The 57,671-nt window shown below is 29.7% G+C and carries 42 protein-coding genes and 1 other RNA gene (2 of these 43 only partly in view); 21 read left to right on the plus strand and 22 right to left on the minus strand.

What is annotated here, in order from left to right:
• The 6 genes from secDF to gyrB all read right to left on the minus strand — a co-directional run.
• A protein-coding gene (gene secDF, locus ACWYN7_RS01485) for a protein translocase subunit SecDF (RefSeq protein WP_462858076.1) crosses the window boundary here: on the minus strand, window positions 1-14 show its 5' portion. Its footprint begins 2,977 nt before the window's first position; only the first 14 of its 2,991 coding nucleotides appear in the window; it begins with the start codon at window positions 12-14; the stop codon falls past the left edge of the window.
• Between the two features lie 157 nt (window positions 15-171).
• The gene (locus ACWYN7_RS01490) at window positions 172-786 is read right to left on the minus strand and encodes a hypothetical protein (protein ID WP_462858077.1); all 615 of its coding nucleotides are present in this window, start codon (window positions 784-786) and stop codon (window positions 172-174) included.
• 124 nt (window positions 787-910) lie between these two features.
• The gene (recQ, locus tag ACWYN7_RS01495; RefSeq protein ID WP_462858078.1) at window positions 911-3,022 is read right to left on the minus strand and encodes a DNA helicase RecQ; all 2,112 of its coding nucleotides are present in this window, start codon (window positions 3,020-3,022) and stop codon (window positions 911-913) included.
• A 166-nt stretch (window positions 3,023-3,188) separates the two neighbouring features.
• Window positions 3,189-4,115 (minus strand): malate dehydrogenase, encoded by a 927-nt coding sequence (gene mdh, locus ACWYN7_RS01500; RefSeq protein ID WP_462858079.1) that lies wholly within the window; start codon window positions 4,113-4,115, stop codon window positions 3,189-3,191.
• Between the two features lie 130 nt (window positions 4,116-4,245).
• Entirely contained in the window at window positions 4,246-5,301 is a 1,056-nt protein-coding gene (locus tag ACWYN7_RS01505) for a DUF6588 family protein (protein ID WP_462858080.1), read from the minus strand.
• Between the two features lie 115 nt (window positions 5,302-5,416).
• On the minus strand, window positions 5,417-7,354 hold the full coding sequence (gyrB, locus tag ACWYN7_RS01510) for a DNA topoisomerase (ATP-hydrolyzing) subunit B (protein ID WP_462858081.1): 1,938 nt from the start codon (window positions 7,352-7,354) through the stop codon (window positions 5,417-5,419).
• Between the two features lie 370 nt (window positions 7,355-7,724).
• Between gyrB and ACWYN7_RS01515 the strand changes: the two genes are divergently transcribed.
• Complete coding sequence (locus ACWYN7_RS01515) at window positions 7,725-8,993, plus strand: porin (protein ID WP_462858082.1); 1,269 nt, start codon at window positions 7,725-7,727, stop codon at window positions 8,991-8,993.
• A gap of 65 nt (window positions 8,994-9,058) precedes the next feature.
• On the opposite strand, the gene gatB/aspS is transcribed toward ACWYN7_RS01515, so the two are convergent.
• Genes gatB/aspS through ACWYN7_RS01530 form a run of 3 tightly spaced genes read right to left on the minus strand, consistent with a single transcriptional unit; the run spans window position 9,059 to window position 14,069 of the window.
• Window positions 9,059-12,397, minus strand: a complete 3,339-nt coding sequence (gene gatB/aspS, locus ACWYN7_RS01520; RefSeq protein ID WP_462858083.1) for a bifunctional amidotransferase subunit GatB/aspartate--tRNA ligase AspS — start codon at window positions 12,395-12,397, stop codon at window positions 9,059-9,061.
• Complete coding sequence (locus tag ACWYN7_RS01525) at window positions 12,397-13,797, minus strand: amidase family protein (protein ID WP_462858084.1); 1,401 nt, start codon at window positions 13,795-13,797, stop codon at window positions 12,397-12,399. The genes gatB/aspS and ACWYN7_RS01525 overlap by 1 nt, the downstream gene beginning before the upstream one ends.
• Before the next feature lie 2 nt (window positions 13,798-13,799).
• The gene (locus ACWYN7_RS01530) at window positions 13,800-14,069 is read right to left on the minus strand and encodes an Asp-tRNA(Asn)/Glu-tRNA(Gln) amidotransferase subunit GatC (protein WP_462858085.1); all 270 of its coding nucleotides are present in this window, start codon (window positions 14,067-14,069) and stop codon (window positions 13,800-13,802) included.
• 659 nt (window positions 14,070-14,728) lie between these two features.
• Here ACWYN7_RS01530 and ACWYN7_RS01535 point away from each other — a divergent pair.
• From ACWYN7_RS01535 to ACWYN7_RS01575, 9 genes are all read left to right on the plus strand, one after another.
• Window positions 14,729-16,120 (plus strand): anthranilate synthase component I family protein, encoded by a 1,392-nt coding sequence (locus tag ACWYN7_RS01535; RefSeq protein WP_462858086.1) that lies wholly within the window; start codon window positions 14,729-14,731, stop codon window positions 16,118-16,120.
• 155 nt (window positions 16,121-16,275) lie between these two features.
• Window positions 16,276-16,851 carry an anthranilate synthase component II gene (locus ACWYN7_RS01540; RefSeq protein WP_462858087.1) on the plus strand — a complete coding sequence of 192 codons (576 nt, stop codon included), beginning with the start codon at window positions 16,276-16,278 and terminating at the stop codon, window positions 16,849-16,851.
• Window positions 16,851-17,843 carry an anthranilate phosphoribosyltransferase gene (gene trpD, locus ACWYN7_RS01545; protein ID WP_462858088.1) on the plus strand — a complete coding sequence of 331 codons (993 nt, stop codon included), beginning with the start codon at window positions 16,851-16,853 and terminating at the stop codon, window positions 17,841-17,843. The genes ACWYN7_RS01540 and trpD overlap by 1 nt, the downstream gene beginning before the upstream one ends.
• Window positions 17,844-18,173: 330 nt before the next feature.
• The gene (locus ACWYN7_RS01550; protein ID WP_462858089.1) at window positions 18,174-18,527 is read left to right on the plus strand and encodes a four helix bundle protein; all 354 of its coding nucleotides are present in this window, start codon (window positions 18,174-18,176) and stop codon (window positions 18,525-18,527) included.
• A 22-nt stretch (window positions 18,528-18,549) separates the two neighbouring features.
• A complete protein-coding gene (trpC, locus tag ACWYN7_RS01555; protein ID WP_462858090.1) occupies window positions 18,550-19,338 on the plus strand; it encodes an indole-3-glycerol phosphate synthase TrpC in 789 nt (262 codons plus the stop codon).
• Between the two features lie 111 nt (window positions 19,339-19,449).
• Window positions 19,450-20,145, plus strand: a complete 696-nt coding sequence (locus ACWYN7_RS01560; RefSeq protein ID WP_462858091.1) for a phosphoribosylanthranilate isomerase — start codon at window positions 19,450-19,452, stop codon at window positions 20,143-20,145.
• Window positions 20,146-20,229: 84 nt separating this feature from the next.
• Window positions 20,230-21,414: a tryptophan synthase subunit beta gene (trpB, locus tag ACWYN7_RS01565; RefSeq protein ID WP_462858092.1), complete on the plus strand. Its 1,185-nt coding sequence runs from the start codon at window positions 20,230-20,232 to the stop codon at window positions 21,412-21,414.
• Window positions 21,415-21,506: 92 nt separating this feature from the next.
• Window positions 21,507-22,274, plus strand: coding sequence for a tryptophan synthase subunit alpha (gene trpA, locus ACWYN7_RS01570; protein WP_459483172.1), 768 nt, complete (start codon window positions 21,507-21,509; stop codon window positions 22,272-22,274).
• A gap of 88 nt (window positions 22,275-22,362) precedes the next feature.
• The gene (locus ACWYN7_RS01575) at window positions 22,363-25,527 is read left to right on the plus strand and encodes a S41 family peptidase (protein WP_462858093.1); all 3,165 of its coding nucleotides are present in this window, start codon (window positions 22,363-22,365) and stop codon (window positions 25,525-25,527) included.
• Window positions 25,528-25,723: 196 nt separating this feature from the next.
• Here the strand turns inward: ACWYN7_RS01575 and ACWYN7_RS01580 are convergent, their stop codons facing one another.
• From ACWYN7_RS01580 to ACWYN7_RS01605, 6 genes are all read right to left on the minus strand, one after another.
• A complete protein-coding gene (locus tag ACWYN7_RS01580) occupies window positions 25,724-26,191 on the minus strand; it encodes an FKBP-type peptidyl-prolyl cis-trans isomerase (protein WP_462858094.1) in 468 nt (155 codons plus the stop codon).
• 13 nt (window positions 26,192-26,204) lie between these two features.
• Window positions 26,205-27,881: an amidohydrolase gene (locus ACWYN7_RS01585; RefSeq protein ID WP_462858096.1), complete on the minus strand. Its 1,677-nt coding sequence runs from the start codon at window positions 27,879-27,881 to the stop codon at window positions 26,205-26,207.
• A gap of 354 nt (window positions 27,882-28,235) precedes the next feature.
• On the minus strand, window positions 28,236-29,669 hold the full coding sequence (locus ACWYN7_RS01590) for a M20/M25/M40 family metallo-hydrolase (RefSeq protein ID WP_462858097.1): 1,434 nt from the start codon (window positions 29,667-29,669) through the stop codon (window positions 28,236-28,238).
• Between the two features lie 20 nt (window positions 29,670-29,689).
• A complete protein-coding gene (locus ACWYN7_RS01595) occupies window positions 29,690-30,406 on the minus strand; it encodes a hypothetical protein (protein WP_462858098.1) in 717 nt (238 codons plus the stop codon).
• Window positions 30,407-30,491: 85 nt separating this feature from the next.
• Entirely contained in the window at window positions 30,492-32,261 is a 1,770-nt protein-coding gene (locus tag ACWYN7_RS01600) for a hypothetical protein (protein WP_462858100.1), read from the minus strand.
• On the minus strand, window positions 32,261-35,296 hold the full coding sequence (locus ACWYN7_RS01605) for a tetratricopeptide repeat protein (RefSeq protein ID WP_462858101.1): 3,036 nt from the start codon (window positions 35,294-35,296) through the stop codon (window positions 32,261-32,263). The genes ACWYN7_RS01600 and ACWYN7_RS01605 overlap by 1 nt, the downstream gene beginning before the upstream one ends.
• A 161-nt stretch (window positions 35,297-35,457) precedes the next feature.
• Here ACWYN7_RS01605 and ACWYN7_RS01610 point away from each other — a divergent pair, with 161 nt between their 5' ends.
• The 5 genes from ACWYN7_RS01610 (at window position 35,458) to ACWYN7_RS01630 (ending at window position 41,217) form a co-directional block, all read left to right on the plus strand.
• Window positions 35,458-36,129, plus strand: coding sequence for a cell division ATP-binding protein FtsE (locus ACWYN7_RS01610; protein ID WP_462858103.1), 672 nt, complete (start codon window positions 35,458-35,460; stop codon window positions 36,127-36,129).
• Between the two features lie 31 nt (window positions 36,130-36,160).
• A complete protein-coding gene (locus ACWYN7_RS01615) occupies window positions 36,161-37,258 on the plus strand; it encodes a glycosyltransferase (RefSeq protein ID WP_462858104.1) in 1,098 nt (365 codons plus the stop codon).
• A 32-nt stretch (window positions 37,259-37,290) separates the two neighbouring features.
• The gene (locus ACWYN7_RS01620) at window positions 37,291-38,010 is read left to right on the plus strand and encodes a glycosyltransferase (RefSeq protein ID WP_462858298.1); all 720 of its coding nucleotides are present in this window, start codon (window positions 37,291-37,293) and stop codon (window positions 38,008-38,010) included.
• Window positions 38,003-38,818 (plus strand): 2OG-Fe(II) oxygenase, encoded by an 816-nt coding sequence (locus ACWYN7_RS01625; RefSeq protein ID WP_462858105.1) that lies wholly within the window; start codon window positions 38,003-38,005, stop codon window positions 38,816-38,818. The genes ACWYN7_RS01620 and ACWYN7_RS01625 overlap by 8 nt, the downstream gene beginning before the upstream one ends.
• A gap of 398 nt (window positions 38,819-39,216) precedes the next feature.
• Entirely contained in the window at window positions 39,217-41,217 is a 2,001-nt protein-coding gene (locus tag ACWYN7_RS01630) for an LruC domain-containing protein (protein ID WP_462858106.1), read from the plus strand.
• Between the two features lie 163 nt (window positions 41,218-41,380).
• Here ACWYN7_RS01630 and ssrA read toward each other — a convergent pair.
• Window positions 41,381-41,774: a transfer-messenger RNA gene (gene ssrA / locus ACWYN7_RS01635) on the minus strand.
• 321 nt (window positions 41,775-42,095) lie between these two features.
• On the opposite strand from ssrA, the gene ACWYN7_RS01640 reads away from it, so the two are divergent.
• Both ACWYN7_RS01640 and ACWYN7_RS01645 read left to right on the plus strand, forming a co-directional pair.
• Window positions 42,096-43,304, plus strand: coding sequence for an NAD(P)-dependent oxidoreductase (locus ACWYN7_RS01640; protein WP_462858107.1), 1,209 nt, complete (start codon window positions 42,096-42,098; stop codon window positions 43,302-43,304).
• Window positions 43,291-43,527 carry a DUF3820 family protein gene (locus ACWYN7_RS01645; RefSeq protein WP_459483958.1) on the plus strand — a complete coding sequence of 79 codons (237 nt, stop codon included), beginning with the start codon at window positions 43,291-43,293 and terminating at the stop codon, window positions 43,525-43,527. The genes ACWYN7_RS01640 and ACWYN7_RS01645 overlap by 14 nt, the downstream gene beginning before the upstream one ends.
• Window positions 43,528-43,575: 48 nt before the next feature.
• Here ACWYN7_RS01645 and ACWYN7_RS01650 read toward each other — a convergent pair whose 3' ends face one another.
• Entirely contained in the window at window positions 43,576-44,139 is a 564-nt protein-coding gene (locus tag ACWYN7_RS01650; protein WP_462858108.1) for a hypothetical protein, read from the minus strand.
• Between the two features lie 31 nt (window positions 44,140-44,170).
• Between ACWYN7_RS01650 and ACWYN7_RS01655 the strand changes: the two genes are divergently transcribed.
• Complete coding sequence (locus tag ACWYN7_RS01655; RefSeq protein WP_462858109.1) at window positions 44,171-44,542, plus strand: DUF1801 domain-containing protein; 372 nt, start codon at window positions 44,171-44,173, stop codon at window positions 44,540-44,542.
• Between the two features lie 82 nt (window positions 44,543-44,624).
• Here ACWYN7_RS01655 and ACWYN7_RS01660 read toward each other — a convergent pair whose 3' ends face one another.
• Window positions 44,625-45,581 carry a transglutaminase domain-containing protein gene (locus ACWYN7_RS01660; protein WP_462858110.1) on the minus strand — a complete coding sequence of 319 codons (957 nt, stop codon included), beginning with the start codon at window positions 45,579-45,581 and terminating at the stop codon, window positions 44,625-44,627.
• A 263-nt stretch (window positions 45,582-45,844) separates the two neighbouring features.
• The gene (gene kdsA / locus ACWYN7_RS01665) at window positions 45,845-46,663 is read right to left on the minus strand and encodes a 3-deoxy-8-phosphooctulonate synthase (RefSeq protein ID WP_462858111.1); all 819 of its coding nucleotides are present in this window, start codon (window positions 46,661-46,663) and stop codon (window positions 45,845-45,847) included.
• A 69-nt stretch (window positions 46,664-46,732) separates the two neighbouring features.
• Between kdsA and ACWYN7_RS01670 the strand changes: the two genes are divergently transcribed.
• Together ACWYN7_RS01670 and ACWYN7_RS01675 are read left to right on the plus strand one after the other, a co-directional pair.
• Window positions 46,733-47,776 (plus strand): M28 family peptidase, encoded by a 1,044-nt coding sequence (locus ACWYN7_RS01670; RefSeq protein WP_462858112.1) that lies wholly within the window; start codon window positions 46,733-46,735, stop codon window positions 47,774-47,776.
• A gap of 5 nt (window positions 47,777-47,781) precedes the next feature.
• Window positions 47,782-48,300, plus strand: a complete 519-nt coding sequence (locus ACWYN7_RS01675) for a DUF4136 domain-containing protein (RefSeq protein WP_462858113.1) — start codon at window positions 47,782-47,784, stop codon at window positions 48,298-48,300.
• Window positions 48,301-48,383: 83 nt separating this feature from the next.
• On the opposite strand, the gene ACWYN7_RS01680 is transcribed toward ACWYN7_RS01675, so the two are convergent.
• Together ACWYN7_RS01680 and ACWYN7_RS01685 are read right to left on the minus strand one after the other, a co-directional pair.
• On the minus strand, window positions 48,384-48,830 hold the full coding sequence (locus tag ACWYN7_RS01680) for a hypothetical protein (protein WP_462858114.1): 447 nt from the start codon (window positions 48,828-48,830) through the stop codon (window positions 48,384-48,386).
• A 101-nt stretch (window positions 48,831-48,931) separates the two neighbouring features.
• Window positions 48,932-55,576, minus strand: coding sequence for an alpha-2-macroglobulin family protein (locus ACWYN7_RS01685; RefSeq protein ID WP_462858115.1), 6,645 nt, complete (start codon window positions 55,574-55,576; stop codon window positions 48,932-48,934).
• Between the two features lie 172 nt (window positions 55,577-55,748).
• Here ACWYN7_RS01685 and ACWYN7_RS01690 point away from each other — a divergent pair, with 172 nt between their 5' ends.
• The gene (locus ACWYN7_RS01690; protein ID WP_462858117.1) at window positions 55,749-57,101 is read left to right on the plus strand and encodes a UDP-N-acetylmuramate--L-alanine ligase; all 1,353 of its coding nucleotides are present in this window, start codon (window positions 55,749-55,751) and stop codon (window positions 57,099-57,101) included.
• A 171-nt stretch (window positions 57,102-57,272) separates the two neighbouring features.
• On the opposite strand, the gene ACWYN7_RS01695 is transcribed toward ACWYN7_RS01690, so the two are convergent.
• Window positions 57,273-57,671 carry the final stretch of a phosphoenolpyruvate carboxykinase (ATP) gene (locus tag ACWYN7_RS01695; RefSeq protein WP_462858118.1) on the minus strand. The gene runs 729 nt beyond the window's last position, so 399 of the gene's 1,128 nt are visible here — the last part of the coding sequence; its start codon lies off the right edge, out of view; the stop codon is at window positions 57,273-57,275.

The raw sequence follows: 57,671 nt of genomic DNA on the forward strand, positions 1-57,671 counted from the left end.
CCTTTGTTTTGCATTTTATGTGTTTTTTGTCAAAAAAATTAAAGCGAGCAAATATAGATAACTTCTCGAACTTTTTTGACGTTTAATTAGGTTTATTGATTTGTTTTCAGAAGATTGCATTGTTGCTAAATTCTGAGGTTGATTCCATTGAAATGAATCAAATTAAAAATGTTAAATAAGAAAACAATTTGGCCCAGCTCTAACTTCTGGATTGTTGTGTGAAGTACTATTTTTTACAATAAAAAGTCTTTTGTAAAAGTTTGATTTTGATTTAAATACAGTATTTGCTTCTAAAGTTAAAACTTTTATGGATGAAGCATAATTTTGTGGATTTGTGTATCGATCTGAATCGTATTTAATTTCTATGATAGAATTGCCATCAAAATTTGAGGCATCTGTTTCTTTTTCAAGTTCGTAAACATCAAAATTAAAATTGGATTTTTGTTCTGATGGAAATTTATTTTCTTCTTGATTATTAGATGCGCTTTTTATTGCTATTTCATCCTTAGTAAAAAGAACATTTTTTATATAAGAAACATGATCTTTACTATAATAAGAAATTTTTAAAGTGCCTTTAGAAGATTCTTGAATTTGAATGTTTGATGCACCAGTTAACGCAAGTCGATTTTTTAAATCTGCAATGGTAAACTCTATTTCTTTGGCATTAATTTTAGATTTATGAAACTCTACAACAATCTCTTGATTGGGTGCAGGTGTATTTTCTTGAAAAGTACCAAGAAATGTAAATAAAACTAAAAGTGCACTAAAGTACCATTTTGGGTTCATGCGCCAAATATATAAAAAAAGATTGCTTTTGTAGAAGTATAAAACTTGAAATTTAGCAGTGACAGTTTTTTTGATTAAAAAGTGAAATAAAACTGATAATCAATAAGTAGAGAAAGCAATAAAATTATTCGTTTTTTAGAATTAAAGTTATGCTAATTCTAATTTGGCTGTAAGTAACTTCTTCGTTAAGTTTTTCGTAAATGGGTTTTAATTCCATTTTTTGATTCAACTCATTAAAAACTGTTCTAACTTTATCAATAATATCTTGTGTTACAAATTTTTTAAGATCAATATTTTTGCCTTCTGAATATAGTTGAGATAAATGTGAAAAAATTGTGGTTACTGATAATTCTCTTTTTTCTGCAATTTCTGTTGGATTTAAGCCTTGTTTATAAAGATCGAAAGTTATTTGTGTTGTAGGTATTTTACGTGGTTTTGTCACATTTTTAAATTGGCGAATGATTTGCATAAAATCTTCACCATATTTTTCCATTTTATTTATACCTACTCCAGAAATGGCTAAAAATTCATTTTCTGTTGTTGGTAATTCACTTGCCATTAATTTTAATGTTTTATCATTAAAAACAATGTAAGCAGGCATATTTTCTTCTTTAGATATAGAATGTCTTAATTTTTTTAGTTTTGCAAATAAATCGTTATTTACATCACCTATGATAGTGGTTTTTACTGTTTTTTGTTTTTTCTTTTTATCATTTGGGCTAATAGGCGTTGTTAATCTAATCTTTTTTTTGCCTTTTAAAACTTGCCAACCAATAGGTGTTATTTTTAAAGCGGAGTTTTCTGCATACATTATTTCTATTAAACCTTGGTTTGCCATTTGAATTATATAATCTCTCCAATCGAAAAAAGAAATATCTTTTCCTATTCCGTATGTTTTAAGATTAAAATATTGTTTTGCGTGTATATCTGCATTATTGCTACCTCTTAAAACATTAATTAGCATTGTAATTCCGTCCTTTTCTTTCATTCTAGCAATTCCAGAAAGTGCCTTTTGTGATATAATGGTACCATCAAAATCTTGTGGTGGATTTTCACAAACATCGCAATTGTTACAATTTTGGGTAAGATGTTCTCCAAAATAAGACAATAATATTTTTCTTCTACAAGATTTTGCTTCTGCAAATTGCAACATTCTATTTAGCTTTTCTTTTTGCATTGCAGAGTTTGCACCTTCATCTGCAAATTGGCTGTACAATACAAAATCTCTCATATTGTAATAAAGTAGGGTTTCAGAGGGCAAGCCATCTCTACCAGCTCTACCAATTTCTTGATAATAACCTTCAAGATTTTTAGGTAAGTTGTAATGAATTACAAAACGAACATTAGATTTATCTATGCCCATACCAAAAGCAATAGTTGCTACAATTATTTTTGTATCATCATTTATAAAATCAGTTTGTGTTTTTTCTCTTTCTTCGTTATTCATTCCTGCGTGATAAAATGCCACAGAATGTCCCTCATTTTTAAGGAAGTTAGCTACTTCTTCAGTGTTTTTTCTACTTAAACAATAAATAATACCACTTTCATTTTTTCTCCTTTTTATAAAGTTGATAATTTCTTGTAATTTTTTCTTTTTAGTGACTTGGCCTCTTACTTCAATACTTAAGTTTTTTCTATCGAAAGAAGAGATAAACAATTTTGAATTATTTAAACCTAATTGTGCTACAATATCTTTTCTTGCAGATTTATCTGCGGTAGCCGTTAAAGCCATAAAAGGTATATTGGGTAATGAGTTTCTAAATACTTTTAGTTGAGTATACTCTGGCCTAAAATCATGCCCCCACATACTTACACAATGAGCTTCATCTATGGCTACTAATTTTATGTTTAATTGTTTAAGCCAAGAATTACTAACTGATATTAGTTTTTCTGGTGATAAATATAAGAGTTGTAAATCGCCATTAATAGCTTTGTTGATAACGTTGTTTTCTTCTTCAACGGAAATAGAACTGTTAAAGAAGTCTGCTTTAATTCCGTTTGATTTTAATGCTTGTACTTGGTCTTTCATCAATGAAATTAATGGAGAAACTACGATAGTTATGCCATTAAAAAGTAAAGCAGGTATTTGAAAACACATTGATTTTCCTCCTCCAGTTGGCATTAAAACAAAACTATCTTTACCTTCTAATGTTCTGTTGATAATTTCCTCCTGCAGAGGACGAAAATTATCATAACCGAATATCTTTTTTAAAACAGTGTTTGTTTGTTTTGTCATCTTATAGCAATTACTTTACAAAAATACGTACTTTACATAACTAAATAAAAATTAGATTTATAATAATGGATTATCTAAAAAAGGAATCAAAAATTTTAAATAGTTGCAACAAAAAATCCAGCTCAAAGAGCTGGATTTTTAGAAGTCATAAAAAAAAGACGTTATGTTATAGTTCTAATAAACCATTTGTTTTAGAAACACCAGCAGCAGATTCTTCTAAATGTGCTTTTTCAGCATCACTTAAATTAATTTCTACAATACTTTCAATACCATCTTTACCTAAAACAACAGGAACTCCAATACATAAGTCCGATAATCCGTATTCACCTTCTAATAAAGTAGAACAAGGATAAATTTTCTTTTGGTCGCAAGCAATTGCTTGTACTAAACCAGAAACAGCAGCACCTGGAGCATACCAAGCAGAAGTACCTAATAAGCCAGTTAAAGTAGCTCCACCAACTTTAGTATCTTGTTTAACTTGTTCTAATCTTTCTTCAGAAATAAATTCTGATACAGGAACAGAGTTACGAGTTGCTAATCTTGTTAAAGGTACCATCCCTTTATCTGAGTGCCCACCAATTACCATTCCATCAACATCAGAAATAGGCGCACCTAAAGCTTCTGCTAATCTGTATTTAAAACGAGCAGAATCTAAAGCACCACCCATACCAATAATTCTATTTTTTGGTAATCCTGTAGTTTTATGCACTAAATAGGTCATAGTATCCATAGGATTAGAAACTACAATAATAATTGTGTTTGGCGAATGTTCTATTAAATTAGAAGATACAGTTTTAACAATACCAGCGTTAATACCAATTAACTCTTCACGAGTCATACCTGGTTTTCTAGGAATACCAGAAGTAATAACACAAATGTCTGAATTTGCAGTTTTAGCATAATCGCTAGTACTCCCTGTTATTTTTGTATCGAAACCGTTTAAAGAAGCAGTTTGCATTAAATCCATAGCTTTACCTTCGGCATAACCTTCTTTAATGTCTAATAATACAACTTCAGCAGCAAAATCTTTAATTGCAATGTATTCTGCACAACTTGCACCTACTGCACCTGCACCAACAACTGTAACTTTCATATAAATATTTTTAAAATTTGTTAAATAGTTCTTACACAAAAATACAATATTCTTAATGTTTAATTGTGATTTAAGTCATAAAAAAAGACATCTAAACTAGATGTCTTTTTTTGTTATTTTTTTTAATTACTTATCTAATACTAAAAGCAATACCTGCGCTGTATGTATTGAATTCTTGTATAGTATAACTACCAAATATCTTGAAAAAACCTAAGCTTAATCGAGCTCCTATTGTAGAAGTAAATCCGCTAACGTCATATTCTAAGTTAATTGGGTTTATTAATTCTCTTGTATAGTTTACTAAACCATCACTATATTGTAATTTGTAATTACCACTTAAACTTAATGAAGACGAACCACCTATGTAACCAAAACCTCCATAAATATTTAATATCGGAAAGTTTAAAGATGCAATAGCTTGTACAGTGTATGAGTTTAAATCTAACTCTCCTAAACCATTAGTGATATCAATTTCACTTCCACTTGGATCATCAATAATAGAAGTAACAGTCATGTTTGTAAATGTGCCCATTAAAGAAATATGTAAAGGTGTTTTTTCTATTGGGCCAAACCAACTAGTAATTTCTTTTTTTAACCCCATTCCAAAAAGTTTTCCTTTGGTTTCTTCGCTACCAACTTCTGGTAAGAATCTTAAACTAGCTTCTAGTTTCCATGGCAATCCTAAATTTACTTGAACTGCTGGGGTTGGCACACCACTTAAAGGAATGTCTTCTCCAAAACCATCTGGCATTGTAAAATTTCTTGTTAATTCTGGGTGTATTCCTCCATTAATATTTGGGTCTGAATTTGCTGGTATTGTAACTTCAAATGCATTTGTAACAGCATTTTCGCTACCTAATACTGTTGGTGTACTGGTTGGACTTTGAGTAATTTTGCTAGATAAATTAAGTCCGCTAATATTAAAGGATTCTCCTGAAGAAGGAACAGAAGAAGAGTTTGCACCTATGGTAATGTCGAATCCTAATTTTTTATGAACTTTTGCTGTATGATACCAGCCATTGCTCATTCCGTATATAAAACCTTCAGCAGCAGGTCTTAGGTATTCTGTTGTTAAAATATTTGCATCAGATATGTCAGCAAATAAAATGTTTTCTATACCTTCTTGGGCTTTAACATTTAAAGAGAAGGTAAATACAGCGATAAAAATTAAAATACATTTTTTCATTATTTTACTTTTTTGGTTAATATTTTATAGTTTTTGGTTGATGTTTGTTACGAATATAAAAAAATATACACATTTCAATTAAGAAATGTGTATATTTTGTGTAAAAATAAGTATGTTATGCGTCTATATTTGCATATTTTGCATTTCTTTCTATAAAATCTCTACGAGGTGGAACTTCATCTCCCATTAGCATAGAAAATACTCTATCTGCTTCTGTTTGATTGTCGATAACTACTTTACGCAAAGTTCTAAATTCAGGATTCATAGTTGTATCCCAAAGTTGTTCTGCGTTCATCTCTCCAAGACCTTTATATCTTTGAATGTTAACACCACCACCTAATTTTTGAGCAATTAAATCACGTTGGTTATCATCCCAAGCATATTCTCTTTTTTGTCCTTTTTTAACTAAATATAAAGGAGGAGTAGCAATGTAAATGTAACCTTGCTCAACCATTTCTCTCATATATCTAAAGAAGAAGGTTAAAATTAAGGTAGCAATGTGAGATCCATCAACATCGGCATCACACATAATAACTACTTTATGATAACGTACTTTAGATAAGTTTAAAGCTCTTGGATCGTCTTCTGTACCAATAGAAACACCTAATGCTGTAAACATGTTTTTAATCTCTTCGTTTTCAAAAACTTTATGTTGCATTGCTTTTTCAACGTTTAAGATTTTTCCACGAAGTGGAAGAATGGCTTGGAAGTTTCTGTCTCTACCTTGTTTTGCAGTTCCCCCTGCAGAATCTCCCTCAACTAAAAATATTTCACATTGAGCAGGATCTGTTTCAGAACAGTCAGACAATTTACCAGGTAAACCACCAATAGACATAACTGTTTTACGTTGCACCATTTCACGTGCTTTACGTGCAGCGTGTCTTGCTGTTGCAGCTAAAATTACTTTTTGTACAATGGTTTTTGCATCAACAGGATTTTCTTCTAAATAATCAGAAAGCATTTCTGATACTGCTTGAGATACTGCAGAAGTAACTTCTCTGTTTCCTAATTTTGTTTTGGTTTGCCCTTCAAATTGAGGTTCTGAAACTTTAACAGAAACAATTGCAGTTAAACCTTCTCTAAAATCATCACCAGCAATTTCGAATTTTACATTTTTAAGCAATCCAGATTCATCTGCATACTTTTTTAACGTACTTGTTAAACCACGTCTAAAACCAGATAAATGTGTACCTCCTTCATGAGTATTGATGTTGTTTACATAAGAATGTAAGTTTTCTGAATAAGAAGTATTGTAAACCATGGCAACTTCTACAGGAATTCCGTTTTTTTCGCCTTCCATAGAAATTACATTTCCAATCAACTGCTCACGTGTAGAATCTAAATATTTAATAAATTCTGGTAAACCTTCATCAGAATGAAACGTTTCTGAGATAAAATTACCTTCATCATCCGTATTTCTTTTATCAGTTAAAGTAATTGTAATCCCTTTATTTAAATACGCTAATTCACGCATTCTAGTTGCTAGAGTTTCGTAATTGTACTCTGTAGTCTGTTGAAAAATAGATTTATCTGGTAAAAAAGTTACAATTGTACCAGTAAAATCTGTTTCTCCAATAGTTTTAACTGGGTATAAAGTTTTACCTTTTTCGTATTCTTGTTGCCAAATTTTACCTTCTTTATGAACTGTTGCTGTTAAATGGTCTGATAAAGCGTTAACACAACTTACACCCACACCATGTAATCCACCAGATACTTTATAAGAATCTTTGTCAAATTTACCACCAGCACCAATTTTTGTCATTACCACTTGTAATGCAGAAACACCTTCTTTTTTGTGTAAACCTACAGGAATTCCACGTCCATTATCTTTGGTAGTTATAGAGTTGTCTTCATTAATTGTAACTTCAATAGTATCGCAATAACCACCCATTGCTTCATCAATAGAGTTATCTACAACTTCATATACTAAATGATGTAAACCACGCACACCAACATCACCAATATACATTGATGGGCGCATTCTAACATGTTCCATTCCTTCCAGTGCCTGAATACTGGAGGCGTCATAATTATGCTTTTTTTCTTCGCTCATTATCTGTCTTAATTTTCTATTATTTGATTGTTGGTTGTAAAAAATACAACCTATCAAATATAAGGAAAAACATAAGTTTTAAAAGTTTTTTGTTGATAAAAATGAAAAATGTTAATAACTGAGAAAGTGGCTTAAATCGCATAAAAACGACCTTAAATAAAATTTTAGTGTTTTTTTTGATTGATTAAAATAGCGAAATGCATAAAGTTGCTTATTTGGTTGATTTTGATTTTTGATTTGTAGAATAAAACGTCAAGTAAGTAATCGATTTAGTAAAAAAAATGGATTATTTGTTCAAATATGATGTTTGTCACTTTATGCAAAAGAATATCCCCCTAGTTTTGTGTCTTAATTAAAGCATTACAATAAAATGAAAATAGTAAAAAGTATCGTAAAAATATCTTTGATAGCAGTTATTTTACTCTCACCAATTTTTATGTATAGTCAAGAAAAAGAAGGTTTTAAACCTACTATTAAATGGAATGTAAGAGCACAAATATGGATGCGTTATTCAGATTTAAATGAAGGGTCTTTGGTAAATGGTGAACCAACAGCTAGTTATGCAGATGTTTCCATAAGAAGATTAAGAATTCCTGTTACATCTCAATTAACTCCAAAACTATATTTCTATTCTATTATTGGTGGTAATAATTATAATTTTAAGTCGAACAATTTTCCGATGAGAATTTTAGATTTATATGTAGAATATGCTTTTAGCGAAGCCTTTGAAGTTGGTATAGGAAAATCTGGATGGCAAGGTTTAAATAGATGGAATGTGCGTTCTAATAAAACTTTAATGGGATTAGACTCCCCATTATTTGCATTAAATACAGTAAATAAAACAGATGAAATTGGTAGAGTGTTAGGTGTTTGGGCTAAAGGTAAAGTAGGTAAAATTGATTATCGATTAAGTTTTGGTAATCCAATTGCGGTTACAAGTGTGCCTTCAGCAGGTGTAGATTTTGCAAATAACAAACCAAGAGTTAAAACGTCTTCTTATGTAAAATATCAATTCTTTGAGCATGAATCTAATAAATCGGCTTATCAAACTGGTACTTATGTTCAAGATAAAAAAGTATTTAATATTGGAGCAGGGTTTCAGTTTCAAGAAAAAGCAATGAGTGATGGTGATGCATTGTTGGCAACAACCAATTTGTATGATATGAAACACTGGGCAGTAGATTCTTTTTTAAATTTACCTTTGCAAAATGGAGGTGCAATTACTGCATACTTAGGTTTTTACGATTATGATTTTGGTAAAGATTATATTAGAAATGTAGGTGCAAATAATCCTACTTCTGGAGGAGGTTCTGATTTTAATGGAGCTGGTGTTGCTTTTCCGATGATTGGTACAGGTACAACTTGGTATACTCAGTTTGGCTATGCCTTTAAGAAATCTAAATTTTTAGGTTATCCAATGGTTATTCAGCCTAATATTGCTGTACAGAGTTCTAATTGGGATGTGTTAAAGGAGCAAATGACAGTTTACGATTTTACTATCAACTTTTTAATGGATGGTAAACATGGTAGAAAATTAAGTTTGGGTTATCAACATCGTCCTATTTTTGATGCTACTACATTGCAACAAAAAAATTATAAAGGAATGGCTGTTTTACAATATCAGGTATCTTTAAAATAATTTTAAAAAAAAAATCCTGCGTAAAGCAGGATTTTTTTGTTTATAAATTCGATAAAATCAATAATCTATCTCATAATCTTTACATTCATTTCTTCTACTTTTTTATCAGAAAGAATTGATGGTGCATTAAATAATAAATCTTCTGATGTTCCCGTTTTTGGGAAAGCCATTACTTCTCTAATAGAAGCTTTCTTTTCTAAAATCATCATTAAACGATCTACTCCCCAAGCAATTCCTCCATGAGGAGGTGCTCCATATTGAAACGCTTTGTACATGGTTCCTACACTTTTCATCATTTCTTCTTTGTTATAACCCATATTTTTATAAGTTGCTTCCAAAATTTCTGCTTTATGTGCACGAACTGAACCTCCACCAATTTCGTAACCATTTAAGATTAAATCATATTGTTGTGCGATTATGGTTCCAATTTCATCATCTTTACCATTCATGTGTTTTTCTAAATCGTAAACAGCTGGCATAGAAAAAGGATTGTGTGTAAACGTCCATCTGCCTTCATCTGTTTTTTCAAACATTGGGAAATCTACAACCCAAGCTGGTCTTAATTCCTTAGGATTTATCAACTTTAAGATTCTTCCCATTTCTTGACGAACAGCATCTAAAGCTTTGTTTGCTGTAGCATAATCTGCTGCAGAGAAAAATACAATATCACCAATTTGAGCATCAGTTGCTTTTATAATATTAGCTGCAATTTCCTCACCTAAAAACTTAATAATTGGCGACTGCAAATCATTTTCATTTACAATGATATAGGCTAATCCTCCTAAACCATGTTGTTGAGCAATGGCAGTTAAGTTTTCTATTTGTCCTTTAGACATACGCTTGTTGCCTTGTTCAGCAGCAGAAACTTTAATACATTTTACAATTCCACCATCATCAATAGGTTTACTAAACACTTGAAAAGTAGTATCTTTTACAATGTTAGTAATATCTTGCATTTCTAAACCATAACGTAAATCTGGTCTATCACAACCATATTTATCCATAGCTTCTTTGTAGGTAATTACTTCAAAAGGACGTAAAATCCATTTTTTACCATAAATTTTCTTTACAATTTCGTTAAACATTTTGGTGTTTAAATCGATAATCTGTTGCATACTTGCATATGCCATTTCAATATCTAATTGTGTAAATTCTGGCTGACGATCTCCTCTAGAATCTTCATCTCTAAAACAACGTGCAATTTGGAAGTATTTTTCAAATCCACCTACCATCAACATCTGTTTAAATTGCTGAGGCGCTTGTGGTAATGTATAAAAAGAACCTGCTTGTTTTCTGGTTGGTACAATAAATTCTCTTGCACCTTCATCAGTTCCTGCAGTTAAAATTGGCGTTTCTATTTCTAAAAACTCTTCTTCATCTAAAATATCACGCAGTAACTTAATTACTTTATGTCTGTTTACAATTGCTTTGCGAACATCATCATTTCTATGATCTAAAAACTTATATTGAAAACGAACATTTTCATTGGTTTTCATGGCTCTTTTTATTTCAAAAGGCAATGTTTTAGATAAATTTAAAATTTCTAATGTAGCTGTTTCAAGCTCAATTTTACCAGTTCTTAAACCTGAATTGTAATCGTCTTTTCTTCTCTGAACTACAACTCCAGTAACCATAATAACAGTTTCTGGTTTTAGCTTTACCAATTCATCTAAATTCGGGAAAGTTTCTCTACTTAAACGAACTTGAAAAACTTGATTGCTAGAATCTCTTAAATCGATAAAAATTAATTCTCCATGATCTCTAACACTAGAAACCCAACCAGATAATGTTACTTCTATGTTGATAGAATCATCAGATAAATCTGATATTTTATGGGTTCTGTAGTTATCCTTAATTATTATGGGAGTTTGTTGCAACTCTTGGTTATCAGTACTTTTTTGTTGCTTTTCGTTATTTGCTTTTAGCTTTTGGTCTTTAGCTTTTGGTTGTTGACTAACAGTTAAAGGTGAATCGCTAACAGCGTTAAGAATCTCTTCACGAATCACTTTTCCAGAAGCACCTTTTCCAATAATTTTGATGACTTTACCAACTAAAATTCCGGCTTTACCTTGGTTTCCAGCTTTAATATCGTTAGCAATAGCTTCGTTTTCAGAAATTACTTTAGATACAGCATCTTTAATTTTATCTTCAGAAATGGTGTTGTCTTCAAAATACTTATTGTAATCGAAAGTTCTATCTTTTAAATATCTTGTAATTCCATTCTGTACTAAAACAGAAGTAATTTTATCCGCTTTAAATAATTGAAAAATTTCAATCAACTGATTTACATTATGAATATTGGCATATTCATCAGCAGCAATATTATTTACTAAAGTTTTAGCCACAAAAGAAGGATCTTTTATCACGTTATTAATTGCAATAAAAGTTTCAGAACGTAAAGAATCCGCAGTAAAAAACTTAGCATCTTGTGGTAAAACTCCACCTTTTATCAAAATAGATTCTACTGCAAAAGGCAAAGAACTAATATCAACATCAATAGTTTCTACAACATTTTTAATACTTACAAAAGGCAAATCTGGTTCAGAAATAAAACGATAATCTGCTTCAAACTCCTTTTTACGCATTGTTTTGGTTTGCTTTAAATCTGCATCAAACAAAACAGTGGTTTGGTCTGGTCTAAATTCTTTATGTTCTATATAGTAATTCAGTTGCTTTTCAACTTCTTCTTTTAAAGCTTCAATCATAAACTTAAAAGAATTCAAGTTTTTGATTTCTGTACGAGGATTTAAATTATAGCTGTGTTTTTTTCTAAGTGATACAGAAACATCCGATTTAAATTCCCCTTTCTCCAAATTTGCTTCAGAGATTTTTAAATTTTGAACAATTCTCTGAATGTATTGTGCGTAAGTTGATGCATCTTCTATATGACGAATACAAGGTTCTGTAACAATCTCAATTAAAGGAACACCTGCTTTGTTAAAATCGACCAAAGAAATTTTCTTTTCGTGCATTAATTTTGCAGCATCTTCTTCAATATGAACTTGCGTTAAGTTTACCGTAAATTGCGATCCATCATTTCTAAAACAAGAAACTTGTCCATCAGGAATTACAGGATTATGAAACTGAGTAATTTGTATATTTTTAGGATTATCTGGATATTCATAATGTTTACGATCCCAAGAAATCACCTCATTTTCAAAAGTAGATTTTACTGCTTTTCCAAAGTAAATTGCTTTGGTAATTGCTTCTTTGTTTACAGATGGTAAAACACCCATTTGTCCAGTACATACAGAACAAATATTTGTATTCGGTTGTTCTGTTTCTTGATTTGCACAAGAACAAAACAGTTTCGATTTTGTGTTTAAACGAACGTGAGTTTCTAAACCAATTACAAGTTCTAACTCGTATTTTTTTAATAAATCATTTAATTTCTCTAGCTCCATTATATCAAATCATTTAAGAAATTAGCGAATTGTAAAACGTATGCATCATTATTTTTAGCCGCTGAAATTTGCAAACCAGTTGCAGTTCCTTTTGGTATGGTTAACGTTGGTAATTGGCCTAAACTAAAACCAACTGTATAAGCATCTGATAAATACATAGCCAAAGGATCGTTTAAACTATCTCCAATTTTTGGTGGAGTAGATGGTGTTACTGGCGATAATATCACATCAACTTCATTAAAGTCTTTTTCAAAATTATCAGCAATTTGATCTCTTAAGTTCAATCCTTTTAGATAAATTTCATCAGAAAAACCTTGCGATAAAACTTGATTTCCACCCACAATTCTACGTTTTGTTTCTTCAGAAAAATTTTCTGAACGAGTAATAGAATAGGTGTCTTTTAAATTATCACCTTCAATTCTGTTGCCATAATTTGTGCCATCTAATCTAGATAAATTAGAAGCAGTTTCTGCCATTGCTAATGTATAATACGTAGAAACTAAGGTGTCAGATTCAAAGAAATCTAGTTCTTTTACTTTTATTCCTTTGGATTTTATTTTTTCTATGGATGCTAAAAAATCAGTTTTTACTTGAGCATCAATAGCATCACTATCGATAAAGTTTTTAAAATAACCAATGGTTTTTATTTTATCAGTATTTAAAATAGTTTCTTCGGATATTTTTTCTGATTGATACGTAGTTTGATCTTTTATATCTTTACCACTCATCGCATTTAAAACAATTCTAATATCTTCGATCGATTTTGCAATTGGCCCAACACAATCTGTAGAAGATGCGTAAGCCATAATTCCAAAACGCGAAATTCTACCATAAGTTGGTTTTAAACCGTAAACATTATTGTAGCCTGCTGGCTGACGAATAGAACCTCCTGTATCTCCACCAATAGAAAAAACAGTATACTCTTTTGCTACATTTACTGCAGAACCACCACTAGAACCTCCCGAAACTAAATCAGGATTTATGGCATTTTTAACCGCACCAAAAATGGTGTTTTCAGAGGATGATCCATGTCCAAAAGAATCACAATTTTCTTTTACTAACGGAATTGCGCCAGCATCTAATAATTTTTGAATGGCTGTTGCTGTGTAAGCAGATTTATAATTTTTTAGTAAATCAGAACTTGCTGTAGTATACGTTCCTTGTACCATATAAACGTCTTTAATTCCAAAAGGAATTCCTTCTAAAAGTCCGATTTCTTGTCCGCTTTCAATTTTTGCATCAACTTTTGCTGCTAAATCTAACGCCATTTTATCTAACAAAGAATTTACAGAATTGTACGCGTTAGATTTAAGTAAATCTAATTTGTCTTGTACTAACTTAGTACACGTAAATTCTTTGGCCATCAATTGTTGATGGATTTTGTGTATTTGCGATTTCATATTTATTCTTCGATCACTTTAGAAACAACTAAATAGCCGTTTTTTTCCTTAGGAAAATTTTCTATGATGATTTGTTTTTCTGCACTTGGGCTATCTATTACAACGTCATCTCTTAAATCATCTAGAGAAACAGCATTATTATGATTATTTTGAAAAGAATTATTATTTGTAGCATTGGCATTTTTAATTACTTCAAATAATTGATTTACAGCTTCTGAGGGCTGAGCTCCTTTAATACTAGACAATATGTCTACTGTCATAATTTTACTCATCTTAATATGCTTTTAATTAAAAAGTAAAGCCTTCCGATTTCGGAAGGCTTTATTTATATATTTCTAAACAACAACCTTCTTATCCTAAAAATTAGGATTATTAAAATTATTATTGTTGTTATTATTCATAATCATTATTAATTGTGGGCAAATATATATAGAATTGTTTTCTCTGCCACGTTAATTGTTTAGTTTTTAAATGAAAACACCAATAATTTAATAGATAAATCATTGGTGTAGACATTAATTCAGTAAATTCAAATCAAACACGTTGTTTGGAGTTACAAATTAAAGGTTTATGTTTGGTATTGTAAACAAAATATGTTTAATTGGTTATAAATAATGTTTTAATAATAATATTAGATTTATATATGTAAGTACGAAATCGATTTATTAAAATTTTCTTTTAAAAAGTATAATTAAGAAAAAAAAGATAAAAGAAAATTTGTGCAAAAAGAAATAGCTCTTTACATTTGTAACTCAGTATGAAGAATATAATAAATAATACTTGGTGGTGGAACTCTCTTATCTAATAAGTGAGAACTAATCCTATATGTATAAAATATAAAAAAAGGCTTATCTCACGATAAGCCTTTTTTTATGCTGAATTTATATCAGCATAATAAATAAAAAGATCCTGAATCTATTTCAGCATAAAAATGAAAAAAATACAGTTTAAAACCATTCACAAAACTAAAATTGCAGACACTATAACTCCTGTAGGTTTATATTTACGTTTTAGAGATAAATATGCAAATACACTTTTACTAGAAAGTTCAGATTATCATAGTAAAGACGAAAGTTTTACGTTTATAGCTATTGAGCCTGTGGTTTCTATAAAAGCAGAAAACCATCATTTAAGTTTTTCGCATAATGGAGTTGAATTAGAAAATCAAGAAATTGGTAGAAACTTCAATACTATTTTCGAAAACTATAGTAAATCAATAGCTTTAGATTGCCCAGCTGAATTGAAATCATTTAATGGTTTGTATGGTTATACAACCTATGATTCTGTTCAATATTTTGAAAATATAGAATTATCTGTTGCTGATGCTCCTTCTGCAATTCCTTTATTACAATATAGTTTTTACAGGTTTATTATTGCTATCAATCATTTTAATGATGAAATGACTTTGATAGAAAATATAGAAGAAGGTACTGAATCTCGCATTAAAGAAATTCAGACAATTATAGATGCACAAACTTTTAACACTCAAAAATTTGATATTGTTGGTAAGGAAACATCAAATGTAAAAGGAGAGGAGTTTATTGAGTATGTTAAAAAAGCAAAATCACATTGTAAAAGAGGAGACGTTTTTCAATTGGTTTTATCTCGCCAGTTTCAACAAAAATTTAAAGGAGATGAATTTAATGTATATAGAGCTTTACGTTCTATAAATCCATCTCCATATTTATTTTATTTCGATTATGGTTCTTTTAAATTGATGGGGTCATCTCCAGAAGCACAAATTAAAATTTCTGCAGGTAAAGCAACTATTAATCCAATTGCTGGTACTTTTAGAAGAACTGGTGATATGGCAAAAGATATTCAGTTGGGCAAAAAACTATCCGCAGATAAAAAAGAAACTGCAGAACACGTAATGTTGGTAGATTTAGCGAGAAATGATTTAAGCAAACATGCAGATAATGTAGAGGTTGAGGTGTTTAAAGAAGTGCAATATTTTAGTCATGTAATTCACTTGGTTTCTACAGTTTCTGGTCAATTAAAAGGAAATCCTATAGAAATTGTGGGCGATACTTTTCCTGCAGGTACTTTAAGTGGTGCACCAAAATACAAAGCAATGCAATTAATTGATAAATATGAGAATCAATCTCGTGGATTTTATGGAGGCGCAGTTGGTATTATTGGTTTAGATGGTTCTGTAAATTTAGCCATTGCAATTCGTAGTTTTGTAAGTAAAAACAAGACTTTATATTACCAAGCAGGAGCAGGAATTGTAATTCATTCTGATGAAGAAAAGGAATTACAAGAAGTAAATAATAAGTTAGCAGCGTTAAAAAAAGCGTTGATTTTAGCAGAGAATATTTAGGGCGTTTTAACGGGCTTTCATTACTCGCTTTTTTTGAGAAAAACAAAAAAGAGCTCAAACAGACCATTCAATCCCTAACGCAGATTGAGCATTTTAATAAAGATTTGTAAACAATTAAACAAATCCACAATTAAACGATTACACAACAAAAGAATATGAAAATATTAATTTTAGATAATTACGATTCGTTTACCTACAATTTGGTACACATGGTAGAAAAAATTACAGGGAATTTTCCTGCAGTTTTTAGAAACGACGAAATCAGTATTGCAGATGTAGGTACTTACGATATCATAATGTTATCTCCAGGACCAGGAATACCTGATGAAGCAGGTATCTTAAAAGAAGTAATTAAAACCTATGCAGGAATAAAGCCAATTTTCGGAGTTTGTTTGGGCTTGCAAGCAATCACTGAAGTTTTTGGAGGTACAATTATCAATTTAGATGAGGTTTTCCACGGAGTTGCCACTGAAATGAAAGTAACAGATAAAAATGCGACTATTTTTAAAGATGTTTCAGAAACATTTTTAGCAGCACGTTATCATTCTTGGGCAGCAACAGATGAAGGTTTTCCAGAAGAATTAAAAGTAACTGCTAGAGATGAAGATGGATTAATACAAGCAATTGAGCATAAAATTTTTCCAATTTCAGCGGTTCAATTTCATCCAGAATCTATTTTAACTGATGTTGGTGAGCAGTTGGTTACTAATTTTATCAATGCAAATTCGTAATGAAATCAATTTTAAACAAATTATACAATCACGAGAGATTGTCTAAATCTGAAGCCAAAAAAATTCTGATAGATATTGCATCAGAAAAATATAATGATGCGCATTTGGCTTCATTTATGACGGTTTTTATGATGCGCCCAATCACAGTTGATGAACTTTCTGGGTTTAGAGATGCACTTAGAGAATTATCAATAAAAGTAGATTTATCAGATTACAATAGCATTGATATTGTGGGAACAGGTGGAGATGGAAAAGACACCTTTAATATATCAACATTAACCTCTTTTATTGTTGCAGGTACAGGACAAAAAGTAGCAAAACACGGTAATTATTCTGTGTCTTCACAATCTGGATCTTCAGATATGTTAGAAAGTTTTGGTTACAATTTTACCAATGATGAAAACATTTTAAAAACGCATTTAGAAAAAGCGAATATTTGTTTTTTGCATGCGCCAAAATTTCATCCAGCAATGAAAGCGGTTGGACCAACAAGAAAGGCGTTAAAATTAAAAACATTCTTTAATATGTTAGGGCCTTTGGTAAATCCGAGTTCACCAAAAAACCACATGTTGGGTACTTTTAATTTAGAGGTTGCACGTTTGTATAATTACATTTTGCAAGAAGACTCAACTATCAATTACGGAATTATTCACGCCTTAGATGGTTATGATGAAATTTCGCTCACTAGCGGATTTAAGCTGTTTACTAAAAACGGAGAGCAATTGATAAATCCTGAAGATTTAGGTCAGAAAAGAATACAACAATCAGAAATATTTGGTGGAAATTCTGTGGATGATGCAGCAAAGATTTTTAAGTCTATTTTAGACGGAAATGGAACTGATGCTCAAAATAATGTTGTTTTAACAAATGCAGCGTTTGCATTAACAATTGTTGATGAAAACAAGTCTTTTGAAACTGCATTTACAGAAGCTAAAGATTCGCTATTTGGCTTAAAAGCCAAACAAACATTAGAAAAATTAGTAAGTTTATAAAATGAAAAAGTTCTCGATACAATTTTCTCAAAAAAAATCGAAAATCACTAGAACTGACATACGTACTGTCTCATTGAGTTAATTTGAGAAGAATAAACAAATTAGTATCGAGCTGTTTTAATAAAAAGTAATAATGACAAAAAAGAAAAACAATATAATTCTAATTATTCCTGCATTTTTGTTGATAGGAACAGCGATAGGAATACAAACCAAAGATCTTTTTAAACAAATGAGTATTGGTTTAATAGTAGGTGTAATTGTTTACTTTTTTTTAAGGAATAGAAATAAGAAATTGAATAGCTAATAATTACGAATTCTTAATTACGAGTGATGAAAAAACACAACATTATACAGATAAAAAGCTATGATTTCGCTGTTAGAGTTGTTAAGTTGTATAAACATTTATCACAAGAAAAGAAAGAGTTTGTATTAAGTAAACAATTATTACGTTCAGGCACTTCAATAGGAGCTAATGTAGAAGAAGCTATTGGAGGGCAAAGTAGAAAAGACTTTTTTGCTAAATTAACAATAGCATATAAAGAAGCACGTGAATCTCATTATTGGATTCGTTTATTAAAAGATACTGACTTCTTGTCTGAAAAAGAATCAGCATCATTATTGACAGATATTGAAGAAATTTTAAAAATTATCGAAAGTATTCAAAAGACAATTCGTAATTCATAATTAAAAATTTGTAATTATTAAAATGACAATTTTAGATAAAATAATCGCATTTAAAAAGAAGGAAATTGCTAAAATAAAAGCAGAAGTTCCTGTTAAAAAATTAGTAGAAAGTCCTAGTTTTGATAGAACACCTTTTTCGTTAAAAAAAGCGTTGCTAGAAGTGGGTTCAACAGGAATAATTGCCGAGTTTAAACGCCAATCTCCATCCAAAGGAATTATTAATGATAAAGCTACAATCACAGAAGTAACCAATGGTTATTTAGATGCAAATGTTGCTGCTCAATCCATTTTAACAGATACTTCTTTTTTTGGAGGAACTATGGCAGATTTAATGGAAGCTAGAACAATTAATCAACAAAAACCAATTTTAAGAAAAGACTTTGTAGTGGATGGTTTTCAAATTGTAGAAGCTAAAGCCATTGGTGCAGATGTAATTTTATTAATTGCATCTTGTTTAACATCAGCAGAGTTAAAAAACTATGGAAATCTTGCTACAGATTTGGGTTTAAGTGTTTTATATGAAGTACATACGCAAGAAGATTTAGATAAAATTAATGATTTAGATAACAAAATTATCGGAATCAATAACAGAAATTTAAAAACGTTTGAGGTTGATTTAGAGCACTCTATAAAATTAGCAAATCAAATTCCTGATACTTGTATTAAGGTTTCAGAAAGCGGAATTTCTGATCCAAAAATTATTACAGGGTTAAAAGAATTTGGTTTTCAAGGGTTTTTAATTGGCGAGAGTTTTATGGCAGCAGAAAATCCTGGAGAGGCTTGTCAAGAATTTATCAGTCAAATTAGGTAGAAAATAGTGTAAATGTGTAATTGTTTAAAAGTGTAATTGAATAGTGAAGAATATAAAATGAATAAGAATATTTACACAGTTAAACGAATAAACAATTAAACAATATTCAGCATGAAGCTAAAAGTTTGCGGAATGAAATACATAGAAAATATTCAGCAAGTTGCTGAATTAAATCCTGATTATTTAGGGTTTATTTTCTATGAAAAATCCAAAAGAAATTTTGAAGGTATTATTCCAGAATTTTCAAATTCAATAAAAAAAACAGGTGTTTTTGTTAATGAATATATAGAGATTGTTATTTCTTTGGTAGAAGAGTATAGATTAGATGCTATTCAATTACATGGTGATGAATCTGTAGAATATATTATCGAATTAAAGAAACAATTAGCAGAAAACAGAGCTTTGTTTATCGAAGAAAATAAGCAAATTAAAAAGAAGAAAAATCAACATTATATCTCTAAAAATGAAATTGAAATCATTAAAGTTTTCGGAATTAAAGATGAATTTAATTTTGATGTTTTACAGCCTTATTTAGAAGTTGTCGATTATTTTTTATTCGATACAAAAGGAAAAGAAAGAGGAGGAAATGGAACAAAATTTGATTGGTCTGTTTTAGAAAAATATCCATATGATAAGCCTTTCTTTTTGAGTGGTGGAATTGGTCCAGAAGATATAGAACAAATCCAAATAGTAAGAAAAACAAATTTACCCATTTATGCGTTAGATGTAAATAGTAAATTTGAAATTGAGCCAGGTAGAAAGAAAATCGAAGAATTAAAAGAGTTTAAAAATAAAATATATGTGTAATTGTGTAATCGTTGAAGTGTGTAAAAATCCGCACAAATTAACAATTACACGATTAAACAATTTAACAGTTACACATTAAGAATTATGAAATCACAATTTCAGCCAGATGAAAATGGATATTTTGGACAATTTGGAGGAGCTTTTATTCCTGAATTATTGTATCCAAATGTAAAAGAATTAGAAGATAATTACATACAAATTATCGAATCTGAAGAATTCCAAAAAGAATACAAATCTTTATTAAAAGATTATGTTGGGCGTCCAACACCTTTGTATTATGCCAAGCGTTTATCAGAACAAAATGGAGCACATATCTACTTAAAACGCGAAGATTTATGTCATACAGGTGCACATAAAGTAAACAATACCATAGGCCAGGTTTTAATAGCTAAAAAATTAGGAAAAACTAAAATTATAGCAGAAACAGGAGCAGGCCAACATGGTGTGGCAACAGCAACAGTTTGTGCTTTAATGGGTTTAGATTGTACTGTTTTTATGGGCGAAAAAGATATTGTTCGTCAAGCACCAAATGTTGCTAGAATGAAAATGTTAGGTGCTAAAGTTGTACCAGCAACTTCTGGATCTAAAACGTTAAAAGATGCTACAAACGAAGCCATTCGTTATTGGATTCAGAATCCAGAAACGTTTTATTTAATTGGTTCTGTAGTTGGTCCTCATCCACATCCAGATATGGTGGCTCGTTTACAAGCAGTGATTTCTGAAGAAATAAAATGGCAATTAAAAGAAAAAACGGGTAAAGAAAATCCTGATACGATTATTGCTTGTGTTGGTGGTGGCTCTAATGCTGCTGGTGCTTTTTATCATTATATGGATGATAAAAATGTAGAATTAATTGCTGTAGAAGCTGCAGGTTTGGGTGTAAATTCTGGTGAAAGTGCAGCAACTTCTCAATTAGGTGAAGTTGGAATTATTCACGGATCTAAAACCATTTTAATGCAAGATGAATATGGGCAAATTGTTGAACCGTATTCTATTTCTGCAGGATTAGATTATCCAGGAGTAGGCCCTTTACACGCTTATTTATACGAAAGTAAAAGAGCTAAATTTATGAATGCAACTGATAAAGAAGCATTAGCTGCTGCTTATGAATTAACTAAGGTAGAAGGAATTATTCCTGCTTTAGAAACAGCACATGCATTAGCGGTTTTACCTAAAATTGAGTTTAAAAAAGACCAAGTTGTGGTTGTAAATTTATCTGGTAGAGGAGATAAAGATTTAGAAACCTATATCAAACATTTAGAAGAATAGATTAACTATTGTCATTACGAGTAAGAATGACGAAGTAATCTCTTAATTTAAGATTGCTTCACTATGTTCGCAATTACGAAATAGAAAAAATTATGAATTCAATCGAAAAATTATTTCAAGAAAAAGATAAAAATTTATTATCTATATATTTTACTTGTGGTTATCCAAATTTAAATGATACTACCACAGTAATTTCATCTTTAGAAAAAAGTGGTGTAGATTTTATTGAAGTTGGGTTGCCTTATTCAGATCCTTTAGCAGATGGCCCAACCATACAAGATAGTAGCCAAAAAGCTTTACAAAACGGAATTAACTTAGACTTGGTTTTTGAGCAGTTAATGAGCATTAAAGCATCTAATAAAACTCCTTTGGTTTTAATGGGATATCTAAATCAGATGTTAAAATATGGCGAAGATAAATTCTGTCAAAAAGTTGTAGAATGTGGAATTGATACTTTAATTCTACCAGATTTACCAATGGTTGAATTCGAAAATCATTATCAAGAATTGTTTGATAAATACGGACTTACCAATGTGTTTTTAATTACACCTCACACATCCGAAGAAAGGATTCAAAAAATTGATTCTTATACAAAAGCATTTATTTATGTTGTGGCTTCTGCATCAATCACTGGTGCTAAAGGAGAAATTTCTAACCATCAATTGGCTTATTTTGAGAGAATTAAAGCAATGAATTTAAAAAGTAAATTAATTGTTGGTTTTGGTATTTCTGATAAACAGACTTTTAATACAGCTTGTAATTATGCAAATGGAGCCATAATTGGGTCTGCTTTTATTAAAAATTTAGGAAAAAACGGAGTTGCATCTATTGATGATTTTATAAAACCGATAATTAGTTAAATAAAACTTAAAACAGTCTTAAACAATTTCCGAAATTTAAGAATCGGTCTTAATATAGCATAACTTAGTTGTTTTAAATTCAAATAAAATGACTAAAAAAACTATTCTATTCTTTGCAGTACTCTGCAATTTAACTTTTTTTAATGCGCAAAACACGTTGGTTAGAACTCCAACTATTAGTCCAGATGCTTCTAAAATAGCTTTTGGTTATCATGGAGATATTTGGGTGTTAGACATAAACACGAATCAAACAAATAGATTAACCATACATCAAGCTTATGAGAGTAATCCTATCTGGAATACCAAAAGCAACCAAATTGTTTTTATTTCTAATAGAAAAGGAAATAGAAATATTTTTAAAACAGATTTAAATGGGGGTATTCCAAGCCAAGTAACTTATTATCCTACTACAGATACTCCAAGTCAATGGACTGCCAATGGTGATATTATTTTTTCTAGTAACCGAATTTTTAAAGGTACAGAAAGAGAATCATCAATATATAAAATTAACGAAAAAGGAGAAACACCTACTCGTTTTATGAATGCTTTAGGTAGCCAAGCTTCTGTTTCTCCAAATGGTAATTTTGTGGCTTTTGTAAAAGGAACTTGTAGAATTTCTAGAGAAGATTATAATGGCCCAGCACAAAGAGATATTTGGATTTATAATATAAAATCTAAAGAATACCATCAAATTACAACCAGTAAAAAAAACGATCATACTCCACTTTGGGACGCAAATAACAACCTGTATTATATAGGTTCAGAAAGTGGTAGGTACAATATTTACAAAACATCTTTAAATGTAAATGGTAGTAAATCTGGTTCTGAAACTCAATTAACAAATTTAAAAGTTGATGGAGTTTTATCTTTTTCAGTAAGTAATAATGGTACAATTGTGTACAATAGCGGAATTGAAGTTTTTAAAATTCAGGATGGAAAATCTAGTAAAGTAAATCTAAATTTAGCTACAGATAATAGATTCGAATTAGAAGAAACAAAAACAGTTTCAGACGGAATTAGAGATTTAAGTGTATCACCTAATGGAAAATTAATTGCTTTAAGTATTAATGGAGAAATTTTTGTAAAAGAAAATAACAAAGACAAAACAAAAGCAAATAATGTAAGCAATCATCCTTTTAGAGATGATAATCCTTTTTGGATTGATGATGAAACTTTAGGTTTTTTATCCGATAGAAATGGACAAAATGAATTGTATAAAGTAGTTTCTACGGATAAAAATGTGAACTTAAGTAGAAGTTTAAAAACTAAAGTTACACAATTAACCAATAGTAAAATTGATGTTTTTGAACCTATTTTATCTCCAAACAGAAAGAAATTAGCTTACAGAATTGGCAGAGGTCAATTGGTTATTGCTGATGTAAATGATGGTAAATTGAGTAAACCAAAAAGTTATTCAGATACTTGGTCTGCTGCAAACGGAGTTTCTTGGAGTCCTGATAGTAAATACATTGCTTACTCTCAATCAGATTTAAATTTTGATAGCGAAATTTATATACAATCTGTAGAAAATCCATCAAAAAAAATGAATGTTTCTATGCATCCAAGATCAGATACTAGACCAGTTTGGAGTCCTGATGGTAAAAAACTTTCTTTTGTATCTAACAGAGCAGGAGATAGAGGAGGTATTAATTATGATACTTGGATGGTTTGGTTGCAAAAATCTGATTGGGAAAAAACTAAATCAGATTATAAAGAAGGAGATTATTATCAACCAAAAGAAGAAGAAAAAAAGAAGGATAAAAAAGAGGTTGTTGTTAAAATAGACGAAGATAAAATTTACGATAGATTAGTGCAATTAACAAGTTGGGCTGGCAACGAATATGGAGCATTATTTAGTGCAGATAGTAAAAGTATTTATATTTCTGCTACAAATCCTGCAACAAGTAGAAATGGTTATTATAAGGTAGATTTATTAGGAGGCACTCCTAAAGAAGTTAAAGGTGTAAGTTATGTTGGTGGTACTAGTTTAAACAAAGAAACTTTGTATTATTCATCTAGAGGAAAATTAAAATCTTTAAATCTTAAGACAGATAAAGTGGCTTCTTTTACGCATTCAGCTACGCACACAACTTATTTTGATAAATTAAACGAACAAGTTTTTTACGAAGGAGTTAGAGCAATAACTGCAGGTTTTTACGATCCTAATTTTCATGGTTATGATTGGGATAAGATTGTAAAAAGATACACACCATGGGTGTTATCTGCTGCTACAAAACAAGATTACACTTTTATGTATAACAATATGCTAGGGCAATTGAATGCAAGTCATATGGGGTATAGAGGTAGAACTCCAGAAGATGTTGCTAATGATGATGTTGGTTTGTTAGGTTTGGCAGTTTCTAATGTAAATAATGGTGTAAAAATCGATTATATATTAGCCAATTCTGCAGCTACAAAAACAAATGTTTCTTTAAATTTAGGTGATGTAATTACTGCTGTAAATGGTAAAGAAATTAAAAAAAATACAAACTTTTATAGCTTGTTAAAAAACACTTCTGGAGAAGAAATTTTGTTAACCTTAGCAGATGGAAAAGAAGTGGTTGTTAGAACAGAATCTACAAGAACAATTAGTCGTTTGCGATATGAAGAATGGATAAATTCTCGTAAAAAATTAGTTGATGAATATTCTAATGGTCAACTAGGTTATATTCATATACAAGGGATGAACCTACCAAGTTTTGAGCGTTTTGAACGTGAATTAAAAGCTAGTGGTTATGGCAAAAAAGGTATTGTAATTGATGTAAGAAACAATGGTGGTGGTTGGACTACTGATCGATTATTAGCCGTTTTAACTTACCAACAACATGCCTATACAGTGCCAAGAGATGCAACAGATAATCTTCAGAAAAATAATGTAAAGTATAAAGAAAATTATCCATATAACGAAAGAGCTGTTTTATCTGTAAATACTAAACCTTTAGTAGCCTTATCTAACCAAAGTAGTTACTCTAATGCAGAGATTTTTGCACATGCATTTAAGAGTTTAAAATTAGGGAAGTTAGTAGGTCAGCCAACATTTGGTGCTGTAATTTCTACAGGTAGTCATCGTTTGCAAGATGGTTCTATAAGAATGCCATACAGAGCTTGGTACGTAAAAGAATCTGGATTAAATATGGAACATGGGCCAGCAGTACCAGATGTTTTAGTAGAAAATAAACCAGGTTGGAAAGCTAGAAATGAAGATGATCAACTTAAAAAAGCGGTAGAAGTTTTATTGCAAGACCTTAAATAACAAATAGGTTTTAAAACTTATAATAAATAGAAAAGCGAAACTTAAAAAGTTTCGCTTTTTGCTTTTAAATTAAAGAATAATTCGGAAAAATTGTCTGCTTTTAATCTTTATAGCTGATAAAATATTAACTTAAATAAGTATTTTTAAATTTGATGAAATAATAAGAGAAATAGTAGTAGTAAAAATTAAAAATGATTTAATTAGTAACCGCTATAAGTTTTACATCGAAAAGAACTACTTCTCCAGCTAAATCAGAATATGAATAAAATGGATAGCCTATTTTAGATGGAATAATCAAAGTGGCTTCACCATCTGGTTTTAAATAAGTAATACCTTCTGAGAAACCAGGAATTAACTGACTTAAATTAAAATCTACACCTTCAATTGGGCTTTCGTCAAAAACATTGCCATCTGTGGTATATCCTTTGTAATACACAGTTACGTCTGATGTTAATGATGGAGAAACTCCAACACCTTCTTCTTCTAGGATGTAATACAAACCCGAATCACTTTTTTCTGGATTTAAATTATTGGCAGCAATATATTCTTGAATTTCAATTTCGTTTAAAGCATCATAATCTGGAATATCGTACTCTGTAGACTCATTATTTAAACAAGACGTAAATACTAATATTAAAATGAATGCTGATAAGTATGATTTCATAAGTACATTTAATTTATTCTGTTTTTTCTGCTTCAGTTGTGTTTTCAGTTTCTGGAGCTTTACTTTCTTCCTTTTGTTCATAAACTTTTTCACCATTTAAATAGGTAGCTATCACTTTAGTATGTGGTATGTCATTACCATTTATGCTCATAAGATCTTGATCTAAAATCACAAAATCTGCAAATTTACCAACTTCAATAGAGCCTTTTTCTGTTTCTTCAAAATTTGCGTGTGCTGCCCAAATTGTCATTCCTTTTAAAGTTTGACTTCTTGTTAATGCGTTACCCATTTGAAAACCATCTTCAGGAAAACCTTCTAAATCTTTTCGATGTCTGGCAGCATAAAAGGTTAAAAATGGACTAACTTTTTCTACAGGAAAATCTGTACCTAAAGCAATTTTACCATATCTATTTAACAAATTTCGGTAGGCGTATGCGCCTCTCATTCTTTCTTTACCCAATCTTTCTTCTGCCCAATACATATCAGAAGTGGCGTGTGTAGGTTGTACAGAAGGTATAATATTATTAAAACTTCTAAAATCTTTACTCGATACTATTTGTGCATGTTCAATTCGCCAACGTCTATCTTCTTGGTCTTTTAAAGCTTCTCTGTAGGTTTTTAACATCCAAGTATTTGCAGAATCTCCAATAGCATGTGTATTCATTTGAAAATCAGAAGCAGCAATTTGTTTTGCAATTTCTCTATATCTTTCAGGAGGATAAATTAACGCACCAAAATGGTTTTCTCTATCAGAATAAGGTTCACGTAAAGCTGCTCCTCTAGAGCCTAAAGCTCCATCTCCATATACTTTAAAAGAACGTACATTTAATCTGTCTGTTTTGTAAATTCCTTGTTTAATGTAATAATCGATTTGTGTTTGTTTATCACCAGAAATCATGGCATAAACTCTCATTTTTAATTGATTTTTCTTTTGTAAATCATCAATTAAATCGATGATGTTTTTATCTAAACCAGCATCATCAACAGTGGTTAATCCGTAAGAAAAACAAATTTTTTGCGCTTCTAAAAGAGCATCAATAGATTCTTGTCTTGTAGGTTCTGGTATTTTTATAAAATCCATGGCAGCATCAATTAAAACACCAGTCATTGCTCCATTTTTGGTAATAATTTCTCCTCCTGTAACAGGTGTATCTTTAGTAATACCAGCCAAATCTATTGCTGCTTGATTTACTAATAATGCATGGCCATCTATTCTTGTAATGGCAACTGGAGTAGAAGGGAATAATGCGTCTAATTTTTCTTTGGTAGGGAATTCTTTAACTTCCCAATCATTTTGATCCCAACCACGTCCTGTAATAAAACTTACATTTTTTCTTTTCTGAAAAGCAACTAAAGTATCTAAAACAGCATCGTAACTTTTAGTGCCTTCTAAATTTGCTTTTTGTTGCTGCAAACCCATTCTGTAAAAATGACAATGTGCATCTATTAAACCTGGTATTATAGCTTTTTCTTGTGCATTAACAGTATCTAAAGCAATGTAATTGTCTAGAATTTCTTCATCAGTTCCAGTAGCAACAAATTTTCCATCTTTTACAGCAAAGGCTTCTTTTTTTTGAAAAAGGTCATTAATTGTGTATGTGGTAGAATTGTAGACAATAAGATCTACTTTTTCTTTACCACAAGAAAATAAAAAGAGAGATGTTATAAAAATAAAAATACTTCTTTTCATAAATAATTAGTGAATATACACAAAATATATTCCACTTATCAATAGAAATTGAAGGGGAATTCTGTTGATTATTAATTTCTTTACTCTTACTGATTGTCTATTGTTTGAAATATACAAAAGATAGACTGCCAACAATAATACAATAATTGCACTTACCAATGTTTGTATTAAAATGATTGTTTTGATCAATTTTAATCCGAAGGTAATTTGTAAACATCCAAAGGTAATAATTGTCATTTTTTTAGGGAAAAAATCAAAAAAAGAATGTTTATATGTGTTTGTTATTTTGTTAAAAAGGAAAAAAAGTTTATTGTAAATTATATTTAAAATTAGAATTACTGTTTTCAATAAATATTAGGGTTTTAGGGGTGAGTTTGAGTATAAATATTTATCCATTAAATAAACGATACTTGCCATAGATGCACTACCTAATTCGAGTTCTCGTTTATTAACTTTGTCGAAAGTATCTCTGCTTGTATGATGATAATCGAAATAACGTTGTGAATCTGGTCTGTACCCTACTAAAGTTACATTTTCTCCTTTTAAAGGACTAATGTCTGCACCAGAGCCACCTTTATCTAAATCGTGTAAACCATAAGGTGATAGTAGTTTTTTCCAGCTTTGTAATAATTTTGTATGCACACTATTTGCATCTATAGAAAAACCTCTAGGTGTATGTCCACCAGCATCAGATTCTAATCCTCCAATATGGTTTTCTTTGTTTAATGTTGCTAATTCTGCATATTTTTTAGCACCTCTTGTTCCATTTTCTTCGTTCATAAAAAACACAATTCTAATGGTATTTTTTGGTTTGATGTTGTTCTTTTTAAACAAATAAGCCACTTCTAAAGATTGTACAATTCCTGTTCCATCATCATGAGCACCTTCACCTAAATCCCAAGAATCTAAATGACCACCAACAACAAAAATATTTTCTGGAGTTTCTGATCCTTTAATTTCACCAACAACATTAAAAGATGGTGCGTCTGGTAAAGTTTTACAACTTTGTTTAAAATAGAATTTTAAATTTGGATTTTTCTGTAAATCATCACTCAAAATCTCTGCAGCTTTACTACTAATTGCAGCTGTTGGTATGTGTTTTTCGATTGGTAAATCTCCATAACTTATAGTACCTGTATGTGGATAATCGTCTATAGAATTGGTCATAGAACGCACAATTACACCTTTTGCACCAAACTCGCCACAAACAGCAGCGCCTCTAACACGTTGATCTACACAACCTCCATAAGCTTTAAAAGTGTTGATTAAAGTATCATCAAAAGGACGATTGAAAAACACAATTTTGCCTTCCATTTTACTGCCTAATGCTTTGGCTTCTTCTAAACTTTTTACCTCAATAACTTCTGCTAAAACTCCTGTGTTTGGGGTTGCAACAGAAAAACCTAAAGCACAAATTGCTACATTCTTTTGAATTCCATTTGTAGTATAAGTTGCAACTTCTTTTTCGCCACGAACCCAATGTGGCACCATAACAGGTTGTAACCAAACAGAATCTAAACCTACCTCTTTCATCAATTTTTCTCCCCATTCTACAGCTTTTTGGGCTTCTGCAGAACCTGATAATCTACCTCCAATATTTTGGGTTAAATCTCTTAGCCACTCATAAGATTTACCATCTGTTAAAGCACTATTAAATAGCGTTTTTATATGGGTAGAATCTGTTTTTTCTTCTAAAGTAAGTTGATTAGATTGCTCTTTTGTAGGTACATTCTGATTACAAGAAAAAATTAAAAAAGTAAAGAATGATAAGATTATAATTTTTTTCATGTGTGTTTGTTTTACAGAAATTATATTTCTTTTAGTAATTTATTAGATTCGCGATAGATGTATCTATATTTTCTTTGATTGGCTTCTATCATATTGTTTATCTCTGAGGTAACTTCTTGCAAAACAATTTTTGCATCTTCTTTTTTATCTCTTCTAATAAAAAATTTAGAGAGTTCTAACCTTTCTGGATAATTAGAATATCTTTTGTCTATTTTTTTAAATTGCTCTTCTGCTTCTTCTAAATTACCACATTCTTCTAAAGAAATAGCATAAATGTAAATAGAGCTTCTAAATGATTTGTCTAAATCTATTTTGCTAGCGTAAGTAATTACTTTATCGTAATTTTTTAACTCAAAATAACATTTTATTGCTCTGTTTATTGTGTGTGGATTATTTTTATAATTGCCATTTAAAGCTTTTTCGTAATAAGGAACAGCTATGGCAAAATCTTTATTTTGCCTATGTGCATCTGCTAAATCGATAAGGTTTTGATAGGTTTCTGAAAAACTTAACTTTTTTTCTAACTCTTTTATTTTTTTTGCAGGATTTAAAACGTTTTCTACAGAATCTGATAAATTTCTTAAATTAGATCCGTTTAAAATGTGCATAAATAGATAAACCAAAGACCCAATTACTGGCACAAAAAAGATAACAAAATACCAATATGTCTCGTTTCTACTTTTGTAAACGTGAAAAATACAAAATGCCTGAAAAGCTATTATAATGTAATAAAGCATAGGCCGTAAATATAAGAAAAATGTGATTTTAACTTATATCTTTTTTCAATAACTTAAGCTATTTAAAACTTTAAGTAAGAAGAATTTAAAAATCGAACTTATAAGTTACACCTCCTAATACTTGAAAACCTTGCACATTAAAGTTTGCAAAACGTTGGTAGTCTGAATTTAGAACATTATTTAATCTTATAAATGCCGAGAATTTATCGTTAAAATGATAACCTCCATTCAAATTTACATCAACAAAAGCATCTAATGTTTGTATAGCATTTATAGGTGATGGAGAGGTTGAGGAATATAAAACATCTTTTCTTTCCCCAACATAAAAAATGTTGGTAGTTGCATACCACTTATTGCTTTTGTATTTTGCGATAAATGCACCTTGAATTGTAGGTAAATTCCAAGCGTCGAATTGAGAATTCATGGTAAAATTATCAAACTGAAAATTAGATGTTAATGTTATTCTTTTGGTTAAATCGTATTCTAATTCTGCAAAAACTGAGGTGGTTTTAACATCATCATAAACAAGATTAAAAGAATTTCCATATTCAAAACCTTTTAAAGCAACTCCATTTATAAAGTTATTGGTTCCATCAGATTTTGAATTGTTTCTAATAAAAAAAGGTTTGTCTTGTTCTTCTTTATAACTGGCAGATAAATTAAAACTAAGATCGTTATTAATTACTCCGTTAAAACCTAAAAATGCGTTGTATTTTTCTGAAGTTTGAGTGATAAATAATGTTGGAGAAACATATGGATTTACTTCTGTAAACTTCTTATAAGTATTGGTTTTTAAATCGCCAGAAATACCTGTATAAACATTTAATTTTTCTTTGATGATGGATTTCTGAACCTTAACATCTGGGTACACTAATACATTATTGATATGGTTTTCTGAATCTACAGAAGCAAATAATTTTGCTCCTAATTTTACAGAAAAACCTGCGAAAGTAGTATTGTACTCTGGATTTATCATTGCTGTAAAAATGGAATAATTTAATAGTTCTGAACTAGTATAATCAGTTTTAAACTCACCATTTAGTAATTCTAAAGAAGTATTTAATTGTAAATTGTTTAAATTTCTACTGATAAAATCGATAGGTAAATCAAAATTAGTAGTTAGACTCATTAAAAATTCTGAACTTTTATAATTGTCTATAAAATAAGATAATGATAAAATACTTTTATCGATATAAGAGTCTAAAAAGTCTATTTCTCCTGTTGCGTTAAAATATTTGTAAGATTGATTTTCTTCTATGTTTTCTATTGTAGTTGCCGAAAATGAATTTTCTTGTAAACCATACCAATTGTAATTGTTTAATTCTGTATTTAAAACAAAATTCCAATCAAAATAACGTTCTTCTTGTTTGTAAGAAACACTTGCCAAAAGGTTAGAAAAATCGCTATCTAATAATGTGTTTTCTATGTTGGCTAAAGAAGCTGCGTATTTTAGAGATATGCCAATTTCACTATCAAAACGCGTGTAATTATGTACATAAGCTTCTAAATAAGGCGAGGTAAAATTACCAAAACCAGCAGCTACATAATTATCGTAAATACGTTCTTTTACACCAACATCAATCCCTTTTACAACACCGCTTTTAGGAATAAAAGTAGAAGCTACAGGAGCTGAAAAAATAGTGTAATTAAGTTTTTTCTTTTTGCTTTTGTCTGATAATTTTATCACCGGATTTTTGTGAATTTTATTAGCATCAGCAATTTCTGGATTGTACGTAGTAATAACTTCTACAACCTCAGTTTTTACAGTGTCTTTTGCAACAATTGGTTTTGTTTGCTGAGCATTAACAGCAAAAAAAGTAAAGAAAATTAAAAATATGATTAAGCCTTTTTTCATTAATTTTTATTTTGTGGAGTTATAGAATTATTGGTTTTGGCTTCGTTTTCTTTTATTTTATCGAGTTCTAATTGGGCTTCTTTTACAATATCATCAAACTGCGTAAAATTCTTAATTACATTTTCTAAGATAAATGTGGCTTGGTAAGCATCTTTTAAGCTGTAATAATTTTTAGCCATAATTACATAACTTTTTACTCCCCAATATTTATAAGCAGAGTAGTTTGCAATTAATTCTTGTACAACTTTTGTAGAGGCTTCAAACTCATTTTCTAAATTTTTAAAATAAGCATTGTAGTACAACGTTTCTGCTTTTAACTCGCCAGTTGCTTCTTGTTCTACAGCACTGTAATATTCTTGGGCTTTTGTTAAATCTAAATTTAAGAAAGAGGCTCTTGCTATAATTATTTTAGCATCTAACTCTAAACTATCGTCTAATTTGTCTTTCTTTAGTATTTTTTCGGCATATTCTATGGCTAAAAAATAAGCTTCAGTTTTAGAATAGGCTTTCATTAAATTACTCTGTGCAAATAGAATATTTTCTGATACATAAGCCTCTTGCTCTAATCTTTTTAATAAAGGAATAGCCTCTTTAAGGTTTTGGTTTTGTAAATAAATTTGAGAAAATTTAGCCAAAACATCCTCGCTAAATTCACTTTGGCCAGCTTCTAAAACAACTTTGTATTTATCTATTGCTTGATTGTATAAACCTTCTTTAAACAAAAGATCTGCTAAATAATAATTAGCTTTTAAACTGTTTTTACCATTAGGAAAATTTCTTAAATATTTTTTTAAACTTAAGATGCTGCTATCATTTTTACCTTCAAAATATTTACGTTCTGCAATAGCAAAAGATGAATTTTCTAACTCATTATCAGAAACATTTACAAATTTTAAAGTTTTGGTCCAAGCTACATAACCATCTAAATTATCTTCATCTATATAAATATTTTTTGCATTTCTAACAGCCTCGAGTGCATCAGAAGAATTTGGAAATTTACGAACCATCAATTTAAACTTTTCTAAAGCTTTTGCATTTTGATTTTCGTTATAATACAATAAGCCTTGACGAACCAATGCTCTAGGTAAAAAAGCACTTTTAGGATGTTTTGCCAACAAACGATCGTAAGCTTGGTGTGCTTTAGTGTTTTCTTTTATTTTGGTGTAAGTATTTGCCAATTGATACAAAGCATCATCTTTTAAAGTAGAATTGCTATATTCATTTACTACTTTAGTTAAAGCAGTAATTTTGGCATCATTATCATTCTGAAAACCATAACTCATCCCCATTTGATATTGTGCATAATCTGCTTCTGCACCATTTTTATCAACAACAGTTTTATAATTGTTTATGGCTCTGCTGTAATTTCTAAGCGCAAAATAACTATCACCTAAACGTATAAAAGCATCATCAATTAAAACCTGATCATCTACTTTGTTTTTTGTAAATTGATAAAAAGAATTGATGGCATTTTCGTATTCTTTTAGTTTAAAATAAGTGTAACCAATATTGTAATCTATTAAAGAAAATGTTGATGAATCTGTATAAGTTAAACTGTTTTTAGTGATTTTAAATTTTGAAAGTGCTTCTGTAAAATTTTCTAAACGATACAAAGTTTCTGCTTGCCAATAGTTCCCTTTTTGCGCAATTTCGCTATCGTTAGCAGTTTGAGCGGCTTTAAAATAAGGAATTGCTTCTGTATATTTTTTATCGTTAAACAATTGCATTGCTCTGTATAGAGAAACTTCTGAGGCTAACTCAAAATTTTCTTGTGTTTTTTTCTTCTTTAAATAATCTAAAGCACCTTGATAATCTTGCTGATGTATAAAAGAAGAAACGACCAATTCATTAATTTCGTTATACGCAGTTGAGTTTGGATATTTCTTTAAATAGTTTTGTAAAACATCAGAAATACTCTCAAAAGGATTTCCTTCTTCGTAACTTAATTTAGCGTAGTTTAAAGCAGCATCTTCTTGAATTTTAGTATTAAAAGTCATTTCGCTAGCCGTTTTAAACGCATTTAGAGCTTCGTTTTTCTTATCAGTATTTAAATAACATTCTGCTAAATGGTAATACGCATTCTGAGAAACTTCATTTTTTTGGGTAATGATTTTATTAAAATAACTTATGGCGTTTTCAAAATCATTTTGTTTGTAATACGCATAACCCAATTGATAATAATCTGTATTGTTCCATTTTTTAGCTTTGCCTTTATAAGCTTTTAAATAAGGAATTGCTTCTTCGTATTTTTGGAGGTTAAAATAACTTTCGCCCACAATTTTAGATATTTCAGAAATATCTTTTCTTTTTGCCGTTTTTAAAAGTTCTGGCCCCACTTTTACACAACGTTCAAACTGCCCAGCTTTAAAACTAATGTCTAACAAATAATAAGAAATTTCTGATTTGTAAGATTTGTTGTCTGCAATTTCTTTTAAAGTAGATTCAGCTATGCCATAATCTTCTTGTTTATAAGCTATATATCCATAATAATATCTAGAATCATTACCATATTTTGCATCGTTGATTAACGGCAAAAAACGATCTTTAGCTAAGGTTAATCTGTTGGCAACTAAAAAACCATAACCCATTTTAAAATTTAATTCCTTTCTGTTGTCTTCAGAAATTAAATCCATATTTACTTTTTGATACCATTTTAATGCGTGAGCTGCTTTTTTATTGGCAAAGTAATAATTACCTACATTAAAAAAAGCTTTATTCTTTTTGTTACTAGTTGGGTTTTCTTCAACAAAAGTTAGTACTTTTTCATCAGCATTTGTTTGATTTAATTTTATGGCGCACATGGCATCATAATAAGTGGCATCTGCTTTTAAACTAGAACTCTCTTTGGCATTGTGCTGTACTTTTTCGAATGTTTTTTGCGCTGCTGCATAGGCTTTATTATTGTAAAGTTCAAGCGCGTTGTTAAAGTCTGTAGTTACGCTTGCTTCTATAATAGATTGTTGAGCAAAAGCCACAAAAGTTGAGAGTAAAAAAGTAAATGATAAAATAGATTTTATACTAAAACTAAATTTCATACAATTGTTTTTGTTATAACCTAATTAACGAACATTTTTTTAATTTGTTGGATGAAAAGTGAAAAAATATTCAAAATAATTTGAAACAAAAATAAGAATTATTGAATTTTACTATGCTAAAATCACAAGAAACTAATAAGTTTGTAAAAAGGACTATTTTTATGGAAAAACCAGTTTTACATTTAGAAAATGCAGATATTTATCAAAGAGATAGTTTGGTTTTATCTAACGTAAATTTAAAAATACAAAAAGGTGGTTTTTATTATTTGATTGGTAAAACCGGAAGTGGAAAAAGTAGTTTAATGAAAACGCTTTATGGCGATTTACGCTTGCAAAAAGGTATTGGTTCTATTGTGGGTTTCGATTTAAAAAACCTAAAGGATAAAGACATTCCGTTTTTAAGAAGAAAAATTGGTATAGTTTTTCAAGATTTTAAATTATTAAGCGATAGAACTGTTTTTGGAAATCTAGAATTTGTGTTAAAAGCTACAGGTTGGAAAGATAAAACTGAAATTAAAACCAAAATAAACGAGGTTTTAGAAAAAGTAGGTATGCAATCTAAATACTATAAAAATACATACGAACTTTCTGGAGGCGAACAGCAAAGAATTGCAATTGCAAGAGCGCTGTTAAACGACCCAGAATTAATTTTAGCAGATGAGCCTACAGGAAATTTAGATCCAAAAACTTCTTTAGAGGTTATGGGCCTTTTAAATGAAATTCATAAAAGTGGAAAAACCATTTTAATGGCCACTCACGATTATCAATTAATTGTAAAATTTAAACACAATACATTAAAGGTAGAAGCTGGGGAGTTGTTTGAGGTTGTTTAAATAAAAATTAATAGTTGTAAATTCATCAACTTTGAGTAAAAAGAAAATTTTTGTTGCAGTTACTAACGATATTTCTACAGATTATAGAGTTCATAAAATATGCAATTACTTAATTAGTAAAAGTTTTAAAATAGATGTTTACGGTAGAGTATTACCTAACACAATTTCGGTAGAACGAGATTATAAAATTATTCGTAAAAAACATCTTTTTAATAATGAAGCATGGTTTTATGCAGAGTACAATATCCGGTTATTCTTCTTTTTAATCTTTAGAAAATATGATTATATATTGGCTAATGACCTAGACACCTTACCTGCATGTTTTTTTGCTAGTAAACTAAAAAACACAACATTAGTTTATGATAGTCACGAACTTTTTTCTGAAAGTGTAGAGCTGCAAGGAAGAAAATTTGTAAAAGGTTTTTGGCGAAAATTAGAAGATTTTTTTTTACCGAAAATTAAAAACTCTTATACTGTTAGCCAATCTATAGTAGCGTATTACAATAAGAAATACAAAAATGGAATGGGGTTAATACGCAACATTCCATTAAAAAAAGATACTTTAAAAGAAGAAGAAATAAGTTTTCCTACAAAGAATAGAACCATTCTATATCAAGGAGTTTTAAATCCAGGTAGAGGTATAAAACCTATGATAAAAGCCTTACATTTTATAGATAATTTAGATTTGATTATAATAGGTTACGGAAAAGTAGAAGCCGAATTAAAAGCTTTTACGGTTGCACAAAAAATGACAAATAGAGTTCATTTTTTAGGTAGAGTTGATAGAGATAAATTATTCAATTACACCAAAAAAGCTACTTTAGGAATGGTTTTAGAAGAACCTTTGGGTTTAAGTTTTCAGTATTCTTTACCTAATAAACTATTCGATTATATACATGCAGAAATTCCAATTGTGGCAGGTAATTTACCAGAAATTTCAAGAATAATAAACCAATATAAAGTTGGTGTTATTGTTGATAATTATCAACCTAAAACTATTGCAAAAAGTATTCACAATCTTTTAAATAATGAAACGTTATTATCTAAAATTAAGCAGAACCAACACCAAGCAAAAGAAATTTTATGTTGGGAGATTGAATGCAAAAAATTAGATAATTATTTCCAATAACGATAACTATCAAACCAAAACTAACCATAATTATACCTGTTTTAAACAATCTTTTTGGATTGCGTAAAAGTATTGAAAGTATAGAAAAACAAACCTTTAAAGAAGTTGAAGTTTGGGTGATAGATGGAGGATCATCTAAAGAAATTCTAAATTACTTAGAAGGTTTAAAAAAGCCATTTTTTTATCAATCTGGAATAGATAAAGGAATTTATGATGCCATGAATAAAGGAATTCACTTGGCAAAAGGAGAGTGGCTTTACTTTTTAGGTGCTGGAGATAGATTATACAATAATACTATATTAGAAAACGTTTTTAAATCCCTAAAAAAAGATTGCTTTTTAATAGCAGGTAAGATAGTTTACCAAGGAAATCATAAACCATTTGTTTACAGCAAAAGTAAAATGATAAAAAATGTGCATTGGTCTAAAAGAATGTGGCTTACCAATGGATTACATCATCAAGGAACCTTTTATAAAAAAGAACTTTTTAAAGAAAGTGATTATGCCTTAAATTATAAAATACTAGCCGATTATCATTTTAATTTAAAGTTGCTAAAGAATAAGATAAAGTGTAATATCTTACCTCTAAAAATTGCGAAATGTAATTCTGATGGAGTTTCTAAAATTGGTTCTTGGCAATTGTATCAAGAGGAGATTAATTTGAAAACGGACTTAACTTCTGTAGTTTTAAGACCAGTTTTTTATATTGTTGCATTACTTAAATTTTTATCTCGAAAAATTGTAAATGATTAATAGAAAACAAATAGCAGCTTTAATATCAGAAAAACTGACTTCAGAAAAAGAGCATTTAAAAAGCCTTTTTCAAGAAAGTAAAAATGATATCGGTTTTTTTTATATTGATAATCTTTTACCTGATGAAATAGTAAAAGAAATTCACTTTAACTTTCCTAAATTAACAGAAACGAAGCAGCGTAAAAGTATTCGAGAACATAAATATGTTGCTTATCAAATGAATAAGTATCATCCACTTTTAGAGGAAGTTATTTATGCATTTCAAGAAAAAAACGTGGTAAAATGCATTGCTGATATTTGTGGGCAACCTAATGTTTTACCAGATGAAAATTTATATGCTGGAGGCTTGTCTTTAATGGCAAAAAACAATCATTTAAGTCCGCATTTAGATAATTCCCACGATAAAGACCGTCAATTATGGCGTGTTTTTAACTTATTATTTTACGTAACTCCAAATTGGAAATTAGAAAATGGAGGAAATTTAGAATTATGGCCAAATGGATTAAAAGCGGAACCCATAGAAATTGTTAGTAAATTCAATAGATTGGTTATAATGGCTACGCATCATAAATCTTGGCATTCTGTAAATAAAGTATTAGTAGATGATGTACGCTGTTGTGTATCGAATTACTATTTTTCCAAAAAGCCTTTATTGGATAACAGCGATTTTCACGTAACAACATTTAGAGCAAGACCTTCTGAAAAAGCAAGAGATATTATGTTAAACATAGATAATAAATTAAGGAGTGCTGTTCGAAAAGTATTTAAAAAAGGAATTCGCGAAAACCCACACCATTATAAAAAATAAAAAACCCACTCCTCAGTGAGAAGTGGGAAAATTGCTATGAAAAAGAATGATAAGACGAATCCTATCATTAACTAAGACGTTTTATTTTTAAAAAAATTACAAGTAAACAATATTTTAACATTTTATTAGGTTTTTAGAAGTCATTACAAATTATATGTTATGCATTCAACAATAGTTTTATTCCATTTATCGACAGTTAAAAATGTATCATCCATTTTCAGCTTTATTAACGTTTCTTTAGTGGTAACTTTGCCTTAGAACTAGGTATATAATTATTTATTGTTCTAAAAAATCAACAGATTAATAAATCAATAAAAGATTTTGTTCTTTTATAAATTTAAAAATTATTAAATAATTTGTATTTTAACATGAATAAAAATTTCAAAAATAAAAAGTCCATGAATCCCTCACTATCCTCTCTTTTGAGATACGCCTTTATTTTATTGTTATTAAACAGTTGTAGTTTCGATGAACCTGAAGTATCAGATGTTATTTTAGAAGAAGAACAAGAAGAAGTGCTATCTATTCCAGATGGTTTTGATTTTAGCACCGCTCATGATGTTAAAATTAATATAACTGATAATGGAAATTATGCAAAATATGATATTTATGCATACACAGATGAATTGTATGATGCTGGCACAGAAACTTATGAAAATGAATATGGAGAAACTGTTACAGAAACGGTTTATAAGTCAGATGTATTAGAAAAGTTAATTTTCTCTGGTGTTGCAAAAAATGGTTCTTTAGAGCAAACAATAAATCTGCCTAAGTTTTACAATAAAGTTTTAATTCGTAGAAATGAGAACTTGCAATTTACTTCTAGCATAAAAGATATTATAAACCAAGAGGTAAATTTTAATGCTGCCGAAGCTAAAAAATCAGTAAAATCGAGTGAATTAAAAAGTACAACAGATTATTTATATTGTGTAAATGGTTCTGCTCAATTATTTCAAGTAGATCCTGTAACAGGTTTACTTACTGATTTATCTCAAATGCCAATGGGTAGCTATACTTGTGCTATTGATCAAGAAAATAAAGTATTATATTCTATTGGAAGATCGAACCCTTTTCCTTTAATGAAATATTCAATTGAAAATGATAGCTGGGAAACTGTGGCAAATTTAGGAATAGGAGGTCCTAGATTAGATTATAATACCAATGACGGATTGCTTTATTTTTCTAAAAACGGCAAGTTGTATACTTTTAATCCTGCAACTGGAGCACAGTTAAACACTTGGAATATTGAAGGATTAGATAGTACAGCAGGAGGCGATTTAGCTTTTGCCGAAGATGGTACCTTATTTTTATGTACTTTTTCAGGATTATATCGTTTAGAGTTAGATGCCAATAATACATATCAAAGTACAAGAATAAGTGCAGACAGCTTGCCTTTTCAACCCACTTCTATGACTTTTGATTCAAACCAAGAATTATGGTTAGCGAATAGTGCTTCAAGTAGTAATTTAATTATTATGGATACACAAACTGGTGGTTGGGCATATAAATATGGACCTAATGCAAACAACGGTACAGATTTTGGAAGAACAATTAACGATTTAACTACTTTTCGTGTAATATCTGATGATGTAAATGATACAGATACAGATGGAGATGGTATTCCAGATGTAGATGATGCGTACCCTGAAGATGAAGAAATTGCATTCGAATATTTTACACCTAGTAAATATGGTCAAGGTACAATTGCTTTTGAAGATTTATGGCCAACAACTGGAGATTACGATTTTAACGATGCAGCTTTAAGTTATCAAGCAATTGCTAAATTAAATTCAGATAATATGGCTGTTGAATTAGAATTTACATGTAATATTAAAGCTAATGGAGCAGGTTTTACAAATGGAATAGGTTTTCAAATCGATAACTTATCACCATCTGATATAGAGAGTGTAACTGGTTCAGTTTTATCGCAAAACTTTATAAGCTTAAACCAAAATGGTACTGAAGCAAACCAAGATAAAGCTGTAATTATTTTAGCTGATGATGTTGATAATATTTTAAATGAAACTAAAATAATCATAAGATTTACAGCACCAATAAGCACAGAAAAATTAGGAGTTGCACCTTTTAATCCTTTCTTAATTGTAAACATGGAAAGAGAAAAAGAAATTCATTTACCATATATGAGCGCTACAAGTTTAGGTGATAAAAGCACCACTTTTAGTGGAACAAATAGAGATGCAGATGGCAACTATATTTCAGATACAGGATATCCTTGGGCAATAAGTATCATTCACGATTTTAAAGTACCAAAAGAAAAAGTAGCAGTTACAGAGGCTTATAATTACTTTAGTCTTTGGGCAGAATCTGGAGGTACAGATTATAAAGATTGGTACAAAGATTCAGCAGGAAATAGAAATGAAGAACTTATTGATAAATAATTTTAACAAATAAGTAGATTATATTTTATTAAATAAAAGAAAAGATTCTGAAGATATTTCTTCAGAATCTTTTCTTTTTAAGTTTTAAAAAAATAACATAATTTACAATTAGCTAGTGTATATAAATATTAAAACCCTGTAAATAAGTAATTTACAGGGTTAAAAGTGGAGACGCCGAGAATCGAACTCGGGTCCAAACAAGCAGCCAAAAAGCTTTCTACATATTTAGTTCTTAGTTAATTTTCGTTTAAAAGCTGATTAAGAACAACCCACTTTTAACTTAGCTTTTTTAGTTTCGAAAACTTACCAAAGCGTTAAGTTTTCTATGTTTATTTTTACGATGCCCAAAAATGAAACGCCATAAACCAAGGCTTTTCGTGGACATAAAGCTTGCTCACCTTGTGAGCCTAGGCTAATCTTACTATAATTCAGATTATGCAGCTAAAGCGTAGTTATCTTCGCCGTTTAAAAAGTTGAAATTAGGTTTAACGAGTGTTATTTCATAACTCGATATGCTTACCAATTCACTGACCTTGCTGTCAAAACCAGTCGTCCCCTTAATGAGATAGCTAAACTTGTTTCAGAGTCTCAAATCTCATTCTATTTTTTCAAAGAACTATATCATCAATTTAAAAATGATATAAATTTGGGCGTTACTTTTCGCCAAAAGCATTTGGCGATAAAGTCAGGCTTTCACTACTCGTTTTTTATTCCATTATCATTACATAAAAGAACTCAAACAAATCGTTCAATCCTTAACGCGATTTGCAAAAGTATAAAAAATACAATTGCTAATCTCTTTAAAATCTAATATCTTCGAACAAATATTATACCATCTTTTACAACAGTAGTTTCGGTAACCTTTAAAAACATTTATTATGAAGTTTGGCATCATTAAAGAACGTAAAAATCCACCTGATAGAAGAGTCGTGTTTTCACCAGAGAAGTTGCAAGAATTTAAAAATCAGTTTGCTACAGCAGAAATTAAAGTAGAATCTTCTAATATTCGAGTTTTTTCTGATGAAGCATACAAAAATGTAGGAGTAGAAGTAACTGATAATATGTCAGATTGTGATGTTTTATTAGGTGTAAAAGAAGTGCCTATTGATGCTTTAATTCCGAATAAAAAATATTTTTTCTTTAGTCATACCATTAAAAAACAACCTTATAATAGAGATTTGCTTAGAGCAATTTTAGAAAAAAACATAGAATTGTACGATCATGAAACCATTGTAAAAGAAAACGGAATGCGTTTAATTGGTTTCGGACGTTATGCAGGTATTGTTGGTGCATACAATGGTTTTAGAGCTATTGGTTTAAAAAATATAACTTTTAATTTGCCAAAGGCAGAAACTTTAGATTCTCAAAAAGAATTGATTTCTGAATTAAAAAAAATAACCTTACCTAAAAATTTTAAAATTCTTTTAACAGGTAATGGAAAAGTGGCTTATGGAGCCAAAGAAATGCTAGATGCAATACATATTAAAGAGGTTTCTGTTGATGATTATTTGAGTAAAAATTTTACTGAACCTGTGTATTGTTTGGCAGATGTTTTAGATTACAATAAAAGAAAAGACGGAAAAGTAATTGATAATTTCGATTTTTACGAACATCCAGAGAATTATGAATCAGATTTTATGCGTTTTGCAAAAGTGTCAGATTTCTTTATTGCTGGTCATTTTTATGGAAATGGAGCTCCTTATTTGTTTACCAGAGAAGATGCAAAATCGAAAGAATTTAATATAAAATTTGTAGCAGATATTTCTTGTGATGTTGATGGTCCTGTTGCATCAACCCTAAGGGCATCAACTATTGCAAACCCAATTTATGGTTATGATCCAGTCACTGAAACTGAAATAGATTATACAGATGAAAACGCAATTGTGGTTATGGCTGTAGATAATTTACCTTGCGAATTACCAAAAGATGCAAGCGAAGGTTTTGGGGAAATGTTTTTAGCAAATGTAATTCCTGCTTTTTTTAATAATGATAAAGATGGAGTTTTAGCAAGAGCAAAAATGACAGAAAACGGAAAACTAACCCAACGTTTTTCTTATTTACAAGATTATGTTGATGGAAGAGAATAATTTTCAGAATCAGCAATTCTTATTAGATTTAGCTAAAGCGAAAATGCCTTTTGGTCAGTTTAAAAATCGATATTTGATAGATTTACCCGAACATTATTTGGTGTGGTTTAAGAATCAAGGCTTTCCTAAAGGTAAATTAGGCTTACAAATGGCAAGTATTTATGAAGTAAAATTAAATGGATTAGAAGATATCATCAGAAAAATAAAAAATGATAATACTTGATTTTTTATATAAGTAGCTAAATTTTAGTGATGTATAAAGGTTTGAAATTCAGTCTTTAACCACCAAACCATAAGTTATATGAGCAATTCCTAAAATTAAAAGTGATGAATACCAATAATTAGGAATTAAGAAACAAATTATTGCTAAAAACAAAGAAACACCTGCTAAAATAAAAAGATTTTTACTGTTTTTAAGTTTTAAAAAGAGTAGGGTTACAGCATATAATAACAAGAAAATGGGTGCTAAATAATCACTGTAATTAAAGAATATTAGATAAGAAAGTACTAAGAAAATAACAATAAAACTCAACAGATATTTCCATAAAATAGTTTTTGTTTTAGCATTCCAAAGTTTATAATCTAATTTTTTTGACTTTGATTTTCCGTTGAAAAATAAGGTTACAGAAGAGAAAATAAAAGTTATAAAGATTATGGTTAGAATAAGAATTTCTATAATTTGAGGAGATAAAGCACCTAAAGGATTCCCATCAACTAAAAAGCCCATTATTAATTTTTTTATTAAAAATGTAGCGCACAAAAAATAGATGCCTATTAAAATACTTGAATAACCTTGTAAAGAAAAATTTGGCTGAATATGATTTTGTTTCTCCATAAATATTTAAATTGGGCAAATATACAACAAAATGAAACCTGCAGAAGAATACATTTTAAATCAGCCAGAACCCTTCAAATCTATGTTAATGCATTTGCAGATTTTAATTGAAGGTTCTTTTCCTGAAGTAGACTTGCAATTTAAATGGAAAATTCCCTTTTATTATTTAAATGATAGACCTTTTTGTTATTTAAATCCATCAAAAAAGAAAGGTTATGTAGACGTAGTTTTTTGGGTTTCTGCACACTTAACAAAGTATAATGAGTACTTAATTTCAGAAAATAGAAAAGTAGTAAAATCGTTAAGATATTTTAAGCTAGAAGATATCAATGAAGAAATTTTATTAACGGTTTTAGATGAAGCTCATCAACTAAAAGACAAAGGATTTTATAAAAGAACTTAGAAAATATTTTAATATAATTCACCTTTCAGGTTTTTAAAACCTGAAAGGTCTTTTTTAAACAAGTAGTGTAAATCAAGCAATATTATTGTACCCTAACCTTAAAATGCAAAGCATCTTCTTTGTTGATGTACAAAACCAAATCTGCATTTCTATTTGGGTTTTTTAAAGTTAGTGTAGTTATTCCGTTTGTTGTTTGTATAGTGGGTTTTTGCGCATATTTATGACCTTTAAAATTGTAAAAAATCAGTGAGGTTGTATCTAGATTTTTAAATTTTAACGTGATGTTTTCTGATGATTGTAAGTTGATAATTCCTGTTTTTGGCGCAATTAATTCAGCTTGTAAACTCAAAAAAGTCTGACTATAAATTGGCTGATTATAAAACTCTTGAATGCTCATTCTACCAAAACGCAATACCCAAAGATTGTTATCAGGATAATGTGTTTTAAACATTTTTTGCTTTGGCATATTAAAAAAGTAGTTGTTAAATTTTCGAATCCATTTGCCATTATATTCGTAACCTGCAGCCCAAGTTGCATCTAAAATAATCCAATTACCATTAACTTTTACAGCATTCCAAGCGTGATTTGTAGTATTCGCTATTTTACCAATTTCACTGGCATCTGTTCTAACATTGCCTTTTATTACGGCTGCTTCAATATTTAATAAATCGCATATTTTTTTAAACGATTGCGCATATTCTTCACAAACACCCATTTTTGTTCTAAAAGCTGTATTTACCAACTGGTCTTTAATAGCTTGTAGTTTTTGTGCTTTTTCTTCTTCGGATTTATATCTAAATTGATATTTTCTTTGCCTAGGATTGTAATATTCTTTTAAATTATATCTAATGTTTTTTGCTAACCAAAAAAAAGCGGCCCTTACTTTATCAACATCCGAAGAAAAATCGCTTTCAATTTTATTGGCTAAATCATCAACCTTAGAAAATCGTGGATATTGTAAAACTTTGGCATCAACTTTTTCAAAATCTTGAGAAAAAGTAACTGCAGACATTAAAAGAAAAAATAGTAATTGTTTCATTATAAATGATTAAACAATTTTGTAAACCAAATATTGTGCCTTTTCTGCAAGGTTGCTTTAAAAGCTTCTAGGTTTTCTGTTTTAAAGAATAAATACCTACAAGGTTTTGGAAACCTTGCAGGATATATGTTTATGTTTAATGGAATTGAGTGAGTGCGTTAAGGATTGAGTGGTCTGTTTGAGCTCTTTTTTCTTTTTCAGAAAAAAAGCGAGTAGCGAAAGCCTGTTAAAACGCCCAAAAACTATTTTAAAATAAATTGTATTTATAAATTATTAATCGTTTTTCGAATGGCAACCAAATTACTTAAAAGACCTTCTAAATTGTCTAAATGTAACATATTTGCACCATCAGATTTTGCGTTTGCAGGGTCAAAATGGGTTTCTATAAATAAACCATCAACATTATTTACCACTCCAGCTCTTGCAATAGTTTCAATCATTTCTGGTCTACCACCTGTAACTCCAATAGTTTGGTTAGGTTGTTGCAAAGAGTGGGTAACATCTAAAACAGTAGGTGCAAATTCGCGCATTTCAGGAATTCCTCTAAAATCTACAATCATATCTTGGTAACCAAACATGGTGCCTCTATCAGTAATCCAAGCTTTGTGGTTACCAGCATCTTTTACTTTTTGTACAGCGTGTTTCATGGCTGCAGGACTCATAAATTGTCCTTTTTTTAAGTTGACCACTTTACCCGTTTTTGCAGCAGCAACCACCAAATCTGTTTGACGTACTAAAAACGCAGGAATTTGCAAAACATCTACATATTCTGCAGCCATTGAAGCATCAGAAACTTCGTGAATATCTGTAACTGTTGGCACGTTAAAAGTTTCTGAAACTTTACGTAAAATCTTTAATGCTTTTTCATCTCCAATTCCTGTAAAACTGTCTATTCTACTTCGGTTTGCTTTTTTAAAACTCCCTTTAAAAATGTAAGGTATTTCTAATTTATCAGTAATTGAAATTACTTTTTCAGCAATTCTTAGCGCCATTTCTTCGCCTTCAATGGCACAAGGACCACAAAGTAAAAAGAAGTTATTTGCAGTTGTATGTTTTATATTCGGAATTTCAGATAATATCATTGGTAAAATTTTACACAAAAATAAGCATTTAAATTAGTTATATTTATGCTTTAAAATTTGATAAATATTATGACCAAAACATTTAAAATAGTAGTTGTATTAGGATTATTCTTATTAGCAAGCTGTAAGGGTTCTGTAAAAGGAGATAATGGTAAAGATGGAGTAGATGGCACATCACCTTCTAAAAGTGAGGAGGTTAACAAATCAGTTTTGCCTTTTTTTATAGATTCTACAACCGTTAAAAAACATTTGTATACCCTAGCTTCTGATGATATGCAAGGTAGAAAAGCGGGTACAGCAGGTATAGAAAAGGCGGCAAAATATATAGAAAATGAGTATAAAAAAATTGGATTAACTACTTTTAACGGATTAGATTCTTATAGACAAACGTTTAATTTTACTCCTAGAAGAGCTAAAGAAGAAATTACAAGTGCAAATATTATTGGAGTTTTAGAAGGTAAAAGTAAAAAGGACGAATATGTAATAATTTCCGCACATTATGATCATTTAGGAATTAGAAATAAAGAGGGCGAATTAGATAGTATTTACAATGGTGCCAATGATGATGCTTCTGGTGTAACAGGTGTTTTGGCTTTGGCAGAATATTTTAAAAAAGTGGGTAATGAAAGAACCATAATATTTGCTGCTTTTACTGCAGAAGAAATGGGATTGGTGGGTTCTACTCATTTTGGAAAAGGTATTGACGCTAGTAAATTTGTTGCAGGAATCAATTTAGAAATGATTGGAAAAATTCCAAGTTTTGGACCTAATACAGCTTGGTTAACTGGTTTTGAGCGTTCGGATTTTGGGAAAATTGTACAAAAGAATTTAGAAGGTTCAGGGTATCAATTATTTCCAGATCCTTACAAGAAGTTTAATCTGTTTTTTAGATCAGACAATGCGTCTTTAGCAAGATTAGGTGTGCCTTCGCATACATTTTCTACAACTGCAATAGATGTAGATAAAGATTACCACAAAGCTTCTGACGAAGCAGAATCTTTAAATATGACTGTAATTACACAAACCATTCAGGCAGTTGCAAAAGGTACAGCAAGTATTATTAACGGAAAAGATACACCTACAAGAGTAGTTTTAGAAGAAGTTAAAAAATAATAATCATGAAACAAATACAGTTTCTTTTTTTGTTTTTATTGATGAGTTGCTCATCATCTAAAGTGATTGCAGATTACGACTCTAAAATCGATTTTAACAATTTTAAAACCTATCATTTTTTTGAAGATATAGGTAAAGGTTTAAATGATTTTGATGTAAAAAGAGTACTATCAATCTTAAATTTAGAGCTACAACAAAAAGGATTAGCACAAAATGATAATCCTGATTTTTACATTAATGCAATTGCCAATTATTCAAAAGCACGGAATTCGAATTCTATAGGAATTGGTATTGGTTCTGGAAATAGAAATGGCGGTTTTGGAATTTCTGGAGGAATACCTATAGGAAGTAAAAAATTAAATGAAGAATTTATTATTGAGTTTGTAAATGCTAAAACAAATGAAATTATTTGGGAAGGTATTTTAAATTCTACCATTAAAGAAAAACGAGAGCCAGAAGAGAAAGAATTACATTTTAAAGGTGTTATTGGTAAAATTTTAGCTAAATATCCACCAAAAAAATAAAAAGTATAAGTTGGTTTTAAAAAAAAGAAAATCCTCTAAAAATTAATTTAGAGGATTTTTTTTAATCTATACTTTTTTCTTTTTTAGAATTGATACCTAACTGCTAAAGCAACATTAGAATTTAAACCATCTAATCCACCAGCAATACCTATTTCTGGTCTATAATCTAAAGACAATAAAATTGGTGCATTAAAATCATATTCAATACCAATTACACCAGAACCATAAATACCAGTTCCGTTTGCAGAAACAATTCCACCACCAGCACCTGCATACCAATTCAATTGGTCTTCTATGCTCCAAACCCATTGGTATAAACCTGTAGCTTTAAAGTTGGTAAATTCATTGGCTAAACCTAAATCAATTTCTAATCTGTTGTTGCTACCTAATGCTTTTTGATAAGAAATTTCTCCTCCTACACCATCTCCACCACCAAAACGTAACCCAATAGCATTGTCAGAGATATCTTGTGCTTGCAAAGCAATTATTGTTGTAAAAACTAAACCTAGTGTTAAAAAAACTTTTTTCATAATGATTGAATTCATTTTAAGTTAATAATGGTACAAATTTATGGGTATTTCTCTGTTAACTTTAACTCATATGGATAAGATATTGTTAAAATCGATAAAATTTATTCCTTAATGTTTATACGAATTCCTTCTGAATGACTGCTAAATTCTGGAGCATACATAGATTGAATGGTAGAAATTCCGTTACTAAAATTACCAGCGTTATTTACTCTAACATCATACTCAAAAACATAAACACCTTTAGGTAATTTATCGAAAAAGAAATTGGTAGCAGCATCTTTTGTGCTTTGGTAATATCCTAAATTGTCTTGCCATTTGTATTTAGAAAGTACGTTAATAGGTTCTACACCAGAAGCTCTCATGTCTTTTAAATGAATAAATTCCATGGTTCTGTCTGCTTGAATTTCGATTCTTACTGTAATTAAATCGCCAACTTTTAAAGTTGTTTTTTCGGTGATTTCTTTAAGTTCTTTTCCTGTATCAGAATTTACTTTTAAGAATAATTTTTTCTTTAATTTTAAAGGAGTTTCTGCGGATGTAATTTTGTCTAAATCTTCAAAATACTGCCAATACAAACCACCCCAAGTTATGCCATTTTCTTTTTTACTGATGGTAACAGTTGCCATTTCTGGTTGAATTTCACTTCCATTCCAAGAAGTTTTAAAATAACCAGTTCCAGCTTCAATTTTTACATCATCCAACTTTGTTGGGGTTATTTTTCGATTTCCGATTTTTACATCTACTAGTTCAGTACTAGAAATAAAGTTACTGCCATTTAAAAGTAAGGCATAAACAGCTTCTGTTGTTGCTTTTGTGGTTTTCCATCTGTTAGTTTGTTTGTTTTTTAGCAACCAAATTTTTAAATTATCAATAGTTTTTTCATCATTTTCTATTTCAGAAAAGGTTTCTATTAATAAAGCTTGTGTTTCAATTGGAGCCTGATAATAGTAATAACCACTTGTATTGTTTTTCCAATACATCCCTAATTCATCAGAAATAATAGCATTTTCTTTTAAAGACCTTACAATTTTACGAGCGGCAATTTGATTATCACTTCTAAATAAAGTTAGCGCAATTTGTCCTTTGGCATATAAATTATAGTCTTTCCAAAATTCTGTTGCCTGATTTTTGTAATAATCAACAGCCATTTTTAGGTTTTCATCCATAGAAATATCAGCATAAAAACTACGCATATATAAATATTGAATTGTAAAATAGCTTAGGTTGTTTTTCTCTAAAAAAGAGGTATATACTTTATCACCTTTCTTTTTTGTTTTTGCGTTTTGTTTTGTTTTTTCTGCCTTTTCTAATAATTTTTGATATTGTTCTAAAATTTCATCATCTAAAAAACGAACAGATTTTTCAATCATTTTTTGGGTTGATGTAGTAAAATCTATAACACCTAATTTTTGTAAATGACCAAAACCAGTGGCAATATGTTGTGTTATAAAATTACTTTCGTAAGTAGCTCCTTTAAACCAAGGAAACCCTCCAGAATTCATCTGAATATCTTCTAGTTTGCGATTTGCTTTTTCTTGTTCGTTTTTCATTTTATTTAAATCGAACAACAAAGCAATGCGTTTCTTTTGCTCGGTTTCTGATTGTGCATCTCTTAACCAAGGTGTTTCTTGAATAATCAGTGATTTTAATTCTTGATTTTTTTCTAAGTTAGATAAAAGTGCATCCGAAGATTTCCAGGCATTAAAAACTTCTTGAATTTTTGGATTTGAATTTGCCACAAAACTAGCCAATGTATTTGCATAGTACCTTGCAAAAGTTTGTTCTGCACATTCATAAGGATACTCTATTAAATAAGGCAAAGCTTGTATGGCATACCAAACAGGGTTAGAAGTTACCTCTAAAGTTAACTTATGATGCTGTAATGTTGTAGAAGTATTTGTCTTTAATTTATCTAAGGTAAATGTTTTTGTTTGCTTAGAACGCACCCACATAGGAATTGTTTCTGTAACCAGCATTCTGTTCGTTAAAACTGGTAATACATTTTGTTCTCCATCAGAAAAATCGCCAGCTTTTGCAACAATTTTATATTGAATGGCTTGTAAATTTTGGGGTATGTATAAACTCCAAGAAACGTTTGTGTTGCCATCTTTATCAACAGTAAAGTTTTTGTTAGAATTCACATTCCCTAAATCAGTATTTATTTCTTTTCCAGAAATAGCGTCAGTTAAAATCAATTTTGCAAAACCACTTAATTGATTATTGGTTAGGTTTGTAATTTTTGCAGATAAAGTTATGGTATCTTTTTCTCTTAAAAAACGAGGTGCATTTGGTACAACCATTAATTCTTTTTGAGTAATAGTTTGCATTGTTTTTGATGCATATTTTACATCAGTAGTATGTGCTAGTAATTGTAATTTCCAACGAGTTAAAGCTTCTGGCATGGTCAAAGAAAAACTTACTTTACCATTTTTATCCGTTTTTAACTGCGGATAAAAGAATGCTGTTTCTTTAAAGTTTTTACGTGCTTTAACATTGTTTAACGCTTTATCTAATTTTGCTAGCCCTTCTTTTGTGTTGATAATTACAACACCATTTGCAGCTCTAGAACCATAAAGAGCAGTTGCTGAGGCATCTTTTAAAACATTAATTTGTGCAATATCATTGGTATTTAAATCATGATTTTCTACAATAATTCCATCTACAATATACAATGGTGCTTTGTTGTTGTTTAAAGAACTTGCTCCTCTTAAAGTTATATGATCACCATTTTTAGATATTGCAGCACCTGAAGTAAATCCATTTAAAGCAGTAACTTTCTCTGAAATTGTTTCAGTTTCAATATCATCAGCACTAATTACGGAAACAGCCCCAGTTACAGATTTCTTTTTAGTTGAGCCATAACCTATAACCACCACTTCTTCTAAATCTTCTAAATTTTCTGCTAAAGAAACATTTAATGTAGAGAAATTTGCGGTTTTAATTTCTATGGATTCATATCCTAAGTAACTAAAAATTAAAACATCATCTTTTTTAGCAGGTATGCTGTATTCTCCATCAAAATTACTGATAGTTATGTTTTTTGTTCCTTTAATTAAAATGTTTACACCCGCCAAAAGATGGCCTTTTTTATCAGAAACTCTTCCTTTTATAGTACCTGTAAATTCTCCGGATTTAACATAGGTAGATTTTTCTTTTTCTTCTTGAAATTTAAGAGCAATCTTGTTTAAATACTGTTGATTAACCCATCTGTTATTTTTAAAACTAAAGCCAAACCAATTGTAGGTTGTTTTTTTAATTGATGGATATTGATAGTGATTTTTAATATTATTTCTGATATTGAAATAGGAATTTCCAAAACTATGGTATGCACTACTTGTACTGTAAGAATAATATTTACGATGGTTATTAGTTGGGTTAAAGCTCCAATGATGTGTTTTAAATTCATCTAAAGAAGCATCATACATAGAAGCTAAAACTTCTGCAGCAATTGCATCATTTTTGTCATTTTTAATGGTAAAACTCCACGTTTCATCTTGGCCAGGTTGTAATTTATCTCTAAAAATATTGGTACTAATATCAATGTTGTTTTTAAATGGATAAGAAACGTTAATAGGTATAGTACCACTCTTAAAATAGTTGTAATTTACAAAATGATATTTAATTGCAAAACCGCCAATATCTTCTTTGTTTACAGGGATTTGAATTGTTTTGACGTTATTATTTAATTGTATAAATTTTGTGTCTATTATGTTTTGATTTTTTTCAATTTGTACAACTACAGTCATGTTTTTAGAAGCAGAACCAAATTGTACTTCAACATGATCTCCAACTACATAGTTTGATTTAATTTTTTGAATTGTAAATAATTGCTGATCTGAAACTTTATTTTCTGTGGATGAAAAAAGAGTAACAATTTTTTCATCTTTAACATCTTGTCCAAATTTGTCTTTACTTTCTAGAATGATGATGTATTTTCCAGAAACCCAATTTTTCGTGTTGTTTAGAATAATTTCTTTAGAGTTTTCTGTGTTAAAATCCGCAGTAAATACTTGTTTTCCTTTTTGCCAATTTTTAGCATCAGTTTCATCCTTTAAATAAGAATCGTTTGGAAATAAAGTTCTAAACGTATTTTCAGAAATATCTTGATAATCTGGAGCAGGCCAAGGTCTTTTTCTTAAAGGATTTTTAGGAGCTTGTAATTTGTATATTTTAAGTGTTCCTTTTGCTGCAACAAATTCGTCATTTAAATTTTTTGTATCAATTTTTAAAATGGTTTCTTTTTGGTTTTTATCAACTTTACCATCTACAGAAATAGAGGCAATTAAAGAATGATACCCAACTTTTATAATTGAGGTCGCTGATCTACTTTCGCCATTTACATCTGTAACATCAGCCGTAATTTCATAAGAAAAAACAGGCAGACTTTCTTTATCAACAGTTTCATCAGGAATTGCATTAAAAATGATTTCGAATTCTCCTTTTTCATTCGTTATTGTTTCACCATGTATAATTTCTTGAGAACTAGAATTTGAGCTATAATAAGGTCTTCGCCAATAATACCAGCTAGGATATTGCACTTTTCTGTGCACTCTATACACTACTTTTGCATCAGTAATATTAGCGCCAGAAAAAGCTTTTGCAAAACCATGTACAGTAACAGAATCATTAATTTTATAGCTTTTTGTAACCGGTTTAAATTCGGTTTCAAACTTTGGCCTTTTGTATTCTTCTACAGAAATTTGTTTGTAGCTATCTTCAAAATATACATTTTTGCCATCATAAAATTTGCTGTTATATTCAATACTTTCATCTACTTGAATTTCAAATTCACCAGTTAAACCATTGTTAGGTAAAATAAAGTTGCCAGCTACAGAACCAAAATCGTTTAGTTTTAAATTTAAAGTTTTTACTATTTGGTTGTTGGCATCACTTAAGGTTACTTCTACATATTCATTTTTTAAAACTTCAGATGTTGCGCCTTGTTTTTTGATTGCAATTATTTTAAAATGAACGGTTTGTCCTGGTCTGTAAATGCTTCTGTCTGTAAAAATAAATGGTTTAATATTAATTTCTTCATCAAGATCATCTTTCTTGGTAATGTTCTGTCTGCTTAAGTAGAAATTGTTAAAAATGGCAAAATCGGTTTTTGTTTTTACAGAAATTTCAACATTTGGAGCATAATTTTTATTTCTAAAAGAGGCAAATCCGTTTTTATCCGTAGTTAAATTTTTATTGATTTGTCTGCCACTTTTTCTTTGTAAGTTATGAAGATGAATTTGGGCTTTTTCAATCGGTTTTCCTGTATTTCTATCTACTACTTGATAATTGTACTTATCATCAAAAGTATTTTCTACTAAAACTAAATTGGTAATTTGTATTGTTGCTATTCCGTAAATAGCATTCTTATTTAAATTTTCTTTTTCTGATGCTACAATTAAGTACATTCCGTTTTCAAATTTCGGAACAATAACTTCTGTGGTGTGTGTTAAATAATCACCATTATTTCTCAACTTATTTTGCCAAGTTTCAACTTTTTCTAGTTGATTGATAAAAGCAATACGATCTTTAAAGTTTTGAATTCGATTGATTTCTTTTTGTTGGTTTTGGTTGATTTTATAACTCGTAAAAAACAACTTTTCGATATTTTTATAAGTAACTAAAACTCTAGAACTTGTATTTATAGGGATGTATTTTTCTGATTGAATAGAAAGAGATTTAGCCTTAATTTGCTTTTTTAAAACCCTAGATTTTTGTGCGGCAAAGCTATCAGGAAATTTGTTGATAATGGCATTACAAATTTCTAAAGCTTGTGTGTTTTTATTGTTGTTTTTGTAAATTTTTGCAATTTCAAAAGCATACAAACCACTTACTTTTTCGTTAGCAATTTGCTCTTGTGCGTTCTTGAAAGCTTGTAGAATTAAATCACTTTTATTCTTAAAAACGGCATGTTGTTTTATAAAGTTTAAACGTTCTATATCAATATTAACTAAGGCATTTTTATTGTTGGTTTTGATATGAAATGCAAGTAATTTTTGATAGATTTTTAAAGCATTTAATTGAAGCGATAAACTGTCTTTAGAAGCAATTTTTAAGTTTTTAAAAGTATTTACATCACTTAAAAAATTAGGATTATTAATTGTGAACTTATAAGCAGGTCTTGTAATTGAATTTTCGGATGTTTTGTAAAAATTTAATGCGTTGTTGGCTAAAAAATCAAATAGAGTAGGAGTATAGGTTTCTGCGTTTTTTTCGATTTGGAGAATATCAGAAAAAGCTTCTATTTCTATTTTTTGTAGTGCTTTTTCATCACCTAAAGAAGCCTTAAAATAGGCATTAATTTCTTTAAATAAAGTATCTAAATCCCAAGTTCTAAAATCATCTGAATTTATTTTGTTTGTAGTTTTTGTGCGGTTGTAAAATTTATATCTATTTTGATTGTAATACAGCCAATACAAATTTGCTAAAACATTCTCTAAAACATTTTTAGTAGGAAAATTACTATCTGCAATCTGCTCTTTAAAGGTTTTTATTATTTTTAATTGCGCATCTTCTTCTAAAGTTAACGCAAACTTACTTTTGTAAAAAAGAGTTTTTATAATTTGAGGAGAATTGTTGTTTTTTGATGCAATTGCATAAATTTCGTCTACAATTTCTAACGCTGATTTTGGCAAACCTTCTACTTCAAATTTTTCTACCTGCAACCAAAGTTTTTCAAAATTAGTTTGAGCTTTGGAAATTGTGGAAAATAATAGAAGTAGTAAAAGTGTAGTTGTCGTTTTTTTCATAATCTTAGATTTTGTGTTGTAAAACACGTATAAATCATCTAATAAAACAATTTAAAATTAGTTAAGTGCTGTTTTGAACTCGTAAAACTAATTTTTAGTTGAGTTTAGTTCTAAAGATAATTAATATTGAGTAAGCTTTTGTATTTTTACTTTTTAATAATATTTTTTTGACATGAACATTCATTTTATTGCAATTGGAGGTAGTGCAATGCACAATTTAGCAATTGCTTTACACCAAAAAGGATACCAAGTTTTTGGTAGTGATGATACCATACACGATCCATCAAAATCTAGATTAGAAAAATACGGATTATTGCCAAAAGAATTTGGATGGTTTCCTGAAAAAATAACTGCAAATTTAGATGTAATTATTTTAGGAATGCACGCAAAAAAAGACAATCCTGAATTGTTAAAAGCACAAGAATTAGGTCTTAAAATATATTCGTATCCAGAGTTTTTGTTTGAGCAATCTAAAGATAAAACCAGAGTTGTAATTGGGGGTTCTCATGGTAAAACTACCATAACTTCTATGATTTTACACGTGTTAAATTACCATGAAAAAGAGGTAGATTATATGGTTGGTGCACAATTAGAAGGTTTTGAAACCATGGTGCATTTAACAAAAGACAATGAATTTATTGTTTTAGAAGGTGATGAGTATTTGAGTTCGCCAATTGATATGCGACCTAAATTTCATTTGTACAAACCAAATATTGCTTTGTTAAGTGGAATTGCTTGGGATCATATTAATGTTTTTCCAACATTTGAGAATTACAAAGAACAATTTGCAATTTTTACAGATTCTATGGTTAATGGAGGAAGTATGGTTTATAATAGTGAAGATGAAAATGTAGCTGAAATTGTTGAATCATCAGAAAATCATATTAAAAAATATCCTTACCAAACTCCTAAACATTTTATTGAAAACGGAATTACTTATTTAGAAACTGCAGAAGGAAATTTGCCTTTAGAGATTTTTGGCATACATAACTTACAAAATTTAGCAGGTGCAAAATGGATTTGTCAGCATATGGGAATTGATGAAGATGATTTTTATGAAGCAATAGCTAGTTTTTCTGGAGCAAGTAAACGTCTAGAAAAGATTGTTGAAAGTAATACTACTGTAATTTTTAAAGATTTTGCACATAGCCCAAGTAAAGTAGCAGCAACCACCAAAGCAGTAAAAGAGCAATATTCTAAGAGAACAGTTTTAGCTTGTTTAGAATTGCATACCTATTCTAGTTTAAATGCAGAGTTTTTATCTGAATACAAAGGAGCATTAGATTTTGCTGATAAAGCAGTTGTTTTTTATTCGCCACATGCAGTTAAAATTAAACAATTAGACGAAGTTACTAAAGAGCAAATAGCAAACGCTTTTAAAAGAGATGATTTGATTATTTATACAAACCCAGCAGAATTTAAGGAGTTTTTATTCAGTCAAAATTTAGATCAAACAGCGGTTGTATTAATGAGTTCTGGTAATTATGGAGGCTTAGATTTTGATGAGGTTAAGAACTTGATTTAGTTTTTTTTAGGCCGAATTGAATTAATTTTTCATTCAGCCAAACTTTATCAGTTATTCATTTTACTTGAGAATGATTTTTTATAAAATCTACTCTTGCTTTACTAAATAGTTTTATTATTATGTTTTTCTTGGTTAATAGTTAAACATTTTGAAATAAAAAAAAGTGCTTCTTTATAAGTCATTAGAAAATAATTTATGAACAGTGTCTATCATTTCTTTATTGTTAGAATAAGTTAATTGATAACAATTCAATGTAGAAAACCAATCTAAAAAAACTTGAGCATTTTCTGTTTTAGGTGATAGCCAAGAATCTGGGATTAATTGCTGAAATGCATCAATTTTAGAAATTTTTGAGCAATTAAGTTCACTATCTTTTTGATACTTAATAAAAACCAAATCGTTACAAGGCAGATGCGCAAAGAAATCAGTGTTGTTTGGTTTTAGGTACCTGACAACTTTATTTAATCTGATGAAGTTGTATTCTTTACCATCTTTTAATTCAGGATAAATAGGTAACAAAGTTTCTAAACTATTTTTTTTGATGGAGATTGCAGCAGGAAAGCTATATAC

This window comes from Polaribacter sp. M10 (genome assembly GCF_054968445.1).

Excerpts from the sequence above, each read along its gene's own strand:
- ACWYN7_RS01640 (WP_462858107.1), top strand. The coding sequence starts at position 42,096 with ATGAAGTTTGGCATCATTAAAGAACGTAAAAATCCACCTGATAGAAGA.
- ACWYN7_RS01515 (WP_462858082.1), top strand. The coding sequence starts at position 7,725 with ATGAAAATAGTAAAAAGTATCGTAAAAATATCTTTGATAGCAGTTATT.
- ACWYN7_RS01685 (WP_462858115.1), bottom strand. The coding sequence starts at position 55,576 with ATGAAAAAAACGACAACTACACTTTTACTACTTCTATTATTTTCCACA.
- ACWYN7_RS01575 (WP_462858093.1), top strand. The coding sequence starts at position 22,363 with ATGACTAAAAAAACTATTCTATTCTTTGCAGTACTCTGCAATTTAACT.
- trpB (WP_462858092.1), top strand. The coding sequence starts at position 20,230 with ATGAAATCACAATTTCAGCCAGATGAAAATGGATATTTTGGACAATTT.
- ACWYN7_RS01540 (WP_462858087.1), top strand. The coding sequence starts at position 16,276 with ATGAAAATATTAATTTTAGATAATTACGATTCGTTTACCTACAATTTG.
- recQ (WP_462858078.1), bottom strand. The coding sequence starts at position 3,022 with ATGACAAAACAAACAAACACTGTTTTAAAAAAGATATTCGGTTATGAT.
- ACWYN7_RS01625 (WP_462858105.1), top strand. The coding sequence starts at position 38,003 with ATGATTAATAGAAAACAAATAGCAGCTTTAATATCAGAAAAACTGACT.
- ACWYN7_RS01505 (WP_462858080.1), bottom strand. The coding sequence starts at position 5,301 with ATGAAAAAATGTATTTTAATTTTTATCGCTGTATTTACCTTCTCTTTA.
- gyrB (WP_462858081.1), bottom strand. The coding sequence starts at position 7,354 with ATGAGCGAAGAAAAAAAGCATAATTATGACGCCTCCAGTATTCAGGCA.
- mdh (WP_462858079.1), bottom strand. The coding sequence starts at position 4,115 with ATGAAAGTTACAGTTGTTGGTGCAGGTGCAGTAGGTGCAAGTTGTGCA.
- ACWYN7_RS01525 (WP_462858084.1), bottom strand. The coding sequence starts at position 13,797 with ATGAAATCGCAAATACACAAAATCCATCAACAATTGATGGCCAAAGAA.
- ACWYN7_RS01600 (WP_462858100.1), bottom strand. The coding sequence starts at position 32,261 with ATGAAAAAAGGCTTAATCATATTTTTAATTTTCTTTACTTTTTTTGCT.
- ACWYN7_RS01675 (WP_462858113.1), top strand. The coding sequence starts at position 47,782 with ATGAAACAAATACAGTTTCTTTTTTTGTTTTTATTGATGAGTTGCTCA.
- ACWYN7_RS01655 (WP_462858109.1), top strand. The coding sequence starts at position 44,171 with ATGAAACCTGCAGAAGAATACATTTTAAATCAGCCAGAACCCTTCAAA.
- ACWYN7_RS01590 (WP_462858097.1), bottom strand. The coding sequence starts at position 29,669 with ATGAAAAAAATTATAATCTTATCATTCTTTACTTTTTTAATTTTTTCT.
- trpA (WP_459483172.1), top strand. The coding sequence starts at position 21,507 with ATGAATTCAATCGAAAAATTATTTCAAGAAAAAGATAAAAATTTATTA.
- ACWYN7_RS01595 (WP_462858098.1), bottom strand. The coding sequence starts at position 30,406 with ATGCTTTATTACATTATAATAGCTTTTCAGGCATTTTGTATTTTTCAC.
- ACWYN7_RS01650 (WP_462858108.1), bottom strand. The coding sequence starts at position 44,139 with ATGGAGAAACAAAATCATATTCAGCCAAATTTTTCTTTACAAGGTTAT.
- ACWYN7_RS01690 (WP_462858117.1), top strand. The coding sequence starts at position 55,749 with ATGAACATTCATTTTATTGCAATTGGAGGTAGTGCAATGCACAATTTA.
- ACWYN7_RS01550 (WP_462858089.1), top strand. The coding sequence starts at position 18,174 with ATGAAAAAACACAACATTATACAGATAAAAAGCTATGATTTCGCTGTT.
- ACWYN7_RS01535 (WP_462858086.1), top strand. The coding sequence starts at position 14,729 with ATGAAAAAAATACAGTTTAAAACCATTCACAAAACTAAAATTGCAGAC.
- ACWYN7_RS01680 (WP_462858114.1), bottom strand. The coding sequence starts at position 48,830 with ATGAAAAAAGTTTTTTTAACACTAGGTTTAGTTTTTACAACAATAATT.
- ACWYN7_RS01530 (WP_462858085.1), bottom strand. The coding sequence starts at position 14,069 with ATGAGTAAAATTATGACAGTAGACATATTGTCTAGTATTAAAGGAGCT.
- ACWYN7_RS01610 (WP_462858103.1), top strand. The coding sequence starts at position 35,458 with ATGGAAAAACCAGTTTTACATTTAGAAAATGCAGATATTTATCAAAGA.
- ACWYN7_RS01660 (WP_462858110.1), bottom strand. The coding sequence starts at position 45,581 with ATGAAACAATTACTATTTTTTCTTTTAATGTCTGCAGTTACTTTTTCT.
- ACWYN7_RS01560 (WP_462858091.1), top strand. The coding sequence starts at position 19,450 with ATGAAGCTAAAAGTTTGCGGAATGAAATACATAGAAAATATTCAGCAA.
- ACWYN7_RS01490 (WP_462858077.1), bottom strand. The coding sequence starts at position 786 with ATGAACCCAAAATGGTACTTTAGTGCACTTTTAGTTTTATTTACATTT.
- ACWYN7_RS01670 (WP_462858112.1), top strand. The coding sequence starts at position 46,733 with ATGACCAAAACATTTAAAATAGTAGTTGTATTAGGATTATTCTTATTA.
- ACWYN7_RS01580 (WP_462858094.1), bottom strand. The coding sequence starts at position 26,191 with ATGAAATCATACTTATCAGCATTCATTTTAATATTAGTATTTACGTCT.
- kdsA (WP_462858111.1), bottom strand. The coding sequence starts at position 46,663 with ATGATATTATCTGAAATTCCGAATATAAAACATACAACTGCAAATAAC.
- ACWYN7_RS01605 (WP_462858101.1), bottom strand. The coding sequence starts at position 35,296 with ATGAAATTTAGTTTTAGTATAAAATCTATTTTATCATTTACTTTTTTA.
- ACWYN7_RS01645 (WP_459483958.1), top strand. The coding sequence starts at position 43,291 with ATGGAAGAGAATAATTTTCAGAATCAGCAATTCTTATTAGATTTAGCT.
- trpD (WP_462858088.1), top strand. The coding sequence starts at position 16,851 with ATGAAATCAATTTTAAACAAATTATACAATCACGAGAGATTGTCTAAA.
- trpC (WP_462858090.1), top strand. The coding sequence starts at position 18,550 with ATGACAATTTTAGATAAAATAATCGCATTTAAAAAGAAGGAAATTGCT.
- ACWYN7_RS01585 (WP_462858096.1), bottom strand. The coding sequence starts at position 27,881 with ATGAAAAGAAGTATTTTTATTTTTATAACATCTCTCTTTTTATTTTCT.
- gatB/aspS (WP_462858083.1), bottom strand. The coding sequence starts at position 12,397 with ATGGAGCTAGAGAAATTAAATGATTTATTAAAAAAATACGAGTTAGAA.
- ACWYN7_RS01630 (WP_462858106.1), top strand. The coding sequence starts at position 39,217 with ATGAATCCCTCACTATCCTCTCTTTTGAGATACGCCTTTATTTTATTG.